Source organism: Inhella sp. (assembly GCF_027532025.1).
Lineage (GTDB): Bacteria > Pseudomonadota > Gammaproteobacteria > Burkholderiales > Burkholderiaceae_C > Inhella.
In genome coordinates, this window is record NZ_JAPZSY010000035.1 from 1 (window position 1) to 57671 (window position 57671).

45 protein-coding genes and 1 pseudogene (1 of these 46 running past the window's edge) are annotated in these 57671 nt (G+C 67.1%); 22 read left to right on the forward strand and 24 right to left on the reverse strand.

The window, feature by feature from the left end:
• The first annotated feature begins 120 nt into the window (after nucleotides 1–120).
• The gene (locus O9335_RS06390; protein WP_298385265.1) at nucleotides 121–753 is read left to right on the forward strand and encodes an FMN-binding negative transcriptional regulator; all 633 of its coding nucleotides are present in this window, start codon (nucleotides 121–123) and stop codon (nucleotides 751–753) included.
• A 168-nt stretch (nucleotides 754–921) separates the two neighbouring features.
• Here O9335_RS06390 and O9335_RS06395 read toward each other — a convergent pair whose 3' ends face one another.
• A complete protein-coding gene (locus O9335_RS06395) occupies nucleotides 922–1683 on the reverse strand; it encodes a LytTR family DNA-binding domain-containing protein (protein ID WP_298385268.1) in 762 nt (253 codons plus the stop codon).
• 1 nt (nucleotide 1684) lies between these two features.
• On the reverse strand, nucleotides 1685–3142 hold the full coding sequence (locus tag O9335_RS06400) for a sensor histidine kinase (protein WP_298385271.1): 1458 nt from the start codon (nucleotides 3140–3142) through the stop codon (nucleotides 1685–1687).
• A gap of 466 nt (nucleotides 3143–3608) precedes the next feature.
• On the opposite strand from O9335_RS06400, the gene chrA reads away from it, so the two are divergent.
• The 3 genes from chrA (at nucleotide 3609) to katG (ending at nucleotide 7629) form a co-directional block, all read left to right on the forward strand.
• Nucleotides 3609–4835 (forward strand): chromate efflux transporter, encoded by a 1227-nt coding sequence (gene chrA, locus O9335_RS06405; protein ID WP_298385274.1) that lies wholly within the window; start codon nucleotides 3609–3611, stop codon nucleotides 4833–4835.
• Between the two features lie 87 nt (nucleotides 4836–4922).
• Nucleotides 4923–5243 (forward strand): hypothetical protein, encoded by a 321-nt coding sequence (locus O9335_RS06410; RefSeq protein ID WP_298385277.1) that lies wholly within the window; start codon nucleotides 4923–4925, stop codon nucleotides 5241–5243.
• A 187-nt stretch (nucleotides 5244–5430) separates the two neighbouring features.
• Entirely contained in the window at nucleotides 5431–7629 is a 2199-nt protein-coding gene (gene katG / locus O9335_RS06415; protein ID WP_298385280.1) for a catalase/peroxidase HPI, read from the forward strand.
• A gap of 73 nt (nucleotides 7630–7702) precedes the next feature.
• Here the strand turns inward: katG and O9335_RS06420 are convergent, their stop codons facing one another.
• Both O9335_RS06420 and O9335_RS06425 read right to left on the reverse strand, forming a co-directional pair.
• Nucleotides 7703–8017: a 2TM domain-containing protein gene (locus O9335_RS06420; RefSeq protein ID WP_298385283.1), complete on the reverse strand. Its 315-nt coding sequence runs from the start codon at nucleotides 8015–8017 to the stop codon at nucleotides 7703–7705.
• Nucleotides 8018–8154: 137 nt separating this feature from the next.
• Nucleotides 8155–8874, reverse strand: a complete 720-nt coding sequence (locus O9335_RS06425) for an SOS response-associated peptidase (protein WP_298385286.1) — start codon at nucleotides 8872–8874, stop codon at nucleotides 8155–8157.
• A 125-nt stretch (nucleotides 8875–8999) separates the two neighbouring features.
• Between O9335_RS06425 and O9335_RS06430 the strand changes: the two genes are divergently transcribed.
• Nucleotides 9000–10142: an HD domain-containing phosphohydrolase gene (locus tag O9335_RS06430; RefSeq protein ID WP_298385288.1), complete on the forward strand. Its 1143-nt coding sequence runs from the start codon at nucleotides 9000–9002 to the stop codon at nucleotides 10140–10142.
• 13 nt (nucleotides 10143–10155) lie between these two features.
• Here the strand turns inward: O9335_RS06430 and O9335_RS06435 are convergent, their stop codons facing one another.
• Nucleotides 10156–11211: a hypothetical protein gene (locus O9335_RS06435; RefSeq protein ID WP_298385291.1), complete on the reverse strand. Its 1056-nt coding sequence runs from the start codon at nucleotides 11209–11211 to the stop codon at nucleotides 10156–10158.
• Between the two features lie 157 nt (nucleotides 11212–11368).
• Between O9335_RS06435 and O9335_RS06440 the strand changes: the two genes are divergently transcribed.
• The gene (locus O9335_RS06440) at nucleotides 11369–11989 is read left to right on the forward strand and encodes a LysE family translocator (RefSeq protein WP_298385294.1); all 621 of its coding nucleotides are present in this window, start codon (nucleotides 11369–11371) and stop codon (nucleotides 11987–11989) included.
• Nucleotides 11990–12009: 20 nt separating this feature from the next.
• Complete coding sequence (locus tag O9335_RS06445) at nucleotides 12010–13434, forward strand: cytochrome P450 (protein WP_298385297.1); 1425 nt, start codon at nucleotides 12010–12012, stop codon at nucleotides 13432–13434.
• Nucleotides 13435–13449: 15 nt separating this feature from the next.
• Here O9335_RS06445 and O9335_RS06450 read toward each other — a convergent pair whose 3' ends face one another.
• Both O9335_RS06450 and O9335_RS06455 read right to left on the reverse strand, forming a co-directional pair.
• Nucleotides 13450–14439, reverse strand: a complete 990-nt coding sequence (locus tag O9335_RS06450; protein WP_298385300.1) for a Gfo/Idh/MocA family oxidoreductase — start codon at nucleotides 14437–14439, stop codon at nucleotides 13450–13452.
• Between the two features lie 152 nt (nucleotides 14440–14591).
• Complete coding sequence (locus tag O9335_RS06455; RefSeq protein WP_298385303.1) at nucleotides 14592–15362, reverse strand: helix-turn-helix transcriptional regulator; 771 nt, start codon at nucleotides 15360–15362, stop codon at nucleotides 14592–14594.
• A 115-nt stretch (nucleotides 15363–15477) separates the two neighbouring features.
• Between O9335_RS06455 and O9335_RS06460 the strand changes: the two genes are divergently transcribed.
• Entirely contained in the window at nucleotides 15478–16449 is a 972-nt protein-coding gene (locus O9335_RS06460; RefSeq protein ID WP_298385306.1) for an MBL fold metallo-hydrolase, read from the forward strand.
• A gap of 55 nt (nucleotides 16450–16504) precedes the next feature.
• On the opposite strand, the gene O9335_RS06465 is transcribed toward O9335_RS06460, so the two are convergent.
• The 4 genes from O9335_RS06465 to O9335_RS06480 all read right to left on the reverse strand — a co-directional run bounded on the left by O9335_RS06465 (nucleotide 16505) and on the right by O9335_RS06480 (nucleotide 21521).
• Complete coding sequence (locus O9335_RS06465) at nucleotides 16505–17998, reverse strand: peptide MFS transporter (RefSeq protein ID WP_298385308.1); 1494 nt, start codon at nucleotides 17996–17998, stop codon at nucleotides 16505–16507.
• A gap of 170 nt (nucleotides 17999–18168) precedes the next feature.
• The gene (locus O9335_RS06470; protein WP_298385311.1) at nucleotides 18169–19110 is read right to left on the reverse strand and encodes a hypothetical protein; all 942 of its coding nucleotides are present in this window, start codon (nucleotides 19108–19110) and stop codon (nucleotides 18169–18171) included.
• A gap of 20 nt (nucleotides 19111–19130) precedes the next feature.
• Nucleotides 19131–19979, reverse strand: a complete 849-nt coding sequence (locus tag O9335_RS06475) for an OmpA family protein (protein ID WP_298385313.1) — start codon at nucleotides 19977–19979, stop codon at nucleotides 19131–19133.
• 270 nt (nucleotides 19980–20249) lie between these two features.
• A complete protein-coding gene (locus tag O9335_RS06480; RefSeq protein WP_298385316.1) occupies nucleotides 20250–21521 on the reverse strand; it encodes a Glu/Leu/Phe/Val dehydrogenase in 1272 nt (423 codons plus the stop codon).
• Nucleotides 21522–21744: 223 nt separating this feature from the next.
• Here O9335_RS06480 and O9335_RS06485 point away from each other — a divergent pair, with 223 nt between their 5' ends.
• Both O9335_RS06485 and O9335_RS06490 read left to right on the forward strand, forming a co-directional pair.
• Complete coding sequence (locus O9335_RS06485; protein ID WP_298385318.1) at nucleotides 21745–23736, forward strand: cation:proton antiporter; 1992 nt, start codon at nucleotides 21745–21747, stop codon at nucleotides 23734–23736.
• 223 nt (nucleotides 23737–23959) lie between these two features.
• Entirely contained in the window at nucleotides 23960–25075 is a 1116-nt protein-coding gene (locus O9335_RS06490) for a trypsin-like serine protease (protein ID WP_298385321.1), read from the forward strand.
• Nucleotides 25076–25141: 66 nt separating this feature from the next.
• Here the strand turns inward: O9335_RS06490 and mnmE are convergent, their stop codons facing one another.
• The 5 genes from mnmE to rpmH all read right to left on the reverse strand — a co-directional run bounded on the left by mnmE (nucleotide 25142) and on the right by rpmH (nucleotide 29465).
• Nucleotides 25142–26524, reverse strand: a complete 1383-nt coding sequence (gene mnmE, locus O9335_RS06495; RefSeq protein ID WP_298385324.1) for a tRNA uridine-5-carboxymethylaminomethyl(34) synthesis GTPase MnmE — start codon at nucleotides 26522–26524, stop codon at nucleotides 25142–25144.
• Nucleotides 26525–26808: 284 nt separating this feature from the next.
• Entirely contained in the window at nucleotides 26809–28482 is a 1674-nt protein-coding gene (gene yidC, locus O9335_RS06500; RefSeq protein ID WP_298385327.1) for a membrane protein insertase YidC, read from the reverse strand.
• A complete protein-coding gene (gene yidD, locus O9335_RS06505; protein WP_298385330.1) occupies nucleotides 28479–28751 on the reverse strand; it encodes a membrane protein insertion efficiency factor YidD in 273 nt (90 codons plus the stop codon). The genes yidC and yidD overlap by 4 nt, the downstream gene beginning before the upstream one ends.
• Nucleotides 28748–29311 carry a ribonuclease P protein component gene (locus O9335_RS06510; RefSeq protein WP_298385333.1) on the reverse strand — a complete coding sequence of 188 codons (564 nt, stop codon included), beginning with the start codon at nucleotides 29309–29311 and terminating at the stop codon, nucleotides 28748–28750. The genes yidD and O9335_RS06510 overlap by 4 nt, the downstream gene beginning before the upstream one ends.
• A 19-nt stretch (nucleotides 29312–29330) precedes the next feature.
• Complete coding sequence (gene rpmH / locus O9335_RS06515; protein ID WP_298385335.1) at nucleotides 29331–29465, reverse strand: 50S ribosomal protein L34; 135 nt, start codon at nucleotides 29463–29465, stop codon at nucleotides 29331–29333.
• 370 nt (nucleotides 29466–29835) lie between these two features.
• Here rpmH and dnaA point away from each other — a divergent pair, with 370 nt between their 5' ends.
• The 3 genes and pseudogenes from dnaA to gyrB all read left to right on the forward strand — a co-directional run.
• On the forward strand, nucleotides 29836–31320 hold the full coding sequence (gene dnaA, locus O9335_RS06520) for a chromosomal replication initiator protein DnaA (RefSeq protein ID WP_298385338.1): 1485 nt from the start codon (nucleotides 29836–29838) through the stop codon (nucleotides 31318–31320).
• A 60-nt stretch (nucleotides 31321–31380) separates the two neighbouring features.
• Nucleotides 31381–32499 carry a DNA polymerase III subunit beta gene (dnaN, locus tag O9335_RS06525; protein ID WP_298385341.1) on the forward strand — a complete coding sequence of 373 codons (1119 nt, stop codon included), beginning with the start codon at nucleotides 31381–31383 and terminating at the stop codon, nucleotides 32497–32499.
• Nucleotides 32500–32715: 216 nt separating this feature from the next.
• Nucleotides 32716–35181 (forward strand): annotated as a pseudogene (gene gyrB / locus O9335_RS06530) (DNA topoisomerase (ATP-hydrolyzing) subunit B); the annotation flags it as partial.
• A gap of 101 nt (nucleotides 35182–35282) precedes the next feature.
• Here gyrB and O9335_RS06535 read toward each other — a convergent pair.
• Genes O9335_RS06535 through O9335_RS06560 form a run of 6 tightly spaced genes read right to left on the reverse strand, consistent with a single transcriptional unit; the run spans nucleotide 35283 to nucleotide 46394 of the window.
• Nucleotides 35283–37994, reverse strand: coding sequence for a DEAD/DEAH box helicase family protein (locus O9335_RS06535; protein ID WP_298385348.1), 2712 nt, complete (start codon nucleotides 37992–37994; stop codon nucleotides 35283–35285).
• Nucleotides 37991–39064: a virulence RhuM family protein gene (locus O9335_RS06540; RefSeq protein WP_298385351.1), complete on the reverse strand. Its 1074-nt coding sequence runs from the start codon at nucleotides 39062–39064 to the stop codon at nucleotides 37991–37993. The genes O9335_RS06535 and O9335_RS06540 overlap by 4 nt, the downstream gene beginning before the upstream one ends.
• The gene (locus tag O9335_RS06545) at nucleotides 39061–40725 is read right to left on the reverse strand and encodes a DNA methyltransferase (RefSeq protein ID WP_298385355.1); all 1665 of its coding nucleotides are present in this window, start codon (nucleotides 40723–40725) and stop codon (nucleotides 39061–39063) included. The genes O9335_RS06540 and O9335_RS06545 overlap by 4 nt, the downstream gene beginning before the upstream one ends.
• Nucleotides 40726–40729: 4 nt before the next feature.
• Complete coding sequence (locus O9335_RS06550; protein ID WP_298385358.1) at nucleotides 40730–42490, reverse strand: AIPR family protein; 1761 nt, start codon at nucleotides 42488–42490, stop codon at nucleotides 40730–40732.
• On the reverse strand, nucleotides 42490–45369 hold the full coding sequence (locus O9335_RS06555) for an SNF2-related protein (protein WP_298385361.1): 2880 nt from the start codon (nucleotides 45367–45369) through the stop codon (nucleotides 42490–42492). Before O9335_RS06555 ends, O9335_RS06550 begins: the two co-directional genes overlap by 1 nt.
• Before the next feature lie 35 nt (nucleotides 45370–45404).
• On the reverse strand, nucleotides 45405–46394 hold the full coding sequence (locus O9335_RS06560; protein ID WP_298385364.1) for a nuclease-related domain-containing protein: 990 nt from the start codon (nucleotides 46392–46394) through the stop codon (nucleotides 45405–45407).
• Nucleotides 46395–46628: 234 nt separating this feature from the next.
• Between O9335_RS06560 and O9335_RS06565 the strand changes: the two genes are divergently transcribed.
• Nucleotides 46629–48863, forward strand: coding sequence for a helicase-related protein (locus tag O9335_RS06565; RefSeq protein ID WP_298385367.1), 2235 nt, complete (start codon nucleotides 46629–46631; stop codon nucleotides 48861–48863).
• Between the two features lie 104 nt (nucleotides 48864–48967).
• On the opposite strand, the gene O9335_RS06570 is transcribed toward O9335_RS06565, so the two are convergent.
• Entirely contained in the window at nucleotides 48968–50104 is a 1137-nt protein-coding gene (locus O9335_RS06570) for an aminotransferase class V-fold PLP-dependent enzyme (RefSeq protein WP_298385370.1), read from the reverse strand.
• 152 nt (nucleotides 50105–50256) lie between these two features.
• On the opposite strand from O9335_RS06570, the gene O9335_RS06575 reads away from it, so the two are divergent.
• The 3 genes from O9335_RS06575 (at nucleotide 50257) to O9335_RS06585 (ending at nucleotide 53035) form a co-directional block, all read left to right on the forward strand.
• A complete protein-coding gene (locus tag O9335_RS06575; protein ID WP_298385373.1) occupies nucleotides 50257–51483 on the forward strand; it encodes a CaiB/BaiF CoA-transferase family protein in 1227 nt (408 codons plus the stop codon).
• A 114-nt stretch (nucleotides 51484–51597) separates the two neighbouring features.
• A complete protein-coding gene (locus O9335_RS06580; RefSeq protein WP_298385376.1) occupies nucleotides 51598–52452 on the forward strand; it encodes a MipA/OmpV family protein in 855 nt (284 codons plus the stop codon).
• Nucleotides 52445–53035, forward strand: a complete 591-nt coding sequence (locus tag O9335_RS06585) for a lipocalin family protein (RefSeq protein WP_298385379.1) — start codon at nucleotides 52445–52447, stop codon at nucleotides 53033–53035. The genes O9335_RS06580 and O9335_RS06585 overlap by 8 nt, the downstream gene beginning before the upstream one ends.
• Before the next feature lie 159 nt (nucleotides 53036–53194).
• Here O9335_RS06585 and O9335_RS16715 read toward each other — a convergent pair whose 3' ends face one another.
• Nucleotides 53195–53446: a hypothetical protein gene (locus O9335_RS16715; RefSeq protein WP_367185409.1), complete on the reverse strand. Its 252-nt coding sequence runs from the start codon at nucleotides 53444–53446 to the stop codon at nucleotides 53195–53197.
• On the opposite strand from O9335_RS16715, the gene O9335_RS06590 reads away from it, so the two are divergent.
• From O9335_RS06590 to O9335_RS06610, 5 genes are all read left to right on the forward strand, one after another.
• Nucleotides 53371–53928 carry a DUF2242 domain-containing protein gene (locus O9335_RS06590; RefSeq protein WP_298385381.1) on the forward strand — a complete coding sequence of 186 codons (558 nt, stop codon included), beginning with the start codon at nucleotides 53371–53373 and terminating at the stop codon, nucleotides 53926–53928. The genes O9335_RS16715 and O9335_RS06590 overlap by 76 nt on opposite strands.
• A 272-nt stretch (nucleotides 53929–54200) precedes the next feature.
• Nucleotides 54201–54413, forward strand: coding sequence for a cold-shock protein (locus O9335_RS06595; protein WP_298385385.1), 213 nt, complete (start codon nucleotides 54201–54203; stop codon nucleotides 54411–54413).
• Nucleotides 54414–54483: 70 nt separating this feature from the next.
• Nucleotides 54484–54714 (forward strand): translation initiation factor IF-1, encoded by a 231-nt coding sequence (gene infA / locus O9335_RS06600; protein ID WP_298385389.1) that lies wholly within the window; start codon nucleotides 54484–54486, stop codon nucleotides 54712–54714.
• Between the two features lie 49 nt (nucleotides 54715–54763).
• Nucleotides 54764–57055, forward strand: a complete 2292-nt coding sequence (locus tag O9335_RS06605) for an NADP-dependent malic enzyme (RefSeq protein ID WP_298385392.1) — start codon at nucleotides 54764–54766, stop codon at nucleotides 57053–57055.
• A gap of 84 nt (nucleotides 57056–57139) precedes the next feature.
• Nucleotides 57140–57671 carry the start of a diguanylate cyclase gene (locus O9335_RS06610; protein WP_298385395.1) on the forward strand. It continues 686 nt past the right edge of the window, so 532 of the gene's 1218 nt are visible here — the first part of the coding sequence; it begins with the start codon at nucleotides 57140–57142; its stop codon lies off the right edge, out of view.

Sequence of the window (57671 nt, forward strand, 5' to 3'; positions counted from 1 at the left end):
GCATGCGGTGTCGCTCCTTCTTGTGGACACGAGTCCACGGCGGCGTCGCTCCGAGCCTGCGCCGGACCAGGGGCCACGCCGGCCTGGGCTTCTGCCGCGCAGACTCCTAACATCCGCGCCATGTACATCCGCGCCGACCACCAACTGCCCGATCTGGCCCACCAGCAGGCCCTCATCCAGGCCCACCCGCTGGGGGTCTGGGTGCTGCCCACGCCCCAGGGCCTGGAGGCCAACCACATCCCCTTCGTGCTGGACCGCAGCCGCGGCCCTCTCGGCACCCTCGTCGGCCATGTGGCGCGCGCCAACGGCGTTTGGCGGGCGCTGCAGCCCGACCGCCCCTCGCTCGTCGTGTTCCAAGGCCCGCAGCACTACATCACGCCCTCGTGGTACCCCAGCAAGGCCGAGCACGGCCAAGTCGTGCCCACCTGGAACTACCTGGCCGTGCACGCCCATGGCACGGCGCGCGTGGTCGGCGAGCCCGCCGCCCTGCTGGCGCTGCTGCACCGCCTCACCGACGCCCAAGAGGGCCAACGCCCCGTCCCCTGGCGCGTGGACGATGCACCAGCCCCCTTCATCGAACGCCTCATGCGCGCCATCGTGGGCATCGAGATCCCCATCGAGCGCCTGGAGGGCAAGCGCAAGGCCAGCCAAGACGAAAGCTCACCCGACCACCGTGGCACCGTGCAGGGCCTGTTGAGTGAAGGCAGCCAAGCCGCCGCGGCCATGGCACAGGCCATGTCCACGCCCGTGTGACGGGCCTCAGCCGCTGCATCGGCAGGCGCCCCGATCACCGCCCAAGCGGGCCGCCCGAAGGCGTGTCGGGGCAGCGGGAGCCGAGGCGCCAAACGGGGAAACGTGCAAGGAACACGCCGATTGGAAGACCCCTGAGGCTTTGCTTGGGGCTTCTGGCCACCGCAAGGCTCACATTTGCCGAAATCGTCCCGAGAAGGCGGCCGAAACCACGATCAGTTCTTGCGAGCCGCGCACTTTGATGCGCATGCGGCCCACCTCATCCTTCATCACGCGTTCGATGGCCGCCACGCGGATCACCGAGGCGCGGTGCACCTGCCAAAACTCATCGGGATCGAGTTCATTGACCAAGTCTCGCAGAGGCGTTCGAACGTAACGCTCCTTGTCGGCCGTGACAACGGCGGTGTATTTGTCGCGCGACTGAAAGAACAAAACCTCCCCGGTGGCAATCACGTCAATCTCGCTGCCCTGACCGCAGTTGAGCCACCTCAAAAACTTGCGTTCGGCGCTTGAGATCTTTTGCAAGGCTTCGACCAGTTTCGGATCCGCTGGGGCCGGCGCCCCTGTGCTCGTCGCCCCCTTCAGTCGCGCGATGGTTTCGGCCAGCCGTTCGGCTCTGACCGGCTTCAGGAGGTAGTCGACCGCTCGCGCCTCAAACGCTTCGATGGCGTGCTGGTCGTAAGCCGTGATGAACACAATCCGGGGTGCCGCATCGCTGCCCGCGATCTGTCGCGCGACGTCGAGCCCGGTCAACCCCGGCATGCGAATGTCCAGAAACGCGATATCGGGCTCGTGCTCCGCAATCAGCGACAGCGCTTCGCCGCCACTGTGTCCGAGCGCGACCACGTTCAACTCAGGCCACGCCGCATTCAGCAAATCGCGGAGCGCATGCGCCAGGCGTGGCTCGTCATCGCAAACGATGGCCGTTGTCATGTCATTGGACCCCTGGCAAATTCAGCTCAGCGATGACGCCGCTCGGGGTGTTGGCCGTGAGCACCAATTCACCCGCCCCCCCGTAGGTGGATGCCAAGCGTTCGCGGATGTTGGCCAGACCAACCCCCGAGCCGCCTGATTGGCCCGAACCAAAACCCATTCCATCGTCGACGACGCGAATCTGGAGTCGCTCGCCGCCCTTGTGTTCAATGAGTTCTGCGCTCAGTTTGATTGAGACGTTACCCGCCTTGCGCTCGACGCCGTGGTAGATCGCATTTTCCAGCAAGGTTTGCACCATCAGGGGTGGAATCTTGAGGTCCGCGGCCCGAGCTGACAACTGCAGATGGGTGGACAGCCGATCTCCCATGCGCAGCTTGGCCAAAGCCAGATAAGTTCGGGCAAGCTCGAATTCTTCTCGAACAGTCGTATGGCCGGCGCGCAGCGCCTTCAAACTACCGCGCAAGAAGTCAGACAACTCATCCGCCATTTGCTGCGCCAGCGTCGGATCTGTGGCAATCAACGACTTCAAGTGCGCAATGTTGTTGAAGATGAAGTGCGGTTCGATCTGCGCCTTGAGCGCTTGGAGTCGAGTCTCAGCAAGTTGCTGCTGCTGCTCGGCTCGCTCCACCCGAAGCGCGACGTTTTTCTGTTCTTCGTAGTGGATGGCTTCGAGGGCGTGGATGAGAAACGCGAAGGCAAAAAAGGCCAAGGTCGAATGGCCCACCGAAACACCCATCACGGAGGCGGGCAACGTTTCCCAAAGCATGGCCGAGGCGATGGCGCCGATGAAAACACCATGGATTGCGTACCACACCTTGGCGCCATACCGCATCGGCACACGCCTCGCGGTCAGGGCTCCACCCAACAAGCTCAGAGCGACGTAAACACCGGCAACACCCTCACCGAAAGTACCGGCCTGGGTCGGAAGCAAAAATCCAATGACCCAGAAAGCGACGAAACCAATCCACCCCCAAAAATTGACAATGGGCTGCTTGAACAACGAGCGCAGCCAATAGTGCTCGAGCTTGTTCCGTGAATGCAAGTCCGTCAGCGAAGGTCGCCACTTGGGCGAGAAATCTTTCCAAGCTTGGAGACCGATACGCTCCCCTTCTTGACGGCTCCGATCAGCGATCTCTTTGGTGAAAAGCCAAGCGGCCATCACACTGAGCGCCCAAATGGCCAGATAGGCCGCTGGTGTCAAAGGAACAAGGTTTTCCTGCGGGCTGCCACTGTGGGTGGCAATCAGCGAAGCGATGAGGGTCAGCGCAATGCCGGCACCCAATGCCGTCTTGAGTGCGACAAACCGCCAGTAGCCTTGGCTGCCCCCCCAAAGCGGCGGGGGTGTCTCCGGGCGGAAGCGCAGGTACTGCCGGTACCAAAAGGGCGCTACCTCTTTGGCGGAAATGTCATGTTGCGCAAGTACGTCAACGGCGGTTTGGACTTGAGGCGGCAAGGTCATACAGCTTCCCCGCTTGGGTTGGTGGGTGGTGGTGAGCGGAATTCTGGGCATCTCGTCGCTCAACCGGGCGAGGCTGCGACAAGCACCGCCACTTCAGGGATGAAGTCGGGCAGGCGCCGACAAACCCGGCCCCAGGTGGATGGCCGAGGAGCACTCCCTTGAAGCAGTCAAGAACGGCGACTGCTCAGCGGGAGCCGCTGGCCGCCATGCGTGCGAGCCCGCAACCGCTGCCCTTGGCGCCACCCAGGCCGCGCAAACCGGCGAGCCGGCGTGCCCACGAGGCCGCGCCAGCCAATGTGCACCAACAGCGAGGCTGCGCGGCACAAGCCCAGGCAGGCGCGCCCATGACCAGGCGCCGTGGCGGCTGGGCGAGGTCCTGCATCACGCAGCCGTCACGGCGCCCTCTTACAGTGGCGCGAGCCGCGCCGCGTGGCCCCACGCGTCGCTCCTGCTGTTGCCAGCGCCCATGTCCTCTGCCCCGTTGCCACCGCCGTCTGAGCCTCCCCTGCCCGCGCGCGGCTCGGCGTGGGAGGTGTTGCTCGTCTTCCTGAAGCTGGGCCTGACCTCGTTCGGCGGCCCGGTGGCCCATTTGGGCTACTTCCGCACCGAGTTCGTGGAGCGCCGGCGTTGGTTGAGCGACGCGGCTTACACGGATTTGGTGGCCCTGTGCCAGTTCCTGCCGGGCCCGGCCAGCAGCCAAGTGGGCATGGCGCTGGGCCTGCGGCGGGCAGGCGGCCCGGGCGCGCTGGCGGCGTGGGCGGGGTTCACACTGCCTTCGGCGCTGGCCTTGGTGCTGCTGGCCCTGGGGCTGGCACAGGGGTCGGCTTGGACGGGCTCGGGCGCGGTGCACGGCCTCAAGGTGGTGACGGTGGCGGTGGTGGCTCAGGCGGTGTGGGGCATGGCACGCGCTTTGTGCCCCGACCGCTTGCGCGCCGGCATCGCCCTGGGGGCGACGTTGGGCGTGTTGGCGCTGCCCACGGCCTGGGGGCAGGTGGGGGCGATCGTGCTGGGGGGCCTGATCGCCCGCCTGGCCTTGCAGTTGCCGCCACTGCCGGCGGCCTCGCACGAGGCGGTTGGCATCGGTCGGCGCACCGGCGCGGCGCTGCTGGCGCTGTTCGTGGGGCTGCTGGTCGCACTGCCCTGGCTGGGGGCGGTGTCGTCGAACCCGGCGCTCGGGGCCATGGGCGTGTTCTACAACGCGGGCGCGCTGGTGTTCGGCGGGGGCCATGTGGTGCTGCCCTTGCTGCAAGCGGGTGTGGTGCCACCGGGCTGGGTGAGCAACGAGGTGTTCTTGGCCGGCTATGGCGCGGCGCAGGCGGTGCCGGGGCCGCTGTTCAGCTTCGCGGCATTCTTGGGCGCCGCGATGCCTGCGCCCTGGGGCGGATGGAGCGGCGGCTTGGCGATGCTGGTGTTGGTGTTCTTGCCCGGCTTCTTGGTGTTGGCGGGGGCCTTGCCCTTTTGGGAGGCGCTGCGCCAGCGCGCTGGGGTGCAGCGCGCGATGGCGGGCGTGCACGCGGCGGTGGTGGGGGTGCTGGGGGCCGCGCTGTACGACCCGGTCTGGACGAGCGCGATCCACACGCGGGCCGACTTCGGGCTGGCGCTGGCCGCCTTCGGCTTGCTGGTGGTGGCCCGTTGGTCGCCGGTGTGGGTGGTGGGCCTGGCGGCGATGGCCGGGTGGGCCTGGGCGGCTTGAGCACGGCCTGAGCGCGGCTTGTTGCGAGGGCCGGGCCGGCGAGAATGCGGGGCTTGCGCCAGCGGCGCCCCTCTCCCCCGAAACAGCATGGACCTCAAGCTTCCCATCACCATCGTCGTCGAACTGAGCGAAGACGAGATCCGCGCGCAAGGCGAGTTGGACCTCGCCAGCGGCGAAATCCGCCAGGTGCGTTACGAGGACCACGATGTCGAGGCCCAGGGCGTGCCCGCCACCATGGAGGACTACGAGTTCACCGTGGGCATCTTGCGCAACGGGCAGCGGGAGGTGGAGTTCCGCATCGAAGCCGACGCGCAAGGGCGCTATTCGGTGACGGCCAGCGAGTTGCTGGAGCTCAAGGGCCGCGCCGCGGCCCTGTTCAGCCAGGCGCCCGCCAAGAAGGGCGGCTGAGCGTTCGGCCGCTGCAGGGGCGGCCGAGGGGGCAGCAGGGGTCCGCAGCTGCGGATTTCGTCACGGACTCCGCCATGGCGGCTATGGATTCCATTGCCACAAGCAATTGGGTTTCATTGGACCAGGGGCGCAGACTATGAGCCAACGGGGCGAGTCCCCGCTTGTTCCTCACTGCCTGGAGACGCCCATGTCCGAGCTTTCGAAATGCCCTTTTCATGCCAACGCCGTCAACGCCGCGGTGACCGGCCAAGCGCAGACCAACCGCGATTGGTGGCCCCATCAACTGCGCCTGGACATCCTGCACCAGCACGCCCCGGCCTCGAACCCGCTGGGCCCGGACTTCGACTACGCGACTGAGTTCCAGAAGCTGGACCTGGACGCCGTGGTGGCCGACCTGACGGCGCTGATGACCGACTCGCAGGACTGGTGGCCGGCCGACTGGGGCCACTACGGTGGTTTGATGATCCGCCTGGCCTGGCACGCCGCCGGCACCTACCGCGTGCAAGACGGCCGCGGCGGCGCCGGCACCGGCAACCAGCGCTTTGCGCCGCTCAACAGCTGGCCCGACAACGGCAACCTCGACAAGGCGCGCCGCCTGCTGTGGCCCATCAAGCAGAAGCACGGCAACCGCCTGTCCTGGGCCGACTTGTTCATCCTGGCGGGCAACGTCGCGCTGGAGTCGATGGGCTTCAAGACCTTTGGCTTCGCCGGCGGCCGCGAGGACATCTGGGCCCCGGAAGAGGACATCGACTGGGGCAAGGAGCGCACTTGGCTGGGCGACGAGCGTTACCAAGGCGACCGCCAATTGGACAAGCCCCTGGCCGCCGTCCAGATGGGCTTGATCTACGTGAACCCCGAGGGCCCCAACGGCCGGCCCGACCCCGTGGCCTCGGGCCGCGACGTGCGCGAGACCTTCGCCCGCATGGCCATGAACGACGAAGCAACCGTGGCCCTGGTGGCCGGCGGCCACACCTTTGGCAAGGCCCACGGCGCCGGCGACCCCAAGCTGGTGGGCCCCGAGCCTGAGGCCGCCCCCATCGAAGCCCAAGGCTTCGGCTGGATCAACCAGTTCGGCAGCGGCAAGGGCGCGCACACCACCACGAGCGGCATCGAAGGCGCCTGGAAGCCCAACCCCACGCGTTGGGACAACGGCTACTTCGACATGCTGTTCGGCTACGAGTGGGAACTGACCCAGAGCCCGGCCGGCGCGCACCAGTGGACGCCCAAGAACTGCAAGCCCGAGCACCTGATCCCCGACGCGCACGACCCCAGCAAGAAGCACCCGCCGATGATGACCACGGCCGACCTGTCGCTGCGCTTCGACCCGGGCTTCGAGCAGGTGGCCCGCCGCTTCCACCAGGACCCGGCCGCCTTTGCCGATGCCTTTGCCCGCGCCTGGTTCAAGCTGACCCACCGCGACATGGGCCCGCGGGCGCGCTACCTGGGCAAGTTGGTGCCTCCAGAGGTGCTGATTTGGCAGGACCCCATCCCGGCCGTCGAGCACCCCTTGATCGATGCCGGCGACGTGGCCGCGCTGAAGGCCCAAGTGCTGGCTTCGGGCTTGAGCGTGGCGCAACTGGTCGGCACGGCCTGGGCCTCGGCCAGCACCTTCCGCGGCAGCGACAAGCGGGGGGGTGCCAACGGGGCGCGCATTCGCCTTGCTCCGCAAAAGGACTGGGCGGTGAACCAGCCCGCCCAGCTCGCGCCGGTGCTGGCGCGGCTGGAAGCCATCCAAACGGCCTTCAACGCCGCAGCCCCGGGCGGCAAGCAGGTGTCGATGGCCGACCTGATCGTGCTGGCCGGCGCCGCCGGCGTGGAGGCCGCCGCCCAGGCTGCGGGCCACGCCGTGACCGTGCCCTTCACCCCGGGCCGCGCCGATGCCACGCAGGACCAAACCGACATGGCCTCGTTCGCGGTGCTGGAGCCCCAGGCCGACGGCTTCCGCAACCACGCCGCTCCGGGCCTGGAGGGCATGGCCGCGCAGCTGCTGATCGACAAAGCCCAGTTGCTGACCCTGAGCGCGCCCGAAATGACGGTGCTGGTGGGCGGCCTGCGCGTGCTGGGGGCCAACACCGGCGGCAGCCCGCACGGCGTGTTCACGCAGCGTCCCGGCCAATTGACGAACGATTTCTTCGTGAACTTGCTGGACATGGGGACGGTCTGGTCCCGCTCCAGCGCCAACGCGGCCGTGCTGGAAGGCCGCGACCGCCAGACCGGCGCCGTGAAGGCCACGGCCACGGTGGTGGACCTGGTGTTCGGCTCCAACTCGCAACTGCGCGCCTTGGCCGAGGTCTATGCCCAGGACGATGGGGCAGCGAAGTTCGTGGCCGACTTCGTCGCGGCTTGGGTCAAGGTGATGAACCTGGACCGCTTCGACCTGCGCTGAGCGCGTCTGCCCCCAAGGCACCCAGACTCCGTCCTGCTCGCGCAGGGCGGAGCCCCTGGTGGCGGCCAATGGATCAGCGGGCGGCGCGCTCGCGCAAGGCCTTGAGCTCGGCCTCCATCAGGCGCTCGCGCAGGCCCTGACCTTGCAACGACACCAAGGTCACCACGCCGTGGATGGCCAGGCCCAGGCCCCAGCCCCAGAGCGGGATGCTGGTCCACCGGGCGCCGTCGTGCAGGTTGCTCAGCACGTAGAGCCCCCCATTGACGCACACGAACACCATCAGGTGAACGAGGAAACCCATCTTCATTTCGACGCGCTTGCGCGCTTGGCGGCGCAGCGCGATGTCGTCGGCGCGTTGCGCAGCGGCGGGGGTGTTCAGGTCGATCATCTCGGAGCTCCGGTGGGTGGGCGATGAGCGAATGGTTCCGGCTCCTGCCCGACGCCGCGCGGGGTGCGCGACGAATCGCCAGCCAGAGCGCTCAACGGCCAGCCCGTGGCGCGAACGGAGGTCGATTCAGCCCGGGTTCAGATCAGGGTCCCCTGCTGTGGCGGCGGCGACGGGATCGCTCGGGCTTGCAGCAAGGCATCGGTGCGACGCGCATCGGCCAGGTCGAAGACCTCCGCCGGCGACGGCCGCACCAGGGCCCGGGCTTCGGCCTCGCTGCCCAAGAGCCAAGCCTCCCAATCCGCGGGCTCCAGGTGCGCCACGGCGCGCTTGTCTTGGGCATCCGGCGGCAAGTTCGGGTCGGGCTTGTGCAGGCGCCCGAGCAAGGGGTGGCCGTCGCAGTTGCGGGTGAGCAGGGTGTAGTTGGGCACGATTTCGCCGGTGGCGGGGTCGGTCCAATGTGAATACAGGCCGGCCAGGGCCCAGGGGCGCCCATCGGCACGCCGCAGACGCCACCAGATGTTCTTGCCGGTTTCCCAGTTGGGCTCTTGGTACCAAGCCGCCGGAATGAGGCAGCGCTGGCCGCGCGCCCAGGCCTGGGCGTAGGTGCGGCGTTCGGCCACGGTTTCGAGGCGGGCGTTGTTGGTCAGGATGGCACGCGACGTCGGTCGTGCGCTGCGGCTGCCGGGGGCGATCAGGCCCCACTGCCCCAGCTCGCACAGCAGTCCATCGCCCTGCGGCCGCACGAAGGCTCCGCGCTGGTACGGCCCCACCGTGCCTTCCACGTAGGCCGCCGGCGATGCACAGCGAAAGTGCTGGGCGATGTCGCCCTTGGGGCTGAGGTGGTAGAGGTTGCACATGGCCGTGCAGCAAACAGGACTGACGTGACGAATTGCAACATGGCGACCAGGGTCGTGAAAATCGGGAGTGCGCAGCGCTCCGGCTGGGTTCAAACTCATGCCTACCGCTTTCCCCATCGTCGGCTTTGAACGCTACCGCGCCCCACCTGCTCCTGCGAACGGTGCAGCACCGCGTCAAGATCGGTGCCGCGCTGCCCTTCAGCGTGCTGTCGGACGACGGCCGCCTGTTGCTGGCCAAAGGTCAGGTGATCGCCAACGACGACCAACTGCTGGCCTTGCTGGATCGCGGCGCGCTGGTGGACCGCAGCGAACTGGAGTCCAGCCGGCGGGACCCGCGCAAGGTCGGGGCCGAAGTCCTGGCCGACCTGTGGGGCGAGACGATGGACCAGATCGGGCGCATGCTGCGGGCGAGCCTGCACACGGACTTCGCGGGCACGCTCGACGAACTCTGCAGCCCCTTGCTGGCCCTCATCGAGCGCGATCCCGACTTGGCCTTGTTCCAAGTGGTGCGACAAGAGGGCATGGGCGAAAACCAATACGGCCTGCGCCACGGCGTGCACGCCGGGATCGTGGCCGTGATGGCGGCGCAGCGCCTGGGCGCCAGCCCGGACGAGGTGGGACGTGCCTTGCGCGTGGCCCTGACCATGAACTTGTCGGTGATGGAGCTGCAGGGGCGCTTGGCGCACCAACTGTTCCCGCTCAAGCCCCCCCAGAAGCAGGCCCTGCGGGAGCACCCACTGGCAAGCCGCCGCATGCTGGAAGAGGGCGGGGTGACCGATGCCGAGTGGCTGCGCGCCGTGGCCGAGCACCATGAAAACACCGAGGGCAGCGGCTATCCCCAGGGCCTGCGCGAGCCCAGCGTCCTGGCCCAGCTCGTCAGCGCGGCCGATGTGTACACCGCCAAGCTCAGCCACCGGGCCAGCCGTAGCCCCATCCCGGCCGACCGCGCGATGCGCGACTTCTACATGAGCCGCAAGACCCTGCCCGCCGCCGCGGCCATCCTCAAGGAAACGGGCGTGTTTCCGCCGGGCACGCTGGTGCGCTTGGCCAATGGCGAGCGGGGTGTGGTGGTGCGCCGTGGCGCTGTTGGCAACACCCCCGTGGTGGTGGCCTTGATGAACAAGTTGGGCGAGCCGCTGATGACACCCGTCAAGCGCGACACCTCTCAGCCGGGTCTGGCCATCGCGGCGGTGTTGGCGCCATCCGACCTGAAGCTGCGCATGGTGCCCGCCAAGCTGGTGATGGTGGGCGGCACAGCGCCCCGCTGACGGCCGCTGCGCGTCAGGCGGGCTGCATCAGCCACCAGGCCAGCAGCGCCAAGCTGCCCAAGGCCAGGGCCACGGCGCTGCCCACCTTCCACCATGACCACGGCCGGTCGCCGACGACCGCGCCGCTGTGCCCGTTGACGACGACCTGCTTCAGTTGGTCACCCCAGCGGTAATGCAGCAGCCAGACGGGCAGCAGCAGGTGCCGGAAGCGGATTTCGCTGAAGCGCGGGCTGATCTGCACGATGCGTTGCTCGTCGCCACCGATGTCGCGACGCACCGCCTCGCGGATGCCCGGCAGCATCACGCGGTCGCGCGCGGCGTCGAAAGCGGCCTCCAGGCCCACTTGATAGACCTCGACCCCAAAGCCCGCGAGCAGGGCCGGGTCGTAGGGCTGCAGCAAAGGCACCGGCACAGTGCCCAGCACGGCTTCGCACTGCGCCGGCAGGCTGGCGGAGGCAGCCACGACGACGTCGTCGAAATCCGCCCGCACCGTGCCTCGCACTCGCGCCCAATCGACCACGGTGCGCTGCTTCGTCACCACGCGGCCTTGCCCATCGGTGCCCGACTCGACCACCACGCGCCGGGTTCCGCGGTCGCCGGCGTACACGGTGTCGCTGCGGGCGTCGAACGACCACGCCGGCAGATACACCCCGCGCAAGCCCTCGGGCTGACGAACCGCCTCCCGCAGTGCGTTGGGCGCGAACCAACGGCTGTCGATCCAAGCCCTGAACGCCCGCCTGGCCATGGCCTCGTCCAGCCGAAAGGGCAACACCGCCTGCGGCCGGATCAGCCGCTCGGCGTGGGCGTAGGCGCTGTGCAGCGGCGCGGTGCAGAAGGCGCAGGTGCCGGCGATCACATGGGGGTCGAAATGCGTTCGCGCGCCGCACTGGGGGCAATCCACCACCACGGGCTCGATGGCCGGCTCGCTTCCCGCGCGTTGCGCCAGGGCGGCGGCGTAGTCGTGCTCGGCCACGGCCTGCTCCTGCGCCAACACCCCCGGCTCGGGCTGGGCCTGGTGGCCACCGCAGGTCCCACAAGTCAGACCACCCTGCCGCGGATCGAAGCGCATGAGGCCGCCGCAGCGGTCGCACACCGGGGACGTGGAAGGGGTCTCAGCGGACGAGGAGCCAGTGGACATTGACGGCATGTTGCGCAGGCTGGAGCGGGGCCGGATTGTGGCGACTGCGCCGGCCGCGCTACGCTGCTTCCTTCAACTGGAGCTGCGCATGCCTTTCCACGGTGTGGCCGACTACCCCGCCTTCGTGCTCGCCATCTGGGTCTTTTTGATGATCCCTGGCCCAGGCAACCTCGTCCTCATCGGCGCCACCGGCAAGGGTGGCGTGCGCGGCGGGCTGGGTGCCAGCTTCGGGGTCATCGTGGGCGACCAACTGCTGCTGTGGAGCGCCGTGGCCGGCGTGGCCACCCTGCTGAAAGCCGCGCCCCATTGGTTCACGGCGGTGCAGTGGGCGGGCGCTGCCTACCTGGTGTGGCTGGGCTTCAAGATGATGCGAACCCGCCCTGGGGCGGCAGCGGTCATCGAGGTGCGCCCGCGGCACTACTTCCGCCAAGCGCTGCTCATCACCCTGCTCAACCCCAAGGCCATCGTGTTTTACATGGCCTTCTTCCCGCAATTCGTGCACCCCACGCAGCACCAAGGCCTGCTCACCCTGGCCGTGATGGCCGTCACCGTGGCCACCGTCACCCTGCTGTATTGCCTGATCGCCATCGCCCTGACCCGCTGGGCCGCCGAGCGGCTGCGGGCCAGCCCCATGGCCGGGGTGTGGCTGGAGCGCGTGGCCGGCGGGCTGCTGCTGGCGTTTGGGCTCAAACTGGCGTTGGGGCGCTGAAGGCGCCCACCCTCACCCCCATGACCCCCGCCCTGCGCGATTTCGACCAGCTGCCCGGCCCTCCCCTCTGGCCAGTGGTGGGCAACCTGCTGCACGTCCAGCCCGCGCGCCTGCACCTGCAGCTCGAGGCATGGTGCCGCCAGTACGGCCCCGTGTTCCGGCTGCGCCTGGGGCGCTTCGGGCGCGTGGTGGTGCTGGGGGATCACGGCCCCATCGCCCAACTGCTGCGCGACCGCCCCGACGGCTTTCGGCGCACCAGCCGCGTGCAAGACATCTGGACCGAAATGGGCCTGCTGCCCGGCGTCTTCGGGGCCAACGGCGAGGTCTGGCAGCGCCAGCGGCGCATGGTGATGCACGGCTTCGACCCCGCGCATGTGCGCGGCTACCACCCGCAGCTGCAGCGCGTGGCGCAACGGCTGGTGGCGCGCTGGCGCTTGGCGGCGGCGGGGGGTGGCGACATCGACCTGCAAGCCGACCTCATGCGCTTCACCGTGGACGCCATCGCCGGCCTGGCCTTCGGGGCCGAGGTGGACACCCTGTCCAGCGACGAGGACGTGATCCAACGCCACCTCAACCGCCTGTTCCCCATCCTGTTTCGGCGCGTGTTCTCGCCCCTGCCCTGGTGGCGCTGGGTGCCCAACGCCGACAACCGGGCGCTGCGCGAAAGCGTGCCCGCCATCCACGCGGCGGTGGACGGCTTCATCCGCCAGGCGCGCGACCGCCTGCACGCCGACCCGGCTCGGCGCGCCGCACCAGGCAACTTGCTCGAGGCCATGCTCGTGGCCGCCGATGCCCCCGACAGCGGCATCGACGACGCCCAGGTGGCCGGCAACGTGCTCACCATGCTGCTGGCCGGCGAAGACACCACGGCCAACACCCTGGCTTGGCTCATCCACCTGCTGTGGCTGAACCCGGCCGAGCTGGCGCGCGTGCGCGACGAGGTGCGGGCCGTGTGCTGCGTGGACCAAGCGCCCAGCCTGGACCAACTGGCCCGCCTGGAGCACCTGGAGGCCTGCACCCACGAGGCCATGCGCCTCAAGCCTGTGGCCCCCATGAACGCGCTGCAGGCCCTGCGGCCCACCGAGCTGGCGGGCGTGCGCATCGAACCCGGCATGGTCGTGATGGCCGCCATGCGCCACGACCCCATGCGCGACGAGCTCGTGCCCCACGCCAGCGCGTTCGAGCCCGACCGCTGGCGCGGCGAGGGCGGGCCGGCCGAGGCGGCCCACCACCCCAAGCGCGTGTCCATGCCCTTTGGCGCCGGGCCGCGCATCTGCCCCGGGCGCTACCTCGCGCTGCTCGAAATCAAGACCGCCATGGCCGCGCTGCTCACGCACTTCGACATCGCCCACGTCGGCACCGCCAACGGCCAGCCGCCCGAGGAGGTGCTGCACTTGGCCATGGCGCCGCGCGGGCTGCGCATGCGCCTCCAGGCGCGGGGCTGACCCGGTTCAACGCGTTCAGGGTGCGACGGGTCGCCCGTCGGTCGCGCTGCGCAGCAGGGCCTGCACCAGGCGCGTGGTGTCGCGGGTTTCGGCCCAGGTGGGCCAGTGCGGGTGCGGCGCCTCGCCCCGCACCAAGGCCGCGAAGGCCTCGGCCTCCAAGCGAAAGCCATTGCCTTGGGGCACCGGCTCGCGCCGGCTGTCGTAGCCCTCGGCCACCTCGACCCAATCCAGACCCGGCCCCACGTGGTTGTGGAAACCGCTGGCCAGGGCGCCTTCGCTGCCCACGATGCGCAGGTGCCGGTGCGGCACCGCATCGAACCAGCACTGCAGCGTGGCCATCAAGCCGTCGTCCCAGGTCAGCACCGCGGCCAAGGTCCGATCGACCCCCGTGGGGCCCCAGGCGGCGCTGGCCTGCACGGTGGCAGGCAGGCCACCGGCCAAGGCCCGCACCATGCCCAAGGGGTACACGCCCACGTCCCACAAGGCGCCGCCGCCCAGCGCCGGGTCCAGTCGGTAGTCGGTGTCGTGGCGCAGCGTGAAGCCGAACAGGCCGCAGAGCTGCCGCAAACGGCCGATCTGGCCGCCGCGCACCCGCGCCAGCAGGTCCAGGGTTTGCGGCTGAAAACGGTAGGGAAAGGCCTCCACCACCACGAGCCCCTGGGCCTGCGCTGCCGCTTGCAAACGGTCCACGTCGTCCACGCACAGCGCCATGGGCTTTTCGCACAGCACGTGCTTGCCCGCGGCCAGCGCGCGCAGGGCCCAGGACACATGTTGGTCGTTGCTCAGCGGGATGTAAACGGCGTCGATGCCGGCATCGCCCAGGACCGCGTCGTAATCGGGCAGCACGCGCGGGATGGCATGCGCTTGGGCAAAGGCCGCCGCACGCTCAGCGCTGCGGCTGGCGACCGCGGTGACCTGCACCGCGGAGGAAGGCGCCACGCCTTGGCAAAACCCCGCCGCGATGCGCGCGGCGCCGAGGATGCCGATGCGGAGGAAATGGCTCATGACGGGCTCGATGTTGGAACGTTCCAAAAGACCTGTTTGCGAACACCCAACAGGGGGCGCACCTTGCCGAGCCACCGCCCCTGGGCTTGCCCAAGGCGGCCGATGGCGCCGCGCAGTGGGTCGTGCGCGCGGGCTGAACTCATTGTTGCCGCTCAGGCGGCGTCCGTTGCGAAGTAGCGCGTCGGCGTCACGCCGAAAGCACGTTTGAACACGGCGATGAAGCTGGACGGGTCCGCGTAGCCCACCTCCATCGCCACACGCCGCACGGGCTGACCGTGGGCCAGCCACTCCAACGCCGACAGCAAGCGGCGTTGCAAGCGCCAGTCGCCCGGGGTCAGGCCGGTCTCGGCCTGGAAGCAGCGCGTGGCGTGCCGCACCGACAGGCCCACCTCGGCCGCCAAGGCGTCAAAGGGGCGAGGGTCCGCCGGGTTTCGGTGCAGCGGAGCCACCAGACGGCGCAGGCGGGGGTCTTGCGGTTCGGGCAGGTGCAGCGCCGGCAACTCGTGGCTGGACAGCGGCAACTGGTCCAGCAGCACGCGCACGAGGCGCGCGGCCGGGCCCTGGGGCGGGTAGTCCATCCCCAGGGGTGCTGCAGCCTGCAAGAGCGCGCTCAGCAAGGGGCTCACGGCCACCACCGCACAGCGCTTCACGGGGCGCGCCGCGTCGGGCTTGAGGTACAGGGTGTGCAGCTGAAACCGACGCGCCGAGGCCACCGCGTGCGGCACCTCGGGGGGCACCCACACGGCGCGCTGCGGAGGCACCACCCAGTGGCCATCGGGCGTGCTGACACGCAACACCCCCTGGCTCGCGTGGATGAGCTGCGTGCGCGCATGCCGGTGCCAGTGGCCGTCGGTGGGCGGGTGGGCCTCGGCCAGCACCACAGCACTGCGCGGCGCCAGATCGGGGTTGGCGGTGGTTTTCAAAGCAAGTCGGGCGAATGTCCGTTTTGAGCGATTGTCTGTCTTGATGCGCCGATTTCGGTCAATCCGGCATCGGCACAGTTCAGCGCATCGACACCCCACTCCCTGGAGACTTCCGATGACCCCCTTGCCCCAATCCCTGTCCACCGCCCTGGCCTTGGCGGTGGCGACCCTGTCGTGCACCGCCCTCGCCGCACCCGCCACCCTGCACGTGCACACCTCAGGGCCGCAAGGCTTCAACACCCGCTCGGTCTGGATCGACGACGGCCACGAGGTGACCGTGGTGGATACGCAGTTCACACCCGCCTTGGCCGAGGCCCTGGTGGCCGACATCCAGCGGCAGACGAAGTCGCGCATCGCCCGCGTCATCGTCACGCACCCCAACCCCGACAAGTTCAACGCGCTGTCGGTGTTCCACCGCCTGGGCGCTCAGAGCCTCGGCAGCCGCGCCACGGCCGAGGCCCTGCCTGGCGTGGACGCCTACAAGCGCACCTACTGGGTGCACGTCGCCAAGGCCTTTACCGAAGACAGCTACCCCCGCCGCGAAGCGCTGACGCAAACCTTCAGCGGTCGGCTCACCGTGACCCTGGCCAACGGCGAGACCCTGAGCCTGCACGAGCTGAAGCAAGGCGGCGTGGCCAGCACCCAGACCGTGGTGCGCCTGGACCGCACCGGCGACCTGGTGGTGGGCGACCTGGTCAGCCACCGCACCCACGCTTGGCTTGAGGGCGGAATCGTCAACGGCAAGACGCACCTGGACGTGGCCGCTTGGCGCACCAGCCTGCAGGCGCTGACGGCGCTGTCGCCCCAAGCCGGCGCCCGCGTGTTCGGCGGCCGCGGTGAGGCCCAACCGGTGCGCGTGGCCGTAGCCGAGCAAATCGCCTACCTGAACCGCGCCGAAGCCTTGATCGAAGCGATGGAACACCGCCTGGGCGAGCGCCGCGCCGAGCTCACCGACCCCCAGGCCCAAGGCCCGCACATCGCCCAGCTGCAGGCGCAACTGGTGCAGGCCTTCCCCCACCATGCGATGCCCGAGCTGGTGGGCTACAGCATCTACGGCTGGCTGGCCACGCGAGCGGTCGCGCGCTGACCCAAGAAAAAAGGGCCTGCAACGCAGGCCCTTTGGTTTGGCACGGTGCCGTGGCTCACTTGGCCTTCATCAGGCGCTCGAGCAGCGGGCTCAGCACCGCGAGCAGCACTCCGGCGCCGATGGCGAAGGCGGCCAAGAAGGGGTACAGCGCGTAGCCGCTGCCGTGCAGCATTTGCTCCATCACACCGGCCAGGTAGTTGGCAGCGGCGCTGGACAGGAACCACACGCCCATCATCAGGCTCAGCACCTTGGCCGGCGCCACGCGGCTGACCATGGACAGGCCGACCGGCGACAGCATCAGCTCGCCCAGGGTGTGGATGACGAAGACGATGGCCAACCAGTGCATGCCCACCTTGACGCCGGTGTCGGCGATGCCTTGTGCCATGGCCATGACGATGAAGCCCAGGCCCAAGACGACCATGCCCAAGGCTTGCTTGAGGGTGTCGCCCATCTTGTAGCGGCTTTGGTCCAAGCGCGTCCACAGCAAGGCAAACACCGGCGCCAGGGCCACGATCACCAGGGGGTTGATCGATTGGAACCACGAGGCCGGCACTTCAAAACTGCCGACCATGCGCTGCGTGTTCTGGTCAGCGAACAAGGCCATGGTGCCGCCGGCCTGCTCGAAGCCGGTCCAGAAGGCGATGACAAACACCATCACGATGACGATGCTCAGCACCCGCGCCCATTCGGCCGAGTTCAGGGGCGCATGGCCAGCGCTCTGAGGGTCGGGACGCACGATGGCGAAGATCGCCCCACCGATCACGCCCAGGGCGATCAACACCTGCACCAGCACAGGCAAGCCGCCAAACACCGGGCCCACCACCCGCCAAGCCTGCAAGGCGCCCACCACGAACACGAGGCTGCCCAAGCTCCACAGCGCGATCTGAGGCAGGTCCTTCATGCCCACCGGGCCTTGGTGCGGCATCAGGCCCGAGCGCCCCAGGTCTTTCTGCTGCCACAGGAATTGCGCCAAACCGATGGCCATGCCCACCCCGGCGGCGGCAAAGCCGTAGTGCCAGCCGTACTTTTCGCCGAGCGTGCCAGCCACCAAAGGCGAGAAGAACGCGCCCAAGTTGATGCCCATGTAGAAGATGGAATAGCCGCCAGCACGGCGGGGGTCGTCGTCGCGCTCGTACAGCTCGCCCACCATCGAGGTGGTGTTCGGCTTGAAGAAGCCGTTGCCCACGACGAGCAAGCCCAGCGCCACGTGGAGCAGCGGCTCAAAGGCCATGGCGAAGTGGCCCAGCATCATCACCGTGCCGCCCACCACCGCCGCGCGCCGCTTGCCCAGGATGCGGTCGGCGATCGCGCCGCCGAACAAGGGCGTCAGGTACACCAAACCGGTGTAAATGCCATACAAGGCCAGCGCGTTGTCACGGCTGTAACCCAAGGCATTGACGAGGTACAGCACGAGCAGGGCGCGCATGCCGTAATAGCTGAAGCGCTCCCACATCTCGGTGAAAAACAGCACCTTGATGCCGGCGGGTTGGCGGGTGTCGGCAGCGCTCGCTTGTGGCTCGGCGCCGGCCAGGGGGGTGGCTTTGGTCACGGATTCAGACTCCAGATGCAACACGGCCGCGCGGGTGGCGCGGCCGGTCAGAAGGGGTCAAATTGTCCGGCGCCCAAGCCCCTTCGAAACCTGGGGCTGCCCCTGATGCGCCGCGGGCTGGCACCAAGAGTTGGGTGGCCGTGTGGCGCTGGGTCCGGATCTCGGGTCATTCATGGACGAGCCGCTCCGAAATCGACCCACAGCGGCTGATGGATGAAGTCCTTGACGGCTTGCCGCGTGAATCGGTAGCTTGGGATGGGCTTGCCGACTTCGAAGGCCACGGCCTCGCCACGGTAGAAGTTGAGTGCACCCGCAGTGGTGCGCAGGGCCTGGCCCTCCGGCTCGATCGGCATGTCGACCTTGAGCTTGAAATGGTCCTGGCCCCCGAAGAAGCGCCGCAGGCGCCCCTGCAAGGGGTCGCCCGGTAGCATGCAAAAACGCGTAGCGCCAGGGCGCACAGCAGACTCACCGGGCAGCGCCTCATCCAACCAGACGCATCCGAGTCCAACCGCGGTCGCCGTCTGGCGCACTCCCTCAAAAGCGTCCGGCCCACGCTTCTCGCGTGACATCAGCCCGCAGGTCTTGCCCATCGCCCGAAAGCTCTCGGCTTCGTCCTCGAGCGGTTCGAGCTCAGGGGCTTGCCCCCCGCTGCCGTCCGCCTGGGTGGCCGCTTCGGCGCGCCCCTCCCAAGCCATGCCACAGACCTGCCCGGCGACGGCGCGGAAGGTTCGCGCGACCCGCAGCTTGCAGTTCTGCTGGTAATCGGGCAGCACGGTGGCCCGCATTTCAAAGTGGGCTTCCACCCCCTTGTCGAACAGCCTCTCTTGCTGCTCAATCACCAAATTGGCCAGGGTGCTGGCCGACGGTAGCTCGAGCGGCGGCACCTCTTTGCCTTGGACTTTGAACTGAAATTTACACAGGCCGTGCATGAGTTCGATCCAAGGCGTCATGGCGGCCAGATCGCCCTTGACTTCGTAAACGTAGCGCACGGGCTTCAAAGCTGGCGCGGGCTGTGCCGAGACCAACCCTGACAAAACCATCGTGCCGAGCAGCCAGATCAAGGCCTGGCCGCGTTGACGGCGCGGCGGTGCGGTGCGATGGATGGATGGCATAGGCATAGAAAGGAGGGAGGTCAGGGCTGACGCATCAACTCGACGCGGCGGTTCTTCGCGCGTCCGTCTTCGCGGCGGTTGTCGGCAATCGGCACATCGGGGCCAAAACCCTTGGCGCTGAGACGCGCAGCCGGAATGCCTTGGGCGACCACCGCCGCCATCACCGCTTGCGCACGGGCCAGCGACAGCTTGCGGTTGCCAGCGGAGTCGCCCACGTTGTCGGTGTGGCCGTCGACGGAGATCCTGAGCTTGGGGTCTTGCTTGAGCAACTCGCTGATGGCGTTGATGGCGCCCTGCGATTCGGGACGCAGTTCCGCCTTGCCAGTGTCGAACTCGATGTAGAGCGTGGCCCAGCCCGTGCTCTTGAGCTGATCCTGCAGTTCGCCGACCTGGATCTCTTGCGTCATGGCCGCCGGCTCAACGACCGTCAGCACGTAGAGCTGTGGGCTGTTGATGTACAGCAGCACATGGCTTGGCGCTTGCCCCGCCTTGGCCGGCAAGCGAAAGATGTGATGGCCCAAGCGAACCTCGTCCGCACTGCGCGTGAAGCCCTTGTTCAGCTGCACGGCGCCCGCCTTGAGCAGAGCCGTCTCGTAGTTCTGGTAGATCTGCAGGTTGGAGCGCGTCGGCGCGCTCGTGGTGTAAGCGCGGGCGGTGACCCTGCCTTGCAGCACCAGGGGCAGCTTGGCCTCGACCTTGCCCTTGACTTTGAAATCTTGCAGGGTGACGGTGTCAAAGCCATCGCTGCTGCCGCTCTCATGGATGTCGTAGCCGGGCAAGCGCGGCAGCAAAGGATGGTCGGCCAGAACGGCGGCTTGGGCCGCTGCTATGAATACGAACGCCAAGACAACGGCGAAGAAATGACGCATGGTGACGTGAGTGAAGATGCAGAGACGAAACACGGTGGCTCCCCAGGGCGACCCGGCGTTGGGTCGAGGTCCAGCAGTGCGCCCGGCACCTTAGCGGCAAGCTGCCTCAGCACAAGCCCCCCGTTTGCACGGAGAGTGTGAGCCGATGTAAGGCCTGGCTGCGGCTCACCCGAGCACGAGCACGAGCACGAGCACGAGCACGAAGGCAGCCTGAACCGGGCACAAAAAAGCCCGCCGAAGCGGGCTGGGTCGATCCGAGCCAGGCCCCGATCAGGGGTACAGACCGCGCTCTTCGCGCGCCTGAAGCACACGCGTGCACGCCACCGTGAAGGCCGCGGTGCGCAGCTTGATTTTGTGCTGCTCGGCCGTTTCCCAGATGTGCTTGAAGGCGCCGATCATGATCTTGTCCAGGCGCAGGTTGATCTCGTCTTCCGTCCAGAAGAAGGAGCTGAAGTCCTGCACCCACTCGAAGTACGAGACCGTCACGCCACCGGCGTTGGCGATCACGTCGGGCACCACCACGATGCCGCGGTCGGCCAGCACGTCCTCGCCGTCGGGCGTGGTCGGGCCGTTGGCGCCTTCCAGCACCAACTTGGTGTGGATGCGCTTGGCGCGCTCGGCGGTGATCTGGCCTTCCAGGGCAGCGGGGATGAGCACGTCGCTCTTCACGTCCCAGAAGTTCTCGTTGTCGATCTTGTCGGCGCCCTTGAAGCCGCCCACGCCGCCGGTCTTGGCCACGTGGTCCAGCAGATCGGCGATGTCCATGCCGTTGTCGTTCAGGATGGTGCCGGTGTGGTCTTGCACGGCCACCAGCTTGGCGCCATTGGCGCAAAACAGCTTGGCGGCGATGGAGCCCACGTTGCCAAAGCCTTGCACGGCAATGCGCGCGCCTTCCAGCGGTTGGTTCAGGCGGCGCATGGCCTCGCGGCCCACCACGAACACGCCGCGGCCGGTGGCGGCCACGCGGCCCAGCGAGCCGCCGAGTTCGATGGGCTTGCCGGTCACGACGCCCGTGGCGGTGGCACCCACGTTCATCGAGTACGTGTCCATCATCCAGGCCATGATCTTGCCGTTCGTGTTCACGTCGGGCGCCGGGATGTCCTGGGTCGGGCCGATGATGATGCCGATCTCGCTGGTGTAGCGGCGAGTCAGCTTCTCCAGCTCTTTCTCGCTGAGCTGCTTGGGGTCGACGCGGATGCCGCCCTTGGCGCCGCCGTAGGGCAGGTTCACGGCGGCGTTCTTGATGGTCATCCAGCCCGACAGGGCCATCACTTCTTCCAGCGTGACGTCAGGGTGGTACCGCACGCCGCCCTTGCCCGGGCCGCGCGTGAGGCTGTGTTGCACGCGGTAGCCCTCGAAGTGGGCGATGGTGCCGTTGTCCAGCTCGATGGGGATGTCGACGATCAGCGCGCGCTTGGGTCGGCGCAGCGTCTCCACCCAACGACCCAGGTGGCCCAAATAGGGCTCCACAGCGTCGATTTGGGACAGGTAGGTGCCCCAGGGCGAATTGCGCGTTGGTGAAACGAAAGACAGATTAGGCACGACGCCTCCGAAGATTTATTAGTGGGGCGAACGGTAACCCGTCGAAACCTTGTGCAGATCAGCGCTGCAACGCCGCTTGAACATCCCCTTATGCGGCGCTTGCATCGTCCTTGGCGAAGCCTGGGTCGTCGATGGGCGGCCATGCCCACGGGGCGAACGGCGCTGCCGGCACCCGCGCGGACTCCTGGGGCGCTGCGCTGGCCCCGTACCATCCGGCGCACCCATGACTGGCCTGTCCCTCGCGCTCCTCTACCTCGTCGCCGCGGTGCTCGGCGTGGTGGCCTGTCGCAGCCTGAAGCTGCCGCCCATGCTCGGCTACCTCGTGGTGGGCGTGCTCATCGGCCCCAACGCCCTGGCGCTCGCCCAGGACTCGGCGGGCCTGAGCTACTTGGCCGAGTTCGGCGTGGTGTTCCTCATGTTTGTCATCGGGCTGGAGTTCAACCTGCCCAAGTTGCGCAGCATGAAGCGCCTGGTGTTCGGCCTGGGCTTGATGCAAGTGCTGCTGACCATCGTCGGCGCCATGATGGGCAACGTCTTCTTGGCCTGGGCCACGCGCTTCCTGGGCGTGCAGTGGGAGCTGAGCTGGCAAGGCGCGTTGGTGCTGGGCGCGGCCATGGCCATGAGCTCGACGGCGATCGTGGTCAAGCTCATGGCCGAGCGCTTGGAGCTGGACAGCGAACACGGCAAGCGGGTGATGGGCGTGCTGCTGTTTCAGGACCTGGCCGTGGTGCCGCTGCTGGTGCTGATTCCAGCCTTGCACGCCACCGGCAGCGAAATGGCCAGCGGCATGGCCTGGGCCGGCCTGAAGGCCGCGCTGGTGCTGGCCGTGCTGCTGTGGGGTGGCCAAAAGGCCATGCGCTGGTGGCTGACGCTGGTGGCCAAACGCAAGAGCGAAGAGCTTTTCGTGTTGAACCTGCTGCTCGTCACCCTGGGTCTGGCGTGGCTGACCGAGCACGCGGGCCTGAGCTTGGCGCTGGGCGCCTTTTTGGCTGGCATGCTGATCGCTGAGACAGAGTTCAAGCACCAGGTGGAGACCGACATCCGCCCCTTCCACGACGTGCTGCTCGGCCTGTTCTTCATCACCATCGGCATGAAGTTGGACTGGGAACCCGTCGTCCAGCAATGGTGGCTCGTGGGCCTGCTGGCGCTGGGGCCCACGGCCGCGAAGTTCGCCCTCGTGGCGGCCTTGGCGCGCGGCTTTGGGGCAGCACCCGGAACGGCCCTGCGCACGGGCCTGTACTTGGCGCAGGCCGGCGAGTTCGGCTTCGTGCTGCTGGGCTTGGGCGCGCAGCAAGGGCTGGTTGGGGCTCAGTGGGTGAGTCCGGTGTTAGCCGCCATGGTGCTGTCGATGATGGCGACCCCACTGATCGTCATGGCCAGCAACCGCATCGTGATGAAGCTGTCGAGCAGCGACTGGCTGCTGCAGTCGGTCCAGCTCACCACCATCGCCAAGAAGGCCTTCAAGACCGACGCGCACGTCATCATTTGTGGCTTTGGCCGCAGCGGCCAGAACCTGGCCCACATGCTGGAGGGCGAAGGCATCCCCTACATGGCGCTGGACCTCGACCCCGACCGCGTGCGGCAAGCCGCTGCCGCGGGCCGCAGCGTCGTTTTTGGGGATGCAGCCCGCTTGCAGGCCCTGATGGCCGCCGGGCTGCACCGCGCCAGTGCGGTCGTCATCAGCTACCACGACACCCCCAGCGCGCTGAAGGTGCTGCGCCAGATCCGCAGCCAGGCGCCCACCGTGCCCGTGGTGGTGCGCACGGTGGACGACGCCGACCTCGATGCGCTGCGCGCCGCCGGCGCCACCGAGGTGGTCCCCGAAGCCATCGAAGGCAGCCTGATGCTGGCCAGCCACGCCCTGGCCTTGGTCGGCGTGCCCATGCGCCGGGTGATCCGGCTCACCCGCGACGCCCGCGATGCCCGCTACGGCCTGTTGCGCGGCTACTTCCACGGCGCCGACGACGACGGCATCGACGAGCGGGAACAGGCCCGGCTGCGCTCGATCACCCTGCCCAGCGCGAGCGCGCTGGACGGCCAGCGTTGCGTCGACTTGCTGCTGCCCCAGCAAGGCGTGCAGTTGGTGTCGCTGCGTCGGGCGGGGGGCGCCGTCGTGGCGCCTGGCGAGGCGCTGCGCGTGCAGGGCGGCGACACCTTGGTGCTGAGCGGCACCCCCGAGGCCCTGGCCCGCGCCGAAGAGCGGCTGATGCGATGAGCCGCCGCCCCGACCCCTCGACCTAGGGCTTTCCTGGAGTCGGATTCTTTTTCAGTGCAGTGAGCAGGGTCATTGCGTCCTTTTGTAACTCCTGCCCATTCGAGCGTTGGCCCGCTTCTTGCGTTGTTTTTTGGCCGTCCAGCACGACTGGGCGATGCGGGTTTGCCCGAACCGGGGTGGACCTGTGGAATTCACGACCTTTTTTATCAGGACCCACCCTCTCATGATCAGCAGTAAGACCACCCTCAAGGCCCTGGCCGCTGCCGCCAGCCTGGCCCTGGCCGCCAGCGCGACCGCCGGCACCATTTCCGGCACCAATGGCGACTTGACCTGGACCGCCCGCAACAACATCGTGGGCGCCACGTCCACCGGTGGCAGCGGAGCCGCCGCCGGCGATTCCCGCTACTTCGCCACCGACAGCAAGTACAGCGGCGTGGCCACGCTCATCATGGAGTACTCGGACGGCGGCGCCTCGATCTGCACCGGCTCCCTGCTGCTCGACACCCGCTCGATCCTGACGGCCGCTCACTGCGTGACGCCTGATGCCGGCACCACCTTGGTCAAGACCACCGCCTACTTCTACAACGGCGGCAATCCCCAAGCCCTGGTCTACGCCGACTCCAGCTCGGCCGCCCGCGCCATCGAAACCGTGACGATCAACCCCGGCTACACCGCCGAGGTCATCGACCAGAACGACATCGCCGTGCTGCGCATGGCCGAATCGGCCCCGACCTGGGCCAAGGCCTACCAACTCAGCAGCCTGACCGACCTGCAAGGCCAGACCTACAACATCGCCGGCTACGGCGGTCGCTCGACGGCGGGCGGCAACGTGGGCACGAACTCTGGCGTGGGTCGCCTGCGTCAAGGCAACAACATGTACGACTGGAAGATGGGTGACGCCAACTTCAACGGGTTCTGGGACGGCTTCTTCGGCACCGCCCAAACCAGCGAAGTCTGGATCGCCGACTTCGACAACGGCCTCGCGCAACAAAGCCAATCCTGCCGCTTGGCCTTCGCCCTGATGGATCCGGGCGTCAACCTCACGCCTTACTGCAACCAGGGCGTGACGAACGAAGTCAGCAGCGCCGGCGGCGACTCGGGCGGCCCGCAGTTCGTCAACGGCATGATCGCTTCGGTGACCTCCTTCGGCCTGAGCTTCGGCACCAGCTGGGGCGACATTCGCAGCGGCCTGCAAAGCTCCTTCGGCGAAATGAACGGCTTCGTGCCGGTCTACGCCCACCTGGGCTTCATCGCCAACGCCGTTCCTGAGCCCGGCACCTTCGGCCTGATGGCCCTGGCCGGCCTGGGCCTGCTGGCCTCGCGCCGCCGCCGCGCCTGAGCTTGAAGCGCGCCACACGGCGCGCTGAACGCACCACGCCCGCCCGGCCTAGGCCCGGCGGGCGTTTTACTTTCCGATGCAAAAGCGGCTGAAGATTTCGCCCAGCAAATCGTCTGCCGTGAACTGGCCAGTGATCGCGGACAGCGCCTCGTGCGCCAGTCGCAGTTCCTCGGCCACCAAGTCCAGCGGGGGCTGAGCCAGCCCCACGTGCGCCCGGGCGTGCTCCAAATGATCCGCCGTGGCCACCAAGGCCCGCACGTGCCGCTCGCGGGCGATGAAAAGCCCCTCGGGCACGGCCTGCCAACCGACCCGGCGCAGCAACTCCTGCCGCAGCGCATCCAGGCCCGCACCCGTTTGTGCGCTGAAGGCGAGGCCGCCCTCTGGCACCGGCACCTCGGGGGCTGCGTCGAGCTTGTTGAAGGCGTGCAGCAGATGAGGCTCCAGGTTGGCATCCACCGCCTGCAACTGCGCCCGGATGCGTGCGTCCTCACGCTGGTAGTCGGCGTCGCCCCAGCGCGTGAGATCGTGCAGGAACAGCACCACGTCGGCATCAGCAATGGCCGCCCAGCTGCGCTGCACGCCGATCTTTTCCACCACGTCGTCCGTGTCGCGCAAGCCGGCGGTGTCGGTGATGTGCAGGGGCACGCCGTCGATCTGGATGCTTTGCTGCAGCGCATCGCGCGTGGTGCCGGCAATCGGCGTCACGATGGCGAGCTCGGCCCCCGCCAGGGCGTTCAGCAGGGCGCTCTTGCCCACGTTGGGCTGCCCGGCAAGCACCACCTTCAGGCCCTCGCGCAGCAACGCGCCCTGACGGGTGCGCTGGCTGATGCGCGCCAGCCGCCCCGCCAACCCCCTGAGCTGCCCGAGCACATCGGCTTGCTGCACGAACTCGACGTCCTCCTCTTCGGGAAAGTCGAGCGTGGCCTCCACGAACATGCGCAACTGCACCAGCGCGTCGCGCAGGCCGTTGACTTCGTGAGACAGCGCACCATCCAGCGCCCGAGCCGCGCTGCGCGCGGCCGCCTCGGTGCTGGCGTCGATGAGGTCGGCCACGGCCTCGGCCTGCGCCAGATCGAGCTTGCCATTCAGGAAGGCCCGTTGCGTGAACTCGCCGGGCTCGGCCAGGCGCAGCCCTGGCATCGCTTCCAGGCACCGGGCCAGCAGCAGCTGCAGGATGACCGGGCCGCCATGGGCTTGCAGCTCCAGCACGTGCTCGCCGGTGTAGCTGTGCGGCGCCGGAAAGTGCAGCGCCAAGCCGTGGTCGATGGCGTTGCCATCGACCGCCCGCAGCGGTCCGTAATGCGCGTGCCGCGGCCGCAGGGCTTGGCCGCACAAGGCCTCGATCAGTCCGTCCAACGGCTGCCGGGCGGAGACCCTGACGATGCCCACGGCGCCACGACCCGGCGCGGTGGCGATGGCGACGATGGGGTCGTGATGGCGAGCCAGCATGGGGCGATTGTCCAAATGAAAACGCCGCGCAGCGACGCGGCGTGGCGTTGAGCCGGGGAGGACACCCCGTGGCTGCAGACGGCAGCACGCCCGAGCGGGCGGCGCCCTGTCTGGCGCGGGGAAGGCCGGAAGCCCGATCTCGCGATCGCCTTCGCGCACCTGGCGACCGCGTCAGACCTCGTTTCGAAGGCCCTTCGGTGGCACGCCCCGCATGGCCTCGATTGAAAACCAAGGCCGCCCCACAGAAAAGGCCCCGGCTCGCGCTGAAGCCAGCCGGGTGTGACTTAGTGCTGCACCCCGAGCTGCTTGTTGATCATCCATTGCTGGGCGATCGACAGCAGGTTGTTCGTCAGCCAGTACAGCACCAGGCCCGCAGGGAAGAAGAAGAACAGGCCGCTGAAGATGAGGGGCATGATCCACATCAGCTTGGCTTGCATGGGGTCGGGCGGCGCCGGTTGCAGCCACACCTGCAGCAAGCTGCTCAGGGTCAGCAGCACGGGCAGCACGTAGAACGGGTCTTTGGCGCTGAGGTCGGTGATCCACAGCGTCCAGGGCGCGTGGCGCATTTCCACGCTGGACAGCAACACCCAGTACAGCGCGATGAAGAAGGGCACCTGCAGCAGGATCGGCAGGCAGGACCCCAGCGGGTTGACCTTCTCTTCCTTGTAGATGCGCATCATTTCCTGCTGCATCTGCTGCGGCTTGTCCTTCAGGCGCTCGCGCATTTCCATGATGCGCGGATTGATCTTCTTCATCTTGGCCATCGAGCGGTAGGCGCTCGCGTTCAGGCCATAGAAAGCGATCTTGAGCAGCACCACCAGCAGCACGATGGACCAACCCCAGTTGCCCACGAGCCGGTGGATCTGGTCCATCAACCAGAACAGCGGCTTGGCCAGGATGCGGAACCAGCCGTAGTCCTTCACCAACTCCAAGTTGGTGGCCAGGGCCGAGAGCTTCTTCTCCTCTTGAGGGCCCACGTACAGCACGTCATCGGTGTGCACGCTGGCGCCCGGCGCCACGGCCTGCAGCGGACGCACCATGCCCACCACATAGAACCCATCGGCGTTGCGACGCGCGTAGTACTCGCGCTCGGCCACCTCGTTGTGCAGCCAAGCGCTCACGAAGTAGTGCTGCACCATCGCCACCCAGCCGTCTTGCGCCTTGCGGTCGCCGTCAAAGGCCTTCTTGTCCAGGTCCTTGAACTCGACCTTGGTGTACTTGATCTTGTCGTGGTAAACGGCCGGACCCGTGAAGGTGTGCGTGCCCAGGTACTGCGAGCCCTGCGACATCGAGCTGCCATCGCGCTGCAGCTGCAGGTAAACCTGCGGGGTCACCGGCGCCGCGCCTGCGTTCACGATTTCATGGCGCACCTTCACGGCGTAGCTGCCGCGCTCGAAGGTGTAGGTCTTGACCAGCTTCAGGCCCGCCAACTCGGCCGACTCGAAGCGCAGGTTCAGTTGCTGCGCCCCGTCGGCCATTTGGCGCTCGGGGCCCACCAGGGTCATCGGCGTCAAGTGGTTGGGCGCGCCGGCCACGCCCACCACGCCCGTCTGGGCCGCATAGGCGCGCGCGCGGTCCAACACGCGCATCGGCGCACCCGCCGGGGTGTCGTCCTTGATGTTCAGCAGCGCCACATCCACCAAGCTCCCGCCCAGGCTGTTGAAGGTGGCCTTCATCAGGTCGGTCTGAATCTCGATCAGCTCCCCCTGGGGCGCTCCTGGGGCGGCAGGCGCCTCGCCCACCGCCGCCGGCGTGGCCGCGGCAGCGCCGGCGGTGGCCACCGGCTGCGGCAGCGCGGCGCTGGCCGACCCGGTGGCTGGAGCAGCCGCCGGGGCCGTGGCCGCCGGCGTGGGGCTGAACATCGACGGGCGGCCTTGGTGACGCTGCCAGCCATCCCACAGGAAGACCAGCGACATCGTGAAGACCACCCAGAGCACGGTGCGACGGATATCGGTCATGGGTGCGTACGTTGGGAGGAGTCGGAGACGAAATGGCGAAACAACCGGGGCGCCTGATCGGGCACGGGATCGTGACCGCCCAGGCAAAAGGGGTGGCAGCGCAGCAAGCGTCGCGCCGCCAGATAACTGCCCGCCGCCGCGCCGTGGCGCTCGAGCGCCTGCATGGCGTAGGCCGAGCAGCTGGGGCTGTACCGGCAGCCGGCATTCAACCAGGCACTGAAAAACAGTTGGTAGAAGCGCACCAGCGCCATCAGCAGGCGGCGCATCATGCCGCAGCTCCGGCCTTGGGACGGCGCTCGCCGGGCGGCAGCGGGGGCCGCGGGTTCGCGGCACGCCGCCATAGCGTGGCCAACTCCTCGTGCAGCCGGGCGCGCAACGCCTCGCTGCTGGCGCTGGGGAACTGCTGGCGGTCGATGGGCGAGCGCAAGCGCACCGCCCACAGGCCAGGGGGCAGGGGGGCGCCGGCGCGCAACTGTTCGAGCAGCGTGGCACGCACCAGGCGTTTGACGAGGTTGCGCGTCACCGCGCGCTTGGCCAAGCGTTTGGGCACGACCAAGCCCAGCCAATGGCCCGCCACGCGGGACGGCGCGGGGGTCGGCTGGGAGGGGTCGTCCACAAGGGGAGCCGCCACCGGGGAAGAGTCTGTGGATAACCCTGTGGGCAAGCTGTGCCGAGGTGGCACGGGCCGGCTGGGCAGACTGCTCAGGTGGTGCACGGCAAACCAAGAAGAACGAGCGCGGCTGGGTTGCCCCAACAGGCGCTCGAAGTCGGCCGCACGCTGGATGCGGCCCGGGCTGGGGACTGCGCCCCGGCGCTCAGGCGACGTCATGGCGCCGCCTCAAGCAAGCTCAGACGGCCAGGCGCTTGCGGCCCTTGGCGCGGCGGGCGTTCAGCACGGCGCGGCCGCCACGGGTCTTCATGCGGACCAGGAAGCCGTGCGTGCGAGCGCGGCGGACCTTGGAGCCTTGGTAAGTGCGTTTCATGGGATCACCTGATTCATCGTGGTCTGCACACCGAACGACTGGGAGCCGGCCCTGGCGTTGAAGCAACGCTGGAGCCCACACCGAGACGGCGGCACGCACGACGGGGTTGTTGGACACACGCCGCCCAAAGCCGGCTCGACCTGCAACCCCAAGCGCGTGGCACCGGGCACAGCCAAGCCGCCGTCAAGCGACGAAAAGCCCGCGATTACACCAAACCTTGTCCCCCGCCGTCAAGGTCGGCTCATCGCCGCTGGGGGAGGGGGCGCCGCTCACCCTCCGGAAAAGCCCTGTGGATAAATGCTGGTCAGCGGGGCCTTCGTCCGTACAATCGCCAGCCTTGAAAAGAGACTTGTCCACATGTCCGCCCACCATGTCTGCTGACGCCCTGCCGGGCGCTGCCCTGACCCCTGAACCCACGGCCACCCTGATCTCCGGCGCCCTGTCATCGCCGGGCGAAGTCTGGGCCCAGGCCTGCGCGCGCTTGGCGGCCGACCTGCCCGAGCAGCAGTTCGCCACCTGGATCAAGCCCCTGGCCGAGCCCAGCTTGGCCCTCGAGCCCGAGGGCTGGACCGCCCGCCTGAGCGTGCCCAACCGCTTCAAGCTGGACTGGATCCGCACCCAATACGCCGGCCGCCTGGAAGCGCTGCTGAGCGAAGTCGTTGGTACGCCGGTGCGCTTGGCGTTGTCGGTGCAAGCCAGCGCCGCGCCACCCACGCGGGCCCTGCCACCCACGGCCAGCGCCAGCGGGGCCCCAGCCGCCACCGCCCCCAGCCCCGCCGCCGCAAGGGCGCCCGCGCCCACCAACGCCTGGGCCGGCGGCGCCGTGGCCGCGCCCAGCAACCGCCTGAACCCGGCCCTCACCTTCGACACCCTGGTGGCCGGCCGCGCCAACCAAATGGCCCGCACCGCCGCCTTGCACGTGGCCGGCGCACCGGGCGGCACCTACAACCCGCTGTTCATTTATGGCGGCGTGGGCCTGGGCAAGACCCACTTGGTGCACGCCGTGGGCAACGCCCTGCTGGCCGACCGCCCCGACGCCCGCGTGCTCTACCTGCACGCCGAGCAGTTCATCAGCGACGTCGTCAAGAACTACCAGCGCAAAACCTTCGACGAACTCAAGGCCAAGTACCACTCGCTGGACCTGCTGCTGATCGACGACGTGCAGTTCTTCGCTGGCAAGGACCGCACCCAAGAAGAGTTCTTCAATGCCTTCGAGGCCCTGCTGGCCAAGAAGGCACACATCATCATGACCTCGGACACCTACCCCAAGGGGCTGGTGGACATCGACGAGCGCCTGACCAGCCGCTTCGACTCGGGCCTGACCGTGGCCATCGAGCCGCCCGAGCTGGAAATGCGCGTGGCCATCCTGATCCGCAAGGCGGAGCAAGAAGGCATGCCCCTGCCCGAGGACGTGGCCTTCTTCGTCGCCAAGAATGTGCGCGCCAACGTGCGCGAGCTCGAAGGCGCGCTGCGCAAGGTGCTGGCCTTCGCCAAGTTCTCGCACAAGGAAGTCACCATCGCCCTGGCCCGCGAGGCCCTGAAGGACCTGCTGTCCATCCAGAACCGGCAGATCGGCGTCGAGAACATCCAGAAGACGGTGGCCGACTTCTACAAGATCAAGGTCGCCGACATGTACAGCAAGAAGCGCCCGGCCAGCATCGCCCGGCCGCGCCAGATTGCCATGTACCTGGCCAAAGAGCTGACGCAAAAGAGCCTGCCCGAGATCGGCGAGCTCTTCGGCGGCCGCGACCACACCACCGTGCTGCACGCCGTGCGCAAGATCGGCGGCGAGCGGCAAAAGAACACCGAGCTGAACCAGCAGCTGCACGTGCTGGAGCAAACGCTTAAAGGCTGACCCTGAGCCTGCGGCGAGAATGCCCGTTGGCCTAGAAGATCCCTCTCGGAGACGCAGAAGATGATCGTCCTCAAAGGACCCCAAGACCAGTTGCTCGGCGCCCTGCAATCGGTGGCCGGCATCGTCGAGCGCCGCCACACGCTGCCCATCCTGGCCAACGTGTTGCTGCGTCGCCAAGGCGACGAGGTCGAACTCATCACCTCCGACCTGGAAATCCAGGTGCGCACCCGCGCCAAGTTCGACGGCAGCAGCGAGCCCTTCGCCACCACCGTCGGCGCCCGCAAGCTCATCGACATCCTCAAGAGCCTGCCGTCGGACCAGATTTGCAGCCTCTCCAGCGCGCAGGGCAAGGTCACGCTGCAGGCCGGCAAAAGCCGCTTCACCCTGCAAACCCTGCCGGCCGACGACTTCCCGCTGGTGCAAGAGGCCGTCGACTTCGGCCCCGCCTTCAGCGTGCCCCAGGCCACCCTCAAGGGCCTGATCAACCAAGTGCACTTCGCCATGGCGGTGCACGACATCCGCTTCTACCTGAACGGCATCCTCTTCGTGGCCGAGGGCAAGACCCTCACCCTGGTGGCCACCGACGGCCACCGCCTGGCCCTGGCCCAGGCCACGCTGGACGTGGACATGCCCAAGCAAGAGGTCATCCTGCCGCGCAAGACCGTGCTGGAGCTGCAGCGCCTGCTCAAGGACAGCGCCAAAGACGAAGGCGCCGCCATCGAGATGCGCTTCTCCAGCAACCAAGCCCGCTTCAGCTTCAGCGGCCTGGAGTTCGTGACCAAGCTCGTCGAGGGCAAGTTCCCCGACTACAACCGCGTCATCCCCAAGGGCCACAAGCACCAGCTCATCCTGGGCCGCGCCCCGCTGCTGGCCTCGCTGCAGCGCGCCGCCATCCTGACGAGCGAAAAGTTCAAGGCCGTTCGCCTCACCTTCCATGAGCACCTGCTCACCATCGCCGCCAGCAACGCCGAGCAGGAAGAGGCCAAGGAAGAAATCGAAATCGACTACGACGGCGACAAGATCGAAACCGGCTTCAACGTCACCTACCTCACCGAGGTGCTGGCCAACATGCCGCAAGAGATGGTCGCCATCGACCTGAACGACAGCGCCAGCAGCGCCTTGTTCAGCATCCCCGAACGATCCGACTTCAGGTACGTGGTCATGCCAATGCGGATCTGACGCCGCCCCGTTCGGGCTGAGGTATCGAAGCCCTCGCACGCTGGCCTTCGATACCTCAGGCCGAACGGTGGTGTGCGGTGCAAAGCGGGCCTTGGCCCGCTTTGATGTTTGAGGCCCAAGGCCTCCTTGCCCTGCAAGACCCCGAGTTTCCCGAAAGTTGTCCCCATGAGCGATCAAGCCACCCCCGAGAACCAACCCGCTGCCCCCCAACCTGGCTACGGCGCGGACTCCATCCAGATCCTGGAAGGCCTGGAGGCGGTGCGCAAGCGCCCCGGCATGTACATCGGCGACACCTCCGACGGCACCGGCCTGCACCACCTCGTGTTCGAAGTGGTCGACAACTCCATCGACGAGGCCCTGGCCGGCCACTGCGACGACATCACCGTCACCATCCACTCCGACAACTCCATCAGCGTCATCGACAACGGCCGCGGCATCCCCACCGGCGTCAAGATGGACGACAAGCACGAGCCCAAGCGCTCGGCCGCTGAAATCGCGCTGACCGAGCTGCACGCCGGCGGCAAGTTCAACCAGAACAGCTACAAGGTCTCGGGCGGCCTGCACGGCGTGGGCGTCAGCTGCGTGAACGGCCTGAGCAAGTGGCTGCGCCTGACGGTGCGCCGCGACGGCAAGGTCCACCAAATCGAGTTCAAGCAGGGCGTGCCGCAAGACCGCCTGATCGAAGTCGTCGACGGTTTCGAGACCAGCCCCATGCGCGTCATCGGCGAGACCGACAAGCGCGGCACCGAAGTCCACTTCCTGCCCGACACCGAGATCTTTCAGCAGAACAACGAGTTCCACTACGACATCCTGGCCAAGCGCCTGCGCGAGCTTTCGTTCCTGAACAACGGCGTCAAGATCCGCCTCGTCGACGAGCGCCACCAGAAGGAAGACCTCTTCGCCTACGCCGGCGGCGTGAAGGGCTTCGTCGAGTTCATCAACCAGGGCAAGAAGACCCTGCACCCAAACATCTTCCACGCCATCGGCGAGAAGCAAAGCGAGCAAAACACCACCATCGGCGTCGAGGTGGCCATGCAGTGGAACGACGGCTACAACGAGTCCGTCCTCTGCTTCACCAACAACATCCCCCAGCGCGACGGCGGCACCCACCTGACCGGCCTGCGCGCCGCGATGACCCGCGTCATCAACAAGTACATCGAAGACAACGAGCTGGCCAAGAAGGCCAAGGTCGAGATCAGCGGCGACGACATGCGCGAAGGCCTGGCCTGCGTCGTGTCCGTCAAGGTGCCCGAGCCCAAGTTCAGCTCGCAAACCAAAGACAAGCTGGTGAGCAGCGAAGTGCGCGCCCCCGTGGAAGACATCGTCGGCCGCCTGCTCAACGACTGGCTGCTCGAAAACCCCGCCGACGCCAAGGCCGTCTGCAACAAGATCGTCGAAGCCGCCCGCGCCCGCGACGCTGCCCGCAAGGCCCGCGAAATGACCCGCCGCAAGGGCGTGCTCGACGGCTTCGGCCTGCCCGGCAAGCTGGCCGACTGCCAAGAAAAGAACCCCGAAAACTGCGAGATCTACATCGTGGAGGGCGACTCCGCCGGTGGCTCCGCCAAGCAAGGCCGCGACCGCAAGTTCCAAGCCATCTTGCCCCTGCGCGGCAAGATCTTGAACGTCGAGAAGGCCCGCTACGAAAAGCTGCTCAGCTCCAACGAAATCATCACCCTCATCACCGCGCTGGGCACCGGCATCGGCCGCACCGGGGGCAACGACGACTTCAACCCCGACAAGCTGCGCTACCACCGCATCATCGTGATGACCGACGCCGACGTTGACGGCGCCCACATCCGCACCCTGCTGCTCACCTTCTTCTACCGCCAGATGCCCGAGCTCGTCGAGCGCGGCCACATCTACATCGCCCAGCCGCCGCTCTACAAGGTCAAGCAAGGCAAGCACGAGCAGTACCTCAAGGACGGCCACGAGCTCGACGCCTTCCTGCTCAAGGTCGCCCTGCAAGACGCCAGCCTTGACACCGCCACCCCCGGCACCGGCACCACGCTCAAGGGCGAGGCCCTGGACGTGCTGGCCCGCAAGTACGTCACCGCCCAGTCCGTCATCGCCCGCCTGTCCAACTGGATGGACATCGAAGCCCTGCACGTGCTGGCCGGTGGCCTGGCGCTGAACCTCGACAGCCGCGACGCCGCCGACACCAGCGCCGCCGCGCTCAAGGCCCGCCTGCACGACGCCGAAGTCACCGCCGAAACCGACCCCCGCACTGACAAGTTCTTCCTCAAGATCGCCCGCATGCACCACGGCAACGTGCGCGCCAGCGTCATCCATGCCGACTTCGTGCACGGCGCCGACTACGAAGTGCTGGCCGACGCGGGCTTGAGCTTCCAAGGCCTCATCCAAGCCGGCGCCATCGTGCGCAAGGGCGAAGGCGAAAAGGCCAAAGAAGCCAAGGTCGACGACTTCCGCGCCGCCATGGCCTGGCTCATGCAGCAAGCCGAAGGCAGCGTGGGCCGCCAGCGCTACAAGGGCCTGGGCGAGATGAACCCCGCCCAGCTGTGGGAAACCACCATGGACCCCACCGTGCGCCGCCTGCTGCGCGTGCAGATCGAAGACGCCATCGAAGCCGACCGCGTGTTCACCATGCTGATGGGCGACGAGGTGGAGCCGCGTCGGAACTTCATCGAGGCGAATGCGCTGAGGGCGGCGAATATCGACGCGTAGAGGCGTTCCACCTGAAAAAAGAAGCGGCCTGACAACTTTCGTTGCCAGGCCGTTTTGCTTGCGGGTTGTGTAGCGCTTGCCTGGGCGAGCCTACTAAGCAGTCACGTTAACGTCTGGAAATCCACCAGTCGCTTGTCCTCGGTAACCACATCGTGTGGCACCAGCAGGTACTTCCACGGTTTTCCTCCGGCGGTCTTAGCGTGATCCGATGCATGCCGACACCAGGTTGCCCCGGCCTCCGCCTTTGCCTTCACGTCCGTAGCTTCTAGTTCGTTGCGTGCCTTGGTCTCAACCATTAGCACGGCCGCTTCGGTCTCTACGACGAAGTCGGGGATGTACTCGGGGTGCTTAGCGCCGTCGCGGTAGTAAATCTGGAACTGTCCCTTCACCGGCTTGAACCACTTCTCGGCGTCGCGCTCCAAGATCTTGGCAAACCGCAGCTCCGTGCCCGAGTCGAACTTCTGCAACGGGTACAAGCATTTGCTGAAGTGGCCGAACACCATCTGCTTGATGCGCGAGCTGTCGTCCACCGTGTCGCGGTAGTTCCGAACCACCTCACCAGAACCCACGGTGAAAGTTGGCGCCTTAAGCGCCGTAAACCCGCGTCGAACATCCGCGACGTAGCTCTGCGCTGCATCGTAGTGATGCACCGCCATTTGCGCATGTAGGTTGTCGGCAATCAGCTGCCGGTCCAGGTCTAGCACATTGCGCACTTCGTCTTCGTCGCGCAGATAGCTCCGCAAGTGCTCCACCACCTGGCCAGCTAGGTCGTAAAGCAGCTCGGCGTGGGTGTTGTAGTCGATGTCGTCGAAGTCAATCAGCTTGTGGACGATGTAGTCCTCCAGCCGCCGTTCGCGCGGCCCCTGCTGGGCTGAAAGCGTGGACTGCTGATTCGTGCGCAGGTTCTGCAACACCAGCGAGCGGTCCTTAGGTTGCAGGTGCAAACCGCTGACATCTACCTTGAAGGGCCGGAAGCCGCTGCTGACCTCTCCTTGCGGAACCACCACGATGCGAGGGATGTCGATGGTCTTTCGCAGCACTGCTTCCAGCGTTCGCTGCACGACATCGGCGACATCCAGCGTCGTCGATGCGGCCGTGTCGTCGCCCACCAAGTCCAGCTGCTCGGGGGGAAGTCTCTCCTGCACCGCCTGGGCGATCGCCGCCTGAATGTCTGGGCGCAGGAGCGCTTGCCGGGTCGGCGCCTCGTCTCTGCGCGTCTCGTATTGCGCGACCGCTTCCATCACCGCCATCACGGCCGCTTGTTCGCGCTCGCTGGTAAACAGAGGCGCCGCAGGCGCCATGCTGCGCATCAGCGGGTTGCTGGCGTCAGGACTATTCACCCCCAAGTCGCCCAGCAGGCTTGGCGTCACGGTCACGCTTTGCATGCCAGTGCCCGAGCTGTCCGGTGCATCCAGGATCAAGGTCTTCAGCCGAATCGGTGAGTCACTGCGATTGGCGTCGTCAATGATTTCTTGGAAGCGGTCGTGCGCAATGATGTTCAACCGGTCCACAGCCTCGACGCCGGTTCGCTTGCCATAGGGCAGGCGCAGGCCGCGGCCGATGGATTGTTCGACCAGCGTGCGTGCGTTGGCAGCGCGCAGCGGCACGATCGTGTACAAATTTGTGACGTCCCAGCCTTCCTTCAGCATGTTCACGTGGATGACGATCTCGGTTGGCTCGTCCACGCTCTCCACCGCCAGCAGCTTTCGCACCATCTCCTCTTCCTCGGCGCCGCTCTTGCTGCTATCCACCTGGATGACCTTGCCGCGGTAGCGACCAGAGAAGAAGCCGTCACCCTGCAGATAGGCGAGGAGGCTGCTGGCATGCGTGGTGTCGCGAGCAATCACGAGCATGAAGGGCTTCACCTCCTTCACTTCCTGGGAGCGCGAGTAGGTCTTCAGCTCCACCTTGGTGGTCTCATGCACGCGCACACCGTCCTGCAGCTTCACGCGCTCCACTTCTTCGGGCGGCATGGCCCTGGCGTCGAAGTTGCGCTGCGTCACCACCGCCGGCTCTTTCACGAAGCCGTCTTCCATTGCACGTGCCAGCGGGTAGTCCACCACCACGTTCTTGAAGGGCACCGGACCCTTGGTGGTCTCCACAAAAGGCGTGGCCGTCAGCTCCAGGCCCAGCACAGGCTGGAGTTCGTTGATGGCGCGTAGGCCGGCCGTGGCGCGGTATCGGTGCGACTCATCCATCAGCAGCACAAGATCCGGCAACGCAGCCAAGTAGTCGAAGTAGCTCTGGCCGATGTACTCGCTGAGTCGCTTGATGCGCGGCGCCTTGCCGCCGCGCACTTCCGAACTGATCTTGGCGATGTTGAAGATGTTGATGCGAACGCCCGACCACAAGTCCTGCAGCTGCGGCGCCTGCTCCTCGTAGTTGTCTCCGGTGATGACGACCGGCGGCGCGGTCACGAACTCGGCCACACCCTTGAACACGTACTTCGGCGTGTTCGGCGTGAAGTCGCCAATCAGCTTGTCGTAGATCGTCAGGTTCGGCGCCAGAACGAAGAAGTTGCGCACGCCGTAGGTCTGGTGCAGATAGGCGATGAAGGCGCCCATCAGCCGTGTCTTGCCCACGCCGGTGGCCAGCGCAAAACATAGCGAGGGGAAGTCGCGTTCGAAGTCCTGCAGCGTCGGGAACATTCCCTTCATCGCCGCCAGCGCGGCGGCCATCTCGCTGGCGTCGCGCCCGTGCTTCAGCAGATCAGGGCTGGCCTCGATGGCCCGCGCCAACTTCTCCAGGCTGTTGGCCTGCGGTGGCCGCAGGCTCAGGCGGCCGACGATGGCATTGACCTCACGCTGACTCATGAACTACCCTTCTTCTTGCTTGTCGATCCAACAGCCTGCTTGGCCTTGGCAACCCGCTCCAGCGCCTTCACCGGCTGCAGCAGTGCGGCCTCAAAGTCCTGTTCGGCCTTGCTGGGCAGTGCCTTCTGTTGGCTTTGGTAGCGCTCGAACTCGCCGTGCGCCTTGGCCTGCGCGGCCTCGGCGCTGATGTGCCCCGCATTCGTCAGCACCTCGCGGCCGGACAGGCGCAGGAAGTCGTCCAGCTTGGCGATCCACTGCGCCATCGTCACCGCATGTCGGTTCAAGGCTTGCAACTCAGCGAACTCCAGGTAGGCATTGACCACGCGGTTCAACACCTCCAGTTCGTCCTGCGTCAGGTAGTTCTTGGCCACCACGGCATCGCTCTTGCGCGGCGCCCCACCCTGGCTCGCGGCTGCCCAGCTGGTCAGCCCCATGTGCGGCTGGCCGGCGTCGGCGCGCAGGGCCACCAGCTCGGCGGCAGTGTGGCCGTGCGCAGCCCAATGCATCTTGTTCTGCACGGTGGCAAAAAAGCGCTGCGAAGCCTCGGCGCTAGGGTCGTAGTCGATGCTGGTCGCGTAGATGTCCAGCACCTTGCGCCAGAACATCTTCTCCGACGAGCGGATGTCGCGAATGCGCGCCAGCAGCTCGTCGAAGTAGTCGGCGTCAGCACCACGCTTGAAGCGCTCGTCGTCCAGCGCGAAGCCCTTCACCAAATAGGTCTTCAGCGTATCGCTGGCCCATTGGCGGAACTGCACGCCCCGGTGCGATCGCACCCGATACCCCACGGCCAGAACCACGTCCAGGTTGTAGTGCTTCAGTTCGCGCCGCACCGTGCGGCTGCCTTCGGCGCGAACCTGTAAGTACGGCTTACAGGTTGCGCTTTCCAGCAGTTCGCCATCCGCGTAGATCGCGCGGATGTGCTGGGTGATGTTCTGCGGCGTGCTCTGGTACAGCTCGGCCAGCTGCTGCTGCGTCAACCACAGGCTGTTGCCGGCCAAACGCACCTGAATGCGCGCGCGCCCGTCCTCGGCCTGGTAGAGCAGCAGCTCGCCGTCGTCGCCGTGCGTCACGCCACCGGCTCCTCGCCAAACAGATCGTCCTGCGAGGGTTGTACCGCTGGCGCCTGGGCCATGGGCAGGTTCTTCACGTTCAGGCTGTAGTCGTCGTGGCCCCACTCGCAGCGATCCTTGACCATCTTGGGGATCTTCTTGATCGTCAAGTTCGGCCAGCGTTCGGCTGCCTGGGCGGCCGTCACACCACGGTAGGCGCCGCAGCACACCAGCAGCGACCGGTCCTCGCCCAACTCCTCGCTCAGTGCGGCCAGTTGTTCGGCGCTCAGGGTCTGCGTGGTCACATAGATTAAGTCGCGCTCGCTGCTATGGCCGTGCTGCCACCACAGCGCATCCGAAGGCGCATAGGTAAAGCCCTCCAGCTTGCACATGGCCGCGGCCAGCATGGCCGGATCGTAGGCCGGGTTGATCACCAGATTGCCCCAGCGGTCGGTTTTCAGCAGCGTGGGCGCCAGGGTGTAGTAGCGAAAACCGCCGCCGCCTTTCCATCCGGTGGATTCCGTGACGCCGCCCCGGTCCTCGCCGTCAATGACCTTTTTCAAACGAGGAACGATATGGGTATCAGCGTGGTCGCCAATTTCCACCATGATCCAACGGCGGCCCATTTTGTGGGCGACGGCGCCGGTAGTGCCGGAGCCTCCAAATGAATCAAGTACCAGATCGCCTGGATTGGTCGCGATAGTGAGTACACGCTGGAGTAACGCTTCGGGCTTGGGTGTGATAAAGCCAGAGTCGCCGAACAAGGCAAGAATTTCACGCTTGGCATCTTGATTGCCCGTGACTTCTTTATACGGCCACCAAGTACGTGCAATCACGCCTTGTTTCGCGTTCTTGAGATAAACCTTCCGAGTTGGCATGGCATTGCCGTCTTTGCCGAAATAAATTTCCCCGGAGGCACGCTGGCGATTGAACTCATCAAGGGGTAAGGCCCAATGGCGACCAGCGGCGGGCTTCACCGTTCGACCGGACGGCAGGATCACTTCATACCGATATTTCTCGCGTTTGGCGCCGTCCTCAGTTCTAACGTCAAGGGGGTAGGTGCGCCAGGGTCCATCAGGATCATTATCTAAGTTCTTGAAACGCCCCTGCTGCTCGTCACTTCGGGGGAGCATATTCCACCCAGAATCAAACCACTTCTCAGACCGTGCATAAACCAGCAAATGATCATGATCTGCGCTCAGGCCCCGTCCATTGCTCTTCGGTGTATATACCTTCTCCCACACCACATTTGCGACGAAGTTTTTCCGTCCGAAAACCTCGTCACACAAAACCTTCAGGTAATGGCTTTCGGTGTCGTCGATAGTTATCCAAAGGGAGCCATTTGGCGCCAATAGGCCTCGAATCAACTCAAGCCGGTCTCTCATTAGCCCTAGCCAAATGGAGTGCTCAACCCCATCATCGTAGTGTTCAAACGCACTGCCGGTGTTATACGGAGGATCGATGAATACGCACTTAACCTTTCCAGCAAACTCGCTCTCAAGCGCCTTAAGTGCAAGAAGGTTATCACCCTTAATAAGGCGGTTGTCAAAATGATCGGTGTCACCAAGGCGGTGCTTAGCATGGTAACTGCGCTCGGTGTTCTCAAATAGAACTCGCGGCTCCAGCCGCGGTCGCAGCTCTTTACCAATCCACGTCAGTTCTAGTTTTTGATGCTGTGCCATGCCGTCATTGTCCTTGTGCTGCCGCCAACGCAGCCATGGTCTTGGCTTTGAGCCGACGCAAGTTCTCGGCTTGCCGCATAACAGCGACCGGCAACTCCCCACCCCAGTCTTCGGCGTCATAAGCCGCCCTGACCGCCCGCCGGATTTCATCAAGATCGCTGGAGATGCGGCCGCGCTCCGGGGTGGTCAGGCGCAGCGTTGCTGCATCCTGCAGCGCACCCGCGCGCAGCAGCACCAAGTGCATCGCCAAGTTCGCCAGCGCCAGCTCTTTGTCCGCCTGCTCGGGGGCGGCCGCTTCCATGGCAGCCGCATCGTCTTCCACCGTGTTGCGCATGAGCCGGCCCATCTGTACGACGCGCCATAGCCTGCGGGCTGTCAGGTGGTCGGGGAACAGGCGCTTGTACGCCGATTGCGCTGGGTCCGCAACTGCTTGACCCTTGAAGTCGGCTCGGGTATCCCAAAGCGATGCCGGCCCGTCGCTACCCGCCGCAAGCAGGAGCGCCTCAGGCCAGCAGGTTTTGTCGCTCAGCGCGAGCGCTAGGAAGCGGGCGGCGTCCTGTGCGGTGAACACGGAGTCTCCGGGCGCTGGGTCAACACTGCTGGGCTTGTAGATATAGGTGATGCCAGACGCTTTCAGCGTGCGGCGCCAGTTCTCCTGGTTGTCGTCGAGCGCCATGAAGTCCTGCAGCAGGACGGCGTTCTGGTTGTTGCGGTAGCGGGTTACGCGGTCGCCAAACTCGGCGTCGTCGGCCGGGTTGGCCTCGATGCAGGTCACCAGAACGCTGGCACGGCCCAGATCTGCATCGGGTAGGTCTTCGCGGGCTACGGTCCCTGCAGTCTGCGCGCCGTTGATGACCGACACGCCCTCGAGCCTAAAGCGCCCTTGGCTTCGGTTCAATGGCATGTTGCCGACCTGGGTGATGCGCTCACAGAGCAAGGTCACGCCATTGTTGAAGTACACGAAATGCTCGGGCTCGCCCCGCAGGGTGCCGAGCATTTCCTCGTTCACGCGCGATGAGCCGCGGTAGCGGCGAATGTTGGCGCGTACCAGCGCGTTGTCATGTTTCCGGTACAGCGCGGCTAGCTCTGCCACCCGCATGACGCCAAAGAAGCTTCGTCGTGGGCGCTCCACCATGCCGTAGTTGCGCAGTTCGATCTCTTCGGTGAACACGGCCTCGGCGCGCGAGGCCATCAACGCGTCATGGAAGTCATTGAGGCCGAAGCGTATGAAGCGGGCACGTTCGGGCTGCACGGCGTTGATATCGGTTAGCAGGTCCTTAAACATGTCCAGCCGGTCGTCGCCGAGCGAGGTGCCGGTGTAGGCCAGTGCTACCCGCACGGTGTACAGGTCGCCCATGGCGCGCTGCAGTGCAGCTCGCTTGGCATTCAGCGCGGCGTTGAAGCGGCCAAACTCGCCGGCCAACAGGTCGCGGACCCCGCGCACGAACTCGCCCACCTCATGCAGTCCCGGCTCGCCGATGCCGCTGTGGTGGTACTTCGATTGCACCAGCCAGATCACCTGCGTCGGACTGATCCAGACGGCGTCAATGCCATGGTCGCCTCCCCCGTCGATAGAAGCCTCGACTGCCTCCGCCTTGCTGACGCCTGCGTTAACCACCAAAAAATGGGCGGCCACGGCTTTCGACAGAAAGTTGCGTTCGCGTTGCTGTTCGTTGTCGCCCTTGCCCTGGATCAGCAACTCGTACTGCTGCGTGAGATAGGCCTGCAGTTGCTGGATCTGTAGCGGCCTTGGCTCTGTGGCCATCAAATCAACTCCCATTGAATGACGAAGAGGTCTTTCAGCTGGCTGTGCCGTGACAGTCGGCCCTCCAGCTCTTCGATGAGCGCGCTGCGCTGGGCATCAATCTCGTCTTGCCGGTCAAAGATGCGCCGCCGCAGCTGATTGCGCTTGTCTTCCAGCTCGCGCTGGCGTTTCTGCCAGTGCAGCTTCTCGTCCAGCGTGGGTGCAAGGCTGGCGCTGCGGCGCAGGTCCTTGATCTCGCGATCCAGCTCCTTGACCTCGTGCTCCAGACCGTTCTTCAGGTCGTCGGCCCAGGCGTCGAGCTTCTCCACCTCGGCATCGAAGTAGCCAAGATTGCGCTGGTTGATGGTCTCCAGCTGTCGGCGCTCCAGCAGCTGAATGCTTTCGTCTAGGCTGCTTGGGATTTCGGCATCAATGGCACTGTCCAGCACCACGGCGGGCAAGCGCAGCAACTTGTCGGCGTCTTCCTCGTGCAAGGCCTCGCCTTGCTCATTGCAAGCGGCGAGCAGTAGGCATTCCTCGCTCGTGCCCATGGCGTCGACGGTGAGCACGCTGAGCTGCAGCCATCCGCTTTGGCCGCGCAGCGGCTTCAGCGTGGCCAGGTGCTTGCCATGCGCGGCGTAGTCGAAGCGCAGGCGGGCCGTGTTCAGCTTTCGGCCGCGGGCCTGCTGAACCAATGCCTGTGCAAGAGGATGGCCGTTGCGGTAGAGGTGGGTCTCACCGCTGCGCCGGGGCAGCTCGTAGCGACCGGGGGGCGCCTGCTCCGGAGAGACGCCCTCGGGCGGATGCCGGAGCGTGAAACCGTGCTCGTCGAACTGCGCGAGCTCGCGCAGTTCGGCGCGCGTCAGGTCCATCAGCCAGTTCTCGAACCGACCGAGTGCGCGCTTGCTCTGTTCGTCGCGGGTCTTGAGCTTCTGCTGCACCGCTTCGTCGAAGTTCTCGAGCAGCAACTGGCGGGTCTTCAGCATGGCGGCGTTGATCTCGGGCGCCAGGTCCAGTTGCAGCTGCTGGAACGACTGCTCGATCTCGTCGCGGCTGCGGCAGGTTTGGTAGATCTCGGCAATGCGGCGCTCGAAGTCCACGCCGCTGCCAATGCTGCCCAGCACCTCGTCACTGGCGCCAAACACGCCTTCGAAGAGTTGGAACTTCTGCGCGAGCAGCTGGTACACGCGTTCGTCCGCCGGGTTGCTCAGGTCCACGAAGTTCACGACGACCACGTCGTGCTTCTGCCCGTAGCGATGGCTACGGCCGATGCGCTGTTCGATGCGCTGCGGGTTCCAGGGCAGGTCGTAATTGATCACCAACGAGCAGAACTGCAGGTTGATGCCCTCGGCGCCGGCCTCGGTGGCAATCATGATGCGTGCTCGGTCGCGAAACTCTTCCACCAGCGCAGCGCGGGTGTCGGCCGTGCGCGAGCCGCTGATGCGGTCGGTGCCTGAGTGGCGCGCCAGCCATTCGGTATGGACCTGCTTGGCTTGCTCGCTGCTGTTGGTGCCGTTGAACAGCACGACCTGCCCTGCATATGGGCTCTGCTCCAGCAAGCTAAGAAGGTAGTCCTGTGTGCGCCTTGATTCGGTGAAGATCAGCGCCTTCTGTTGAGCGCCCAGCTTCTCCAGCTCGGCGAAGGCCTTGCCCAACGCCTGCAGCAGCGCCTGGCCCTTGGCGTTGTCGCGCAGCTGCTGAGCCCGCTGCTGAAACCCGCGCAGCTCGGCCAGCTCTTCGGCGAGGCTGGCGCGCTCGGCCTCAGTGGCTGGCCCGCTGGGCTCCTCCCACTCTTCGGCGGTTTCGTCCAAGGTTTCGTAGTCCTGGTCCAGCGCCTCGGCCAAGTCGGGCGCTGGGGCGCTGCCCAGTTGTTTCTCGAGCCGGTCGGCCATGGTGGCCAGGGCCCCGCCAATGGCGTGGCTGCTGGACGCCAGCAGCTTCCACAGCACCAGCGAGATCAGCTGGCGCTGGCCGTCTGGCAGGGCGTTGAGTTTGGGGCGGCGCAGGTAATCGCCCACCTGCTCGCGCAGCAGCTGCTCGTCCTGGGTCGGCGTGAAGCGTTCCACCAGTGGAATGCGGCGTGTGTAGGAGATATAGGGCTGTACCTGGCGGCGCAGCGTGCGCTGGCAGACGGCCTGAAGCCGGCTGCGCAACTTGGCCAAGGTGTTGGGGTTGGCCACACCCCCGAACTGATCGCGGAAGCTGTCGAGATCGCCGAACACACGGTCGTCGATCAGGCTGACCAGGCCGTACAGCTCCAGCAGCGAGTTCTGCAGCGGCGTGGCGGTGAGCAGGACCTTGGGGGCGTGTGCCAGCGCCTGTTTGAGCGTGTTGCCAATGACGTTGCTGGGCCGGTAGACATTGCGCAGGCGATGCGCTTCGTCCAGCACCACCAGATCCCACGGCACGCGCCGCAGGTCGTCGGCCTTGGTCTTGGCGAACTGGTAGGAACAGATGCCGATCTGGCCCTCGAGCTCGAAGGGGTTCGCATTGCCGCTCTTCTTGAGCTGTCGGTAGCTGGCGGCTTCAAGGATGGTGGCTTGCAGGCTGAATTTGTCCTGCAGCTCCTGATGCCACTGTTTGCGCAGATTGGCTGGCACCACGATGAGGATGCGCCGTCGCCGCTCGGCCCAGCGCTGCGCGATGACCAGGCCGGCTTCGATGGTTTTGCCCAGACCGACTTCGTCGGCCAGGATCACGCCCTTGGACAGCGGACTCTGAAAGGCGAACAGCGCGGCGTCAACCTGGTGAGGGTTCAGATCGACCTGGGCATCGACGAGCGTGGACGTCAGCAAGTCGTCTGCGTCGCCCCCCATGCGCCTCGACAACTGCCAAGCGATGTACTGGGTTTGGTAGTGAGTGAGGGCGGAGGGCACAGAGCGAGGGAGAACGGTGAGCAAGGCGTGATGGTGGCAGAGCTAATGGCTTCCGGAGCTTAGGCAAACTCGGTCTGATGCTCGCGACAGTACTGCAGGCCGCCAAATCGCTTGGCGTTGTTCCAGCAAAACTTGCCCTCGGGGTAGGTGATCTTCACGCCGCAGGTGGCGCAGAAGAGGCGCTTGGCGGCTGCATCAACTCGCGCGGCGGTCGGTGCGAGGGCGGCTTGTGGCGCTGGTTCTTCCGGTACGCGTGCTGCAACGGATGGGGCAGCCGCCTGTTGAGTGACGAGGGCGTCTGGTGCTGACGGAGATGCCTTGGGCCGCATGAACTCCGGCAACGCCAGTTGGTCGTCAGGCCGGTGTTGACGCGCGAGCTTCTCACCCCACTCTTTGACGGTAGCCGCAGACCGGAAGTTCACCGCCACGCTGAGTGCGCCCAGGCCGCTGAATGCCGCATCGATGTACCGCTGGCGCCATTCCGCGAACTGGTCGGCCTTGATGACGTTGCGGGTGTCGTAGCGCTTGGCGTCAGGCCGCTGGATGATGGCCTTGGGGTGAAACATCACCACGTGGTGGAACTTGGGCTCGGTGCCAAAGCGGCCGCTGATATCCAGGCCCTCCAGCAGCTTGCGCAGCACGCGCTCATGGCGTTGGCTTTGTGAGACTGGGGACTCAATACCTTGGCGATGACCGCTTCTGTAGGTGACGGTGAACTCGCCGGCATCGTTGATGGTCACATTGCCATTGAAGCACTTGGTCTCGATCAGGATGAAGTCGGCTGCGCGGTTGATGACCAGGTGGTCGATCTGGGCCTCGTCGTCGCCGACCTTGATGCGGAGGTCGTGAATGACGGCGTGGTTCTCACTGTCGCGCAACAAGCTCTCGATGTGAAACGCTGCGTCGCGTTCGCCTTCGATGCCCTTCTTCACGCGCCAGTACGCGTCTTTGAGCCACTCACGCTGCCGGGCGTCCAGCGCTGGCGAGGACTGCAGCTCCTCCAGCAGCTTCAAGCGCTTCGACTTGTCATCGGCTGCTTTGATCAACATCTTGTTTGGCTCTCCCCGTTTTGTGGTCGGCATTCTCGCCATGGAAGCCCGGCGCAGCGGCGCTGAACGTTGGGCCGACCGTAGCCCACGCGTGTCGTGATTGGTGCGGCGTATGTCGCGCCCGACGACACGTCAACGAAACGTGTTCTTGTTTGATTGACATGACGACATGAGGCCGTCCCCACCTCAAAGCGGCCGACATGGAGCGCCCGCCGCGTCTGTTCCACTTCGGGCGTGAACCCTCCTGCCAGCCCACCCGCGCCCAAGCCCCACCCCCCGGCCCCGCTTTTCCCTCTGCCCCAGCCCCGCCACGCGGCCCGCCTGCCGGCTGGCCTGACGCCCGAGGACTGGCAACGCCTGCGCCAGGCGGCGCATGTGCTGCCGCAGGTGCTGCACCCCGACGACTTGGAGGAGGGCAGCGACGAGGCGCTGGAACGCCTGGGCGCCATTCAGATTGCCAAGGCCGCCGCTGGCGGGCGGCCGAGCCGTTGGATCTTGCCGCAGCACGTGGCCGTGGCGCTGGCGCAGTTGCAGGCCACGCCGATGGCGAACGACCTTCGGCCCCGGCTGCAGGCGCGCTGGCAGCAGCTGGAGTCGATGGGGTTGCAGCGCGAGGGCTTGCTCTTCACCCGCCTGTGCCAACAACCGCTCTTGCTGGCGCATGAGGGCTGGCGCATTGAGCTGGCGCACCGCGTGCCGGTGATGGAAGAGCCCGTGTGGGCCTTTTTGCGCGATGGGGACCTGGCTGCGCTGCGCCAGGCGCTGGGCCAGATGCCGCCTTACTCGCACGGGGCGGAGCTGACCCTGCACCTGAACCATTTGGTGGCGCGCAGCGAGGCCATAGGCAAAGACAGCCAGCTGGCCGCGCTGCTGGTGCGCCTGCAGGCCGAGTGCAGCGTGGCCATGCCTTTTGAGGACCTGAAAGCCGCGCTGACCCGTGCGCAGGACCGCTGGGAGCAGGCGGTGGGCGAGCAGGACCGGCTGGCCAGCCTGGGCCGCGAGCTGGCCTTCCGCGGCTACCCGGACAGCTTTGAGACGGCGCGCCAGCTGGGCCGGCGCGTCACGCTTTACTTGGGGCCGCCGAACAGCGGCAAGACGTACGCGGCGTTCGAGCAACTGGCGCAAGCGCGCTCCGGGGCCTACCTCGCCCCGCTGCGCCTGCTGGCGCTGGAAGGGCGCGACCGCTTGGTGGGGCGCGGCGTGGCGTGCTCGCTGCTGACCGGCGAAGAGAGCGTGCCGGCCGAGAACGCGCGGGTGGTGAGCAGCACCATCGAGATGGCCGACACCCGCGAGCCGGTGGACGTGGCGGTGATTGACGAGGCGCAGATGCTGTTCGACCCCTCGCGCGGCTGGGCCTGGACGCAGGCCATTTGCGGCGTGCCGGCGCGCGAGCTGATCATCATTGCCAGCGCCTACGCCGCGCCGGCGCTGGAGCGCCTGCTGGCGCTGTGCGGCGAACGGCCCGAGCGGCGCGTGTTCGAGCGCAAGCAGCAGGTGCAGTTGTTGGGCGTGCCGGTGCCCATGGCGCACCTGCAGGCGGGCGACGCGGTGGTGGCCTTCAGCCGCCGCGACGTGCTGATGCTGCGCGACCAGATTGCCGAGGCGGGGCACCGCGTCAGCGTGATCTACGGCGCCCTGCCGCCCGAGGTGCGCCGCCGCGAGGCCGAGCGCTTTGCCGTGGGCGCCAGCCAGGTGCTGGTGGCCACGGACGCCATTGGCATGGGGCTGAACCTGCCGATTCGCCGCGTGCTGTTCTCCACCTTGGAGAAGTTCGACGGGGTGGGCGACCGCAGCTTGAGCGTGAGCGAGGTGCACCAGATTGCCGGCCGCGCCGGCCGCTACGGCCTGCACGACGAGGGCTTTGTCAGCGTGCTGAAGGAAAGCGAGGCCAGCTCGCTCAAGAAGCTGCGCGAGCTCTTGCCCAAAGAGCCGCGCGCGCCGCGCGACTTCAAGGCGCCGGTGGCCCCGAACTGGACGCATGTGCGCACCATTGCCGAGCGCATGGGCGTGAAGAAGCTCTATGCCGTGCTGAGCATCTTCATGCAGCAGCTGCGCCTGGACGACGCGCACTTTGCGGTGGCTGAGCTGGAGCAAATGCTGGGCCTGGCCGAGCTGCTGGACCAGCGCGCGGGCGCTTTGAGCCTGCAGCAGCGTTTTCGTTACGCGCAGGCGCCGGTGGACACGCGGTTGCCGCAGCTGATGGAGCACTACGAGGCCTGGGCCACGGCGCATGCGCTGACCGGCCAGGCGGGCGCGCCGCGCTTTGTGGACGACGTGGACGAGCACGCGCGCCTGGACCGCATGGAACAGACCCTGCGCCTGTGCACCCTGTGGCTGTGGCTGGATTTGCGCTTCCCCGGCAGCTACGGCCACGTGGAGGCGGTGCTGGACCTGCGCAGCCGCTTGAACGATGGGATCGAGCGCCAGCTCAAAGGGCGCCGGCCGCTGTGGCAGCGGCGCGGTCGTTAAAAGCTGTTTGACCCCAGTCTGCGGCCTGAACCAAGTTCAGGCCTTCGCCGCCCCCCGAGGGGGTTGAGCCCGCCTTGGGGCGGCCCGGCGGCGGGCTCCTCGGCTCACCCCGTAGTGATCAGCGCGTCGAGTGCGCGCTCGAAGGCGACCACCGTGCGGTCGATGTTTTGCAGCTTGTCCAGCCCGAACAGGCCGATGCGGAAGCTGCGGTAGTCCGCACCCTCGTCGCAGGCCAGCGGCACGCCGGCGGCGATCTGCAGGCCTTGGTCGGCCCAGGCCTTGGTGTTCTGCCACTCGGCGTGCGGGGTGTAGCTCACCACCACGCAAGGCGCCTGGAAGCCGGGCGCGGCCACGCTGGGAATGCCGCGCGACTCCAACAGGCCGCGCACGCGGCGGCCCAGTTCTTCTTGGGCGGCCTTGGCGGCGGCGAAGCCAAAGGCGCGGGTTTCGTGCACGGCGTCGCGCAGCTGCGCCAGGCCGTCGGTGGGGTAGGTGGCGTGGTAGGCCATCTGACCCTGCTCGTGCGCGGCCATGATGGCGGCCCACTTTTTGAGGTCCAGCGCAAAGCTGCTGCTGGTGGTCTCCGCCAATCGCGCCACGGCGCGCGGCGAGAGCATCACCAGGCCGGCGCAGGGCGTGCTGCTCCAGCCCTTTTGCGGTGCGCTGATGAGCACGTCCACGCCGGTTTGCGCCATGTCCACCCACATGGCGCCGGAGGCCACGCAGTCCAGCACGAAGAGGCCGTCGTGCGCGTGCACGGCGTCGGCAATGGCTTGGAGGTGATCGTCCGGCAGCATCAGGCCGGCGGAGGTTTCGACGTGCGGGGCGAAGACCACGGCGGGCTTCGTCTCGCGGATGGTGCTGACGATTTCGTCCAGCGGCGCCGGTGCGAAGGGCGCCGTGGCGCCGGGCTGCGCGCGGCGTGCCTTGAGCACGGTGGACGAGGAGGCCACGCCCGCCATCTCGAAGATTTGCGTCCAGCGGTAGCTGAACCAGCCGTTGCGCACGATGAGCACGTGCTTGCCGCCCGCAAACTGGCGGGCCACGGCCTCCATGCCGTAGCTGCCCCCACCGGGCACCACCACGGCCGCGGCGGCGTTGTAGACCTCCTTCAGGCCCGCGGACAGCTCTTGCATGACCGTGGCGAAGCGCTTGGAGAGGTGGTTCAGCGAGCGGTCGGTGTAGACGACGGAGTACTCGAGCAAACCATCGGGGTCGATGTGGGGGTGCAAGCCGGGCATGGGGTTCCGCCTTCGGGGCATGGCTGGGGCGGCCGAGTGTAGGAAACCGAGGCGGGCCGCACCGGGACGCTGCACGGCGCTTCACGCAAGAAGAAGGCACGCGCCATGGCTGACAGACGCTGGCCGCAGGGCCGCATTTCCACAATGCCGCCATGCAGCAACCCACCCCGCGCCCCCCTTTGCCCTCATGCAGCTTGCCGCTTGCGGGCTTGCGGGTGGTCGAGATGGGCCAGCTCATCGCCGGGCCTTTTGTGGGCAAGACCTTGGGCGACTTCGGGGCCGAGGTGATCAAGATCGAATCGCCGCAGGGCGGCGACCCCCTGCGCACCTGGCGCTTGATGCAGGACGGCACCTCGGTGTGGTGGCAGGTGCAGTCGCGCAACAAGCGCTCGCTGGCGCTGGACCTGCGCACGCCCGAGGGGCAAGACCTGGCGCGCCGCTTGATTGCCGAGGCCGATGTGCTGGTGGAGAACTTTCGGCCCGGCGCGCTGGAGCGCTGGGGCCTGGGCTACGAGGCCCTGTCCACCCTGAACCCGGGCTTGGTGATGCTGCGCATTTCGGGCTACGGGCAGAGCGGGCCGTACCGCGACCGGCCGGGCTTCGGGATGATTGGCGAGGCCATGGGCGGCCTGCGCCATCTGACGGGCGAGCCCGACCGGGTGCCGGTGCGCTGCGGGGTGTCGATTGGCGACACCCTGGCGGCGCTGCACGGCGTGATCGGGGTGCTCACCGCGCTGTACCACCGCAAGGCCAACGGCGGACCGGGGCAGGTGATCGACGTGGCGCTGCACGAGGCGGTCTTCAACTGCATGGAAAGCCTGCTGCCCGAGTACAGCGCCGCGGGCGTGGTGCGCCAACCGGGGGGCTCGGCGCTGCCGGGCATTGCACCGAGCAATGCCTACCGCTGCGCGGACGGGGTGGTGCTGGTGGCGGGCAATGGCGACTCCATCTTCAAGCGGCTGATGCACGCCATCGACCGCGACGACCTGGGCATGGACCCGGCGCTGGCGCAGAACGCCGGGCGGGTGGCGCGCGTGGCGGAGATCGACGCGGCCATCGAAGCCTGGACGCTGACCCGCGGCGTGGACGAGGTGCTGGCGACGCTGACCGCCGCCGATGTGCCGGTGGGCAAGGTGTACACGGCGGCGGACATTGCCGCCGACCCGCACTACCAGGCGCGGGACATGCTGTTGACGCAAACCACGCACGAGGGCCGCGTGCTGACGGTGCCAGGCATCGTGCCCAAGCTGCTGGGCACGCCGGGTGCCTTGCGCACGCCAGCCCCGCGCCTGGGCGAAGACACCGACGCCGTGCTGGCCGAGTTGGGCCTGAGCCCCTCGCAGGTGGCGGCGCTGCGCGAGCGCGGCATCGTGGCCTGAGCGGCCGAAGGCCGGCAGGCAAAGCCCCCGGCCACCCGGGACCTTGCAGGCCATCTTTCCAAAATGAACTATTTAGTTCAGAATGCGACCAGAAGGTTTCGCAGGGAGCAAGCCATGACTTCATTCGATCGCGCCGGCCGGGGCCTGTTGGCGGCCATCACGCTGGTGGCCTTGGCCGCCGCAGTGCCCGCCCTGGCCGCAGAGCCCGCGCGCGGCGGCCCGCCGCTGTGGGAGCTGGGAGGCGCGGTGTTTGGCGTGTCGCAGCAGGCCTACCCGGGGGCGGACGAACACCTGAACCGCGCGCTGGTGCTGCCCTACTTCATCTACCGCGGCAAGGTGCTGCGCGCCGACCGCGAAACGGCGGGCTTGCGCGCCTTCAAAACCGAGCGCTACGAGCTGGACGTGGGCGTGGCGGGCGCCTTTGGCGGGGGCGATGACGAGATCAAGGCTCGCCAAGGCATGCGCGAACTGGGCACCCTGGTGGAGCTGGGGCCACGCCTCAAGATCCGACTCGGCGACGGGGGCGGCAACGCCGGCAGCTGGCGCCTGGACCTGCCGGTGCGCGGCGTGTTCGACCTGAACGACCGCGCCCGCCACCGCGGCATGGCCTTTGAGCCGGAACTCTCGTTCCAGCGGCAAGCCGCCGGGGGCTGGCGGTACAGCACGGGGCTGAGCGCCATCGTGGCCGACCGCCGTTTGGCCGATCACTTTTACGGGGTGAGCGCCCTGGACGCCCGCGTTGGCCGGGCTGCCTACGCCGCCGAAAGCGGCCTGGTGGCTTGGCGCTTGTCGGTGTCGGCCACGCGCGCTTTGGGGCGCGACTGGCGTGTGTTTGGCTTCGCCCGCTTGGACAGCGTGGCCGGCGCCGCCAACGAGAACAGCCCCTTGGTGCGAAAGACCACCGGCACCACCGTCGGCCTGGGGCTGACCTACACCTGGATGCGATCGGAGACCCGCGCGAATGACTGAAGCCCACCCCCTGCTCCGTGCCCTGCCCCTGGCCACCTTGATGGCCTGGAGCCTGAGCACCGCCAGCGCCCAAGCGGCGCCGCCGCTGCCCACGCTGGACGTGAACGCCTACATGGGCCGCTGGCACCAGGTGGCGCTGTACCCCAACCGTTTTCAGGCCCAGTGCCTGGACAGCACGACGGCCACGTACAAGTTGTTGGACGACGGCCGGGTGGAGGTGGCGAACCGCTGCCGCACCAAGGACGGCTGGGATGAAACGGTGGGCGTGGCCCGACCGCGTGAAGGCACGGTGCGCCAAGACGGCGGGCGCCTGCTGGCACCGGCCTCGCTGGAGGTGAGCTTCTTGCCCAAAGCCCTGCGCTGGTTGGGCGTGGGCTGGGGCAAGTACGACGTGGTGCACCTGAGCCACGGCGCGCCGCAAAGCGGCTGGGCCGTGGTGAGCGAACCCAGCAAGCAGTACCTGTGGGTGCTGTCGCGCACGCCGCAGCTGGACGAGGCGCAGTGGACCGCGGTGACGGCCGAGCTGCAGCGCATGGGCTTCGACTTGCAGCGCTTGAAGCGCGAGGCGCCGCCGCGAGGGTGAGCGGCGCGGGGCCTGCGAGTGCCGCTGTGGCTGGAGCAGGGCGCCGTTACGCGTAGGGCTCGAATTGATGGCTGTCCCGGCTGATCAGCAGCATCAGCTTGGAGTGGACGACGAGCTTCTCTTTGCCGAAGGGCATTTCGCGCAGCACACCCAGGTCGGTCAGGTTGTGCAGGCAGCGGGATCCCGCTTGCGGCAGTACGGCGGCTCCAAGATGACGTCCACCAACTCACGGGTGTCGATCTTGGGCCGGCGGGTGCGCACGTGTTTGGTGGTGTGGTCGGCCAGGGCGCAGGCATGCGCAACGGGGGCGCCCCGACTTGGCCACAATCGCCCCGATGCACGCCACCGTCCTTCGCCGTTCCCTCTTGCCGATCGCCTGTGGCTTGGCCCTGCTGGGCGGGTGCACGTCACCGCGCTCCAAGGGCGACCTGAAATCGGCGGTTTATCAGCGCGAGGCCTTCACCGCCGACGAGACCTTCTCGCGCCTGTTCGACACGCCCGTGGCGCAGAGCTGCGAGGCGGCGCGGCGGGCCTTGCTGAGCCAGGGCTACATCGTGTCGCGCGCCGACGAGCGCCAGGTGGTGGGCAGCAAGCGCTTCCAGCCCGAGGGCGAGGTGCACGTGGAGCTGAGCTTCAACATCGTGTGCGCCACCGAGGGCGAGCGCCTGAGCACCCTGTTCGTCAGCGCCCAACAAGACAAGTACGTGCTGAAAAAGAACCCGAACGCGGCCAGCATCGGCGTGAGCGCGGTGGGCTCGATCTCGGTGCCGTTGGGCTCGACCGAGGATTCCTTGGTCAAGGTGGCCAGCGAAACCGTGCCCGCCGGGGTTTTCTACGACCGCTTCTTTGCCCTGGTGCAACGCTTGCTGAAGCAGCAGGCGGAGGGCGGCTGAGCCGGCTTTGTGGCGCGAAAGCCCCAACTTGGGGCGGTTTCGGGGTTTGTTTGACGACTCTAGGGGGGTGCTATCGCGCCCGAAAGGGCGTTTAGCGTTGACAATATGTGCTTCGCACGCTGCTCGAGACCTTCGGTTCAGGGGTCTGGGGTCGGTCAGGGGGTGGCCCCGCCGGCCTTTTGGTTTTTTGGGTTGATCTTTTGGAGCGTTCGACATCGCGTGGAGGGAGGTCCTCTGCGCGTGGTTTCACCGCTCTCACGAAAGGCATTCCCATGAGCACGCAACAAACCGGCACCGTCAAGTGGTTCAACGAAACCAAGGGTTTCGGCTTCATCACTCCGGACGACGGCGGCAAGGACCTGTTCGCGCACTTCAGCGCCATCCAGTCCAAGGGCTTCAAGTCCCTGCAAGAGAACCAACGCGTCTCGTTCGACGTGGTTCCTGGCCAAAAGGGCCCGCAAGCCGCCAACATCGTTCCGCTGTAATCAGCTGAACCGCCACGGCCGGGAAGGCGCCTTCGGGTGCCGCCCGGCTTTTTGCATTCAGGAGACCGTCATGGCCAAAGAAGAACTGATCGAGATGCGCGGGAAGGTGGACGAAGTGCTGCCCGACTCGCGCTACCGCGTGACCCTGGAAAACGGTCACCAGCTCATCGCCTACACCAGCGGCAAGATGCGCAAGCACCACATCCGCATCCTGGCCGGCGATCAGGTGGCGCTGGAGATGAGCCCATACGATTTGGGCAAGGGCCGCATTACGTTCCGGCATCTGGAGCGCCGCTCCTGAGCCCTGCGGGCCGCTAAGGTGCCGGGCTTTCAGATCCTGAAGGCCCGGCATGAGCGACGAACTGCCCCGCGACGACCACGCCCTGCGTGACGCCGCGCTCGACTACCACCGCACCCCGACGCGCGGCAAGATCGCCGTCACCCCCACCAAGCCCCTGGCCAACCAGCGCGACCTGTCGCTGGCCTACTCGCCGGGCGTGGCCTTCCCCTGCCTCGCCATCGAGGCCGACCCGAACGCCGCCGCCGAGTACACGGCCCGCGGCAATCTGGTGGGCGTGGTCACCAACGGCACGGCGGTGCTGGGCCTGGGCGACATCGGCCCGCTGGCGGCCAAGCCGGTGATGGAAGGCAAGGGCTGCCTGTTCAAGAAGTTCGCCGGCATCGATGTGTTCGACATCGAGCTGAACGAGAAAGACCCCGACAAGCTGGTCGAGCACATCGCGGCGCTCGAGCCCACGCTGGGGGGCATCAACCTCGAAGACATCAAGGCGCCCGAGTGCTTCTACGTGGAGCGCAAGCTCAAGGAGCGCCTGTCCATCCCCGTCTTCCACGACGACCAGCACGGCACGGCCATCATCAGCGGCGCGGCGCTGCTCAACGGGCTGGAGATCACGGGCAAGCGCATCGGTGAGATCAAGCTGGTGTGCTCCGGCGCCGGCGCGGCGGCCATCGCCTGCCTGGACCTGATGCTGGGCCTGGGCCTGAAGGTGGAGAACGTCTTCGTCGTCGACAGCAAGGGCGTGATCCACACCGAGCGCGAGGACGCCCAGAGCGGCAAGCTGGACGAGAGCAAGCGCCGCTACGCGCAGGCCACGGCACACCGAAGCTTGAGCGACGCCATCGACGGCGCCGACGTGTTCTTGGGCTGCAGCGCGGCCGGCGTGCTCAAGCCCGAGATGGTGGCGCGCATGGCGCCGCAGCCGCTGATCCTGGCGCTGGCCAACCCCGAGCCCGAGATCCGCCCCGAAGCGGCGCTGGCCGTGCGGCCCGACGCCATCGTGGCCACGGGCCGCAGCGACTACCCGAACCAGGTCAACAACGTCCTGTGCTTTCCGTACATCTTCCGCGGCGCGCTGGACTGCGGCGCCACGCGCATCACCGAAGAAATGAAGCTGGCCTGCGTGCGCGAGATCGCCGCGCTGGCCAAGGCCGAGGTGAGCGACGAGGTGGCCGCGGCCTACGCCGGCCAGGAGCTGAGCTTCGGGCCGCAGTACCTGATCCCCAAGCCGTTTGACGCGCGCTTGATCTTGCGCATCGCCCCCGCGGTGGCCGAGGCCGCCTTGGCCAGCGGCGTGGCCACGCGGCCCATCGCCGACCTGGAGGCCTACCGCCAAAGCCTGCAGCGCTTTGTGTACCAAACCGGCCTGGTGATGCGCCCGGTGTTCACCGCCGCCAAGGCGCGCCGCGCCCGCGTGGTGTACGCCGAGGGCGAGGACGAGCGCGTGCTGCGCGCCGCCCAGGTGGTGGTGGACGAAGGCCTGGCGCGGCCGATCTTGGTGGGGCGGCCGGCCGTGATCGCGGCGCGCATCGAGCGCGCCAAGCTGCGCCTCAAGGTGGGCGTGGACGTGGAGGTGGTGGACCCCGAGGACGACCCACGCTTTCGCGAGTGCTGGGAGGGCTACCAGCGCTTGATGGGCCGCGAGGGCGTGACGCCGAGCATGGCCAAGGCCGCGCTGCGCCGCTCGAACACCCTGATCGCCGCGATGCTGGTGCGCCGCGGCGACGCCGACGCGATGCTCTGCGGCCTGGTGGGCCGCTTCGAGCAGCACCTGGAGCACGTGCGCGACGTGATCGGCCTGGCGCCGGGGGTGAGCAACTTCGCCACCGTCAACGCCCTGCTGCTGGACGAGCGCACGCTCTTCATCGCCGACACCTTCGTCAACGAAGAGCCGAGCAGCGCGCTGCTGGCCGAGATCGCCGGCCTGGCCTGCGACCAGATGGGCCGCTTCGGCCTGACGCCGCGCGTGGCCTTCGTCTCGCACAGCATGTTCGGCAGCAGCAAGCGGCCGAGCGCGCGGCGCATGCGCGAGGCCGCCAGCCTGTTCAAGGCGCAGCGACCCGGCGTGAACTGCGATGGCGAGATGCACGGCGACGCGGCCCTGGACCCCGAGGTGCGCCGCAACTTCTTGCCCGACAGCACGCTGGACGGCGAGGCCAACCTGCTGCTGCTGCCCAACCTGGACGCGGCGAACATCTTGTTCAACGTGCTCAAGGTGACGGGCGGCCATGGCGTGACGGTGGGCCCCGTGCTGCTGGGCGCGGCCAAGCCGGTGCATGTGTTGACGCCGTCGAGCACGGTGCGTCGGGTGATCAACATGACCGCGCTGGCGTCAGCAGGCTGAGCCCCGCGCCGTGAGAAGCGGCGCAGGCAGCGGGCTTCAGCCCCTGGCGCGCGGCGCGGGGGTCGCCGCACAATGGCGACGACCATGGCCACCCTGCATTTGCCCACGTTGCTGATCGCCCTGGCCGTGGTCACGGCCGTCGCGATGACCTTGGTGCTGCTGGCGGCGCACTGGGCTGGGGCGCGCCGCGAGGGCTGGATGTGGGCGCTGGGCTCCTTGGGGTTGAGCGGCGGCTTGGCGCTGCTCACCGTGGGCGAGCACCCCTCGAACACCCAGGTGGTGCTGGGCTATGGCGTGCTGAGCGCGGGCCTGGGGCTGACGGTGGGCGGGTTTCGGACGTACGCCGGCTTGGGGCGGGCTTGGCTGCCGGTGCTGCTGCTGGGGGTTCTGGGCCTGGCGGGCGCCGCTTTGTTTGCCTATGCCGAACCCAGCGCCATGGCGCGCCAGCGCTGGACGGCCCTGCTGACGCTGGGGGGCTGCGGTTGGACGGGGCTGTGGCTGTGGGGCCTGCCGGAGGCGCCGGCCCGCACGGCGCAGCGCCTGACCGCCGCCGGCTACTTGCTGACGACGCTGATGATTGGCCTGTGGCTGGCGGACCCCTTGCTGCGTGTCGCCG

Coding starts and splice junctions, on each gene's coding strand:
- O9335_RS06580 (WP_298385376.1), top strand. CDS start 51,598: ATGACTTCATTCGATCGCGCCGGCCGGGGCCTGTTGGCGGCCATCACG.
- dnaA (WP_298385338.1), top strand. CDS start 29,836: ATGTCTGCTGACGCCCTGCCGGGCGCTGCCCTGACCCCTGAACCCACG.
- yidC (WP_298385327.1), bottom strand. CDS start 28,482: ATGACCGATATCCGTCGCACCGTGCTCTGGGTGGTCTTCACGATGTCG.
- O9335_RS06390 (WP_298385265.1), top strand. CDS start 121: ATGTACATCCGCGCCGACCACCAACTGCCCGATCTGGCCCACCAGCAG.
- O9335_RS06550 (WP_298385358.1), bottom strand. CDS start 42,490: ATGGCCACAGAGCCAAGGCCGCTACAGATCCAGCAACTGCAGGCCTAT.
- O9335_RS06425 (WP_298385286.1), bottom strand. CDS start 8,874: ATGTGCAACCTCTACCACCTCAGCCCCAAGGGCGACATCGCCCAGCAC.
- O9335_RS06460 (WP_298385306.1), top strand. CDS start 15,478: ATGACCCCCTTGCCCCAATCCCTGTCCACCGCCCTGGCCTTGGCGGTG.
- O9335_RS06410 (WP_298385277.1), top strand. CDS start 4,923: ATGGACCTCAAGCTTCCCATCACCATCGTCGTCGAACTGAGCGAAGAC.
- mnmE (WP_298385324.1), bottom strand. CDS start 26,524: ATGCTGGCTCGCCATCACGACCCCATCGTCGCCATCGCCACCGCGCCG.
- O9335_RS06435 (WP_298385291.1), bottom strand. CDS start 11,211: ATGCGCTTCGATCCGCGGCAGGGTGGTCTGACTTGTGGGACCTGCGGT.
- katG (WP_298385280.1), top strand. CDS start 5,431: ATGTCCGAGCTTTCGAAATGCCCTTTTCATGCCAACGCCGTCAACGCC.
- O9335_RS06575 (WP_298385373.1), top strand. CDS start 50,257: ATGCAGCAACCCACCCCGCGCCCCCCTTTGCCCTCATGCAGCTTGCCG.
- dnaN (WP_298385341.1), top strand. CDS start 31,381: ATGATCGTCCTCAAAGGACCCCAAGACCAGTTGCTCGGCGCCCTGCAA.
- O9335_RS06510 (WP_298385333.1), bottom strand. CDS start 29,311: ATGACGTCGCCTGAGCGCCGGGGCGCAGTCCCCAGCCCGGGCCGCATC.
- O9335_RS06535 (WP_298385348.1), bottom strand. CDS start 37,994: ATGAGTCAGCGTGAGGTCAATGCCATCGTCGGCCGCCTGAGCCTGCGG.
- O9335_RS06490 (WP_298385321.1), top strand. CDS start 23,960: ATGATCAGCAGTAAGACCACCCTCAAGGCCCTGGCCGCTGCCGCCAGC.
- O9335_RS06420 (WP_298385283.1), bottom strand. CDS start 8,017: ATGATCGACCTGAACACCCCCGCCGCTGCGCAACGCGCCGACGACATC.
- O9335_RS06605 (WP_298385392.1), top strand. CDS start 54,764: ATGAGCGACGAACTGCCCCGCGACGACCACGCCCTGCGTGACGCCGCG.
- O9335_RS06590 (WP_298385381.1), top strand. CDS start 53,371: ATGCACGCCACCGTCCTTCGCCGTTCCCTCTTGCCGATCGCCTGTGGC.
- O9335_RS06560 (WP_298385364.1), bottom strand. CDS start 46,394: ATGTTGATCAAAGCAGCCGATGACAAGTCGAAGCGCTTGAAGCTGCTG.
- O9335_RS06570 (WP_298385370.1), bottom strand. CDS start 50,104: ATGCCCGGCTTGCACCCCCACATCGACCCCGATGGTTTGCTCGAGTAC.
- O9335_RS06485 (WP_298385318.1), top strand. CDS start 21,745: ATGACTGGCCTGTCCCTCGCGCTCCTCTACCTCGTCGCCGCGGTGCTC.
- O9335_RS06545 (WP_298385355.1), bottom strand. CDS start 40,725: ATGGCACAGCATCAAAAACTAGAACTGACGTGGATTGGTAAAGAGCTG.
- rpmH (WP_298385335.1), bottom strand. CDS start 29,465: ATGAAACGCACTTACCAAGGCTCCAAGGTCCGCCGCGCTCGCACGCAC.
- infA (WP_298385389.1), top strand. CDS start 54,484: ATGGCCAAAGAAGAACTGATCGAGATGCGCGGGAAGGTGGACGAAGTG.
- O9335_RS06440 (WP_298385294.1), top strand. CDS start 11,369: ATGCCTTTCCACGGTGTGGCCGACTACCCCGCCTTCGTGCTCGCCATC.
- O9335_RS06395 (WP_298385268.1), bottom strand. CDS start 1,683: ATGACAACGGCCATCGTTTGCGATGACGAGCCACGCCTGGCGCATGCG.
- O9335_RS06445 (WP_298385297.1), top strand. CDS start 12,010: ATGACCCCCGCCCTGCGCGATTTCGACCAGCTGCCCGGCCCTCCCCTC.
- O9335_RS06475 (WP_298385313.1), bottom strand. CDS start 19,979: ATGCGTCATTTCTTCGCCGTTGTCTTGGCGTTCGTATTCATAGCAGCG.
- chrA (WP_298385274.1), top strand. CDS start 3,609: ATGTCCTCTGCCCCGTTGCCACCGCCGTCTGAGCCTCCCCTGCCCGCG.
- O9335_RS06400 (WP_298385271.1), bottom strand. CDS start 3,142: ATGACCTTGCCGCCTCAAGTCCAAACCGCCGTTGACGTACTTGCGCAA.
- yidD (WP_298385330.1), bottom strand. CDS start 28,751: ATGATGCGCCGCCTGCTGATGGCGCTGGTGCGCTTCTACCAACTGTTT.
- O9335_RS06595 (WP_298385385.1), top strand. CDS start 54,201: ATGAGCACGCAACAAACCGGCACCGTCAAGTGGTTCAACGAAACCAAG.
- O9335_RS06470 (WP_298385311.1), bottom strand. CDS start 19,110: ATGCCATCCATCCATCGCACCGCACCGCCGCGCCGTCAACGCGGCCAG.
- O9335_RS06585 (WP_298385379.1), top strand. CDS start 52,445: ATGACTGAAGCCCACCCCCTGCTCCGTGCCCTGCCCCTGGCCACCTTG.
- O9335_RS06450 (WP_298385300.1), bottom strand. CDS start 14,439: ATGAGCCATTTCCTCCGCATCGGCATCCTCGGCGCCGCGCGCATCGCG.